General features: G+C 72.9%; 53 protein-coding genes (2 of these 53 running past the window's edge). 39 read left to right on the forward strand and 14 right to left on the reverse strand.

The window, feature by feature from the left end; all coding sequences use genetic code 11:
- From EDD93_RS21020 to EDD93_RS21035, 4 genes are all read left to right on the forward strand, one after another.
- Positions 1-574, forward strand: partial view of a helix-turn-helix domain-containing protein gene (locus EDD93_RS21020; protein WP_123527898.1) — the 3' end only. It extends 776 nt beyond the left edge of the window; only the last 574 of its 1,350 coding nucleotides appear in the window; its start codon lies beyond the left edge, outside the window; the stop codon is at positions 572-574.
- 173 nt (positions 575-747) lie between these two features.
- A complete protein-coding gene (locus EDD93_RS21025) occupies positions 748-2,331 on the forward strand; it encodes a cation acetate symporter (RefSeq protein ID WP_123526616.1) in 1,584 nt (527 codons plus the stop codon).
- 38 nt (positions 2,332-2,369) lie between these two features.
- Positions 2,370-2,957, forward strand: a complete 588-nt coding sequence (locus tag EDD93_RS21030; RefSeq protein WP_123526617.1) for a transcriptional regulator — start codon at positions 2,370-2,372, stop codon at positions 2,955-2,957.
- A 25-nt stretch (positions 2,958-2,982) separates the two neighbouring features.
- Positions 2,983-4,233: an MFS transporter gene (locus EDD93_RS21035; RefSeq protein WP_123526618.1), complete on the forward strand. Its 1,251-nt coding sequence runs from the start codon at positions 2,983-2,985 to the stop codon at positions 4,231-4,233.
- 1 nt (position 4,234) lies between these two features.
- Here the strand turns inward: EDD93_RS21035 and EDD93_RS21040 are convergent, their stop codons facing one another.
- Entirely contained in the window at positions 4,235-4,867 is a 633-nt protein-coding gene (locus tag EDD93_RS21040; RefSeq protein ID WP_123526619.1) for a TIGR03085 family metal-binding protein, read from the reverse strand.
- An 84-nt stretch (positions 4,868-4,951) separates the two neighbouring features.
- On the opposite strand from EDD93_RS21040, the gene hisI reads away from it, so the two are divergent.
- From hisI to lgt, 11 genes are all read left to right on the forward strand, one after another.
- A complete protein-coding gene (gene hisI / locus EDD93_RS21045) occupies positions 4,952-5,335 on the forward strand; it encodes a phosphoribosyl-AMP cyclohydrolase (protein WP_123526620.1) in 384 nt (127 codons plus the stop codon).
- Positions 5,336-5,346: 11 nt separating this feature from the next.
- Positions 5,347-6,834: an anthranilate synthase component I gene (locus EDD93_RS21050; RefSeq protein WP_123526621.1), complete on the forward strand. Its 1,488-nt coding sequence runs from the start codon at positions 5,347-5,349 to the stop codon at positions 6,832-6,834.
- A gap of 97 nt (positions 6,835-6,931) precedes the next feature.
- Positions 6,932-7,591, forward strand: a complete 660-nt coding sequence (locus tag EDD93_RS21055; protein WP_123526622.1) for a TIGR02234 family membrane protein — start codon at positions 6,932-6,934, stop codon at positions 7,589-7,591.
- A 137-nt stretch (positions 7,592-7,728) separates the two neighbouring features.
- Positions 7,729-7,977 (forward strand): HGxxPAAW family protein, encoded by a 249-nt coding sequence (locus tag EDD93_RS21060; RefSeq protein ID WP_123527899.1) that lies wholly within the window; start codon positions 7,729-7,731, stop codon positions 7,975-7,977.
- An 80-nt stretch (positions 7,978-8,057) separates the two neighbouring features.
- Positions 8,058-8,564 carry a DUF2752 domain-containing protein gene (locus EDD93_RS21065; protein ID WP_185092397.1) on the forward strand — a complete coding sequence of 169 codons (507 nt, stop codon included), beginning with the start codon at positions 8,058-8,060 and terminating at the stop codon, positions 8,562-8,564.
- A gap of 115 nt (positions 8,565-8,679) precedes the next feature.
- Positions 8,680-9,489: an indole-3-glycerol phosphate synthase TrpC gene (gene trpC, locus EDD93_RS21070; protein WP_123526624.1), complete on the forward strand. Its 810-nt coding sequence runs from the start codon at positions 8,680-8,682 to the stop codon at positions 9,487-9,489.
- A gap of 47 nt (positions 9,490-9,536) precedes the next feature.
- Positions 9,537-9,713: a tryptophan biosynthesis modulator TrpM gene (trpM, locus tag EDD93_RS40285; RefSeq protein WP_123527900.1), complete on the forward strand. Its 177-nt coding sequence runs from the start codon at positions 9,537-9,539 to the stop codon at positions 9,711-9,713.
- Between the two features lie 148 nt (positions 9,714-9,861).
- Complete coding sequence (gene trpB / locus EDD93_RS21080) at positions 9,862-11,148, forward strand: tryptophan synthase subunit beta (protein ID WP_123526625.1); 1,287 nt, start codon at positions 9,862-9,864, stop codon at positions 11,146-11,148.
- Entirely contained in the window at positions 11,145-11,957 is an 813-nt protein-coding gene (gene trpA, locus EDD93_RS21085; RefSeq protein WP_123526626.1) for a tryptophan synthase subunit alpha, read from the forward strand. Before trpB ends, trpA begins: the two co-directional genes overlap by 4 nt.
- A gap of 75 nt (positions 11,958-12,032) precedes the next feature.
- On the forward strand, positions 12,033-12,860 hold the full coding sequence (locus EDD93_RS21090; protein WP_123526627.1) for a thioredoxin domain-containing protein: 828 nt from the start codon (positions 12,033-12,035) through the stop codon (positions 12,858-12,860).
- Between the two features lie 98 nt (positions 12,861-12,958).
- Positions 12,959-13,960, forward strand: a complete 1,002-nt coding sequence (gene lgt, locus EDD93_RS21095) for a prolipoprotein diacylglyceryl transferase (protein ID WP_123526628.1) — start codon at positions 12,959-12,961, stop codon at positions 13,958-13,960.
- 221 nt (positions 13,961-14,181) lie between these two features.
- Here the strand turns inward: lgt and EDD93_RS21100 are convergent, their stop codons facing one another.
- From EDD93_RS21100 to EDD93_RS21130, 7 genes are read right to left on the reverse strand one after another with little or no spacing between them, the layout of a single operon-like run.
- On the reverse strand, positions 14,182-15,009 hold the full coding sequence (locus EDD93_RS21100; protein WP_123526629.1) for a CoA ester lyase: 828 nt from the start codon (positions 15,007-15,009) through the stop codon (positions 14,182-14,184).
- The gene (locus tag EDD93_RS21105) at positions 15,006-16,205 is read right to left on the reverse strand and encodes a CaiB/BaiF CoA-transferase family protein (protein ID WP_123526630.1); all 1,200 of its coding nucleotides are present in this window, start codon (positions 16,203-16,205) and stop codon (positions 15,006-15,008) included. Before EDD93_RS21105 ends, EDD93_RS21100 begins: the two co-directional genes overlap by 4 nt.
- Positions 16,202-17,086, reverse strand: coding sequence for a ribokinase (gene rbsK / locus EDD93_RS21110; protein ID WP_123526631.1), 885 nt, complete (start codon positions 17,084-17,086; stop codon positions 16,202-16,204). The genes EDD93_RS21105 and rbsK overlap by 4 nt, the downstream gene beginning before the upstream one ends.
- Positions 17,083-18,465, reverse strand: a complete 1,383-nt coding sequence (locus EDD93_RS21115) for an ADP-ribosylglycohydrolase family protein (RefSeq protein WP_123526632.1) — start codon at positions 18,463-18,465, stop codon at positions 17,083-17,085. Before EDD93_RS21115 ends, rbsK begins: the two co-directional genes overlap by 4 nt.
- Entirely contained in the window at positions 18,462-19,664 is a 1,203-nt protein-coding gene (locus EDD93_RS21120) for an ADP-ribosylglycohydrolase family protein (protein ID WP_123526633.1), read from the reverse strand. The genes EDD93_RS21115 and EDD93_RS21120 overlap by 4 nt, the downstream gene beginning before the upstream one ends.
- On the reverse strand, positions 19,591-20,811 hold the full coding sequence (locus EDD93_RS21125; RefSeq protein ID WP_123526634.1) for an ADP-ribosylglycohydrolase family protein: 1,221 nt from the start codon (positions 20,809-20,811) through the stop codon (positions 19,591-19,593). Before EDD93_RS21125 ends, EDD93_RS21120 begins: the two co-directional genes overlap by 74 nt.
- Positions 20,808-22,001 carry an ADP-ribosylglycohydrolase family protein gene (locus EDD93_RS21130; RefSeq protein WP_260255938.1) on the reverse strand — a complete coding sequence of 398 codons (1,194 nt, stop codon included), beginning with the start codon at positions 21,999-22,001 and terminating at the stop codon, positions 20,808-20,810. Before EDD93_RS21130 ends, EDD93_RS21125 begins: the two co-directional genes overlap by 4 nt.
- A 264-nt stretch (positions 22,002-22,265) precedes the next feature.
- Here EDD93_RS21130 and EDD93_RS21135 point away from each other — a divergent pair, with 264 nt between their 5' ends.
- The 3 genes from EDD93_RS21135 (at position 22,266) to EDD93_RS21145 (ending at position 29,428) form a co-directional block, all read left to right on the forward strand.
- Positions 22,266-23,000 carry a VIT1/CCC1 transporter family protein gene (locus EDD93_RS21135; protein WP_123526635.1) on the forward strand — a complete coding sequence of 245 codons (735 nt, stop codon included), beginning with the start codon at positions 22,266-22,268 and terminating at the stop codon, positions 22,998-23,000.
- A 415-nt stretch (positions 23,001-23,415) separates the two neighbouring features.
- Entirely contained in the window at positions 23,416-27,975 is a 4,560-nt protein-coding gene (gene gltB / locus EDD93_RS21140; RefSeq protein WP_123526636.1) for a glutamate synthase large subunit, read from the forward strand.
- Entirely contained in the window at positions 27,968-29,428 is a 1,461-nt protein-coding gene (locus EDD93_RS21145) for a glutamate synthase subunit beta (protein ID WP_123526637.1), read from the forward strand. Before gltB ends, EDD93_RS21145 begins: the two co-directional genes overlap by 8 nt.
- A gap of 118 nt (positions 29,429-29,546) precedes the next feature.
- Here the strand turns inward: EDD93_RS21145 and EDD93_RS21150 are convergent, their stop codons facing one another.
- Entirely contained in the window at positions 29,547-30,470 is a 924-nt protein-coding gene (locus tag EDD93_RS21150) for a rhomboid family intramembrane serine protease (protein WP_123526638.1), read from the reverse strand.
- 145 nt (positions 30,471-30,615) lie between these two features.
- Here EDD93_RS21150 and EDD93_RS21155 point away from each other — a divergent pair, with 145 nt between their 5' ends.
- The 5 genes from EDD93_RS21155 (at position 30,616) to EDD93_RS21175 (ending at position 34,810) form a co-directional block, all read left to right on the forward strand.
- Entirely contained in the window at positions 30,616-31,194 is a 579-nt protein-coding gene (locus tag EDD93_RS21155) for a HutD family protein (protein ID WP_123526639.1), read from the forward strand.
- A 93-nt stretch (positions 31,195-31,287) separates the two neighbouring features.
- Positions 31,288-31,794, forward strand: a complete 507-nt coding sequence (locus EDD93_RS21160; protein ID WP_123526640.1) for a pyridoxamine 5'-phosphate oxidase family protein — start codon at positions 31,288-31,290, stop codon at positions 31,792-31,794.
- 66 nt (positions 31,795-31,860) lie between these two features.
- Positions 31,861-32,472, forward strand: a complete 612-nt coding sequence (locus EDD93_RS21165) for a TetR/AcrR family transcriptional regulator (RefSeq protein ID WP_123526641.1) — start codon at positions 31,861-31,863, stop codon at positions 32,470-32,472.
- A 305-nt stretch (positions 32,473-32,777) separates the two neighbouring features.
- Complete coding sequence (locus EDD93_RS21170) at positions 32,778-32,981, forward strand: cold-shock protein (protein ID WP_015607926.1); 204 nt, start codon at positions 32,778-32,780, stop codon at positions 32,979-32,981.
- A gap of 242 nt (positions 32,982-33,223) precedes the next feature.
- On the forward strand, positions 33,224-34,810 hold the full coding sequence (locus EDD93_RS21175) for a DEAD/DEAH box helicase (protein ID WP_123526642.1): 1,587 nt from the start codon (positions 33,224-33,226) through the stop codon (positions 34,808-34,810).
- 69 nt (positions 34,811-34,879) lie between these two features.
- Here the strand turns inward: EDD93_RS21175 and EDD93_RS21180 are convergent, their stop codons facing one another.
- The 3 genes from EDD93_RS21180 to EDD93_RS21190 all read right to left on the reverse strand — a co-directional run bounded on the left by EDD93_RS21180 (position 34,880) and on the right by EDD93_RS21190 (position 38,742).
- On the reverse strand, positions 34,880-35,878 hold the full coding sequence (locus EDD93_RS21180; protein ID WP_260255800.1) for an ankyrin repeat domain-containing protein: 999 nt from the start codon (positions 35,876-35,878) through the stop codon (positions 34,880-34,882).
- 51 nt (positions 35,879-35,929) lie between these two features.
- Positions 35,930-36,838: a hypothetical protein gene (locus tag EDD93_RS21185; protein ID WP_123526644.1), complete on the reverse strand. Its 909-nt coding sequence runs from the start codon at positions 36,836-36,838 to the stop codon at positions 35,930-35,932.
- An 83-nt stretch (positions 36,839-36,921) separates the two neighbouring features.
- Positions 36,922-38,742, reverse strand: coding sequence for a beta-galactosidase family protein (locus EDD93_RS21190; protein WP_123526645.1), 1,821 nt, complete (start codon positions 38,740-38,742; stop codon positions 36,922-36,924).
- Between the two features lie 286 nt (positions 38,743-39,028).
- Between EDD93_RS21190 and EDD93_RS21195 the strand changes: the two genes are divergently transcribed.
- On the forward strand, positions 39,029-39,907 hold the full coding sequence (locus tag EDD93_RS21195) for an AraC family transcriptional regulator (RefSeq protein ID WP_123526646.1): 879 nt from the start codon (positions 39,029-39,031) through the stop codon (positions 39,905-39,907).
- An 88-nt stretch (positions 39,908-39,995) separates the two neighbouring features.
- The gene (locus EDD93_RS21200) at positions 39,996-40,331 is read left to right on the forward strand and encodes a chorismate mutase (protein ID WP_123527901.1); all 336 of its coding nucleotides are present in this window, start codon (positions 39,996-39,998) and stop codon (positions 40,329-40,331) included.
- A gap of 31 nt (positions 40,332-40,362) precedes the next feature.
- On the opposite strand, the gene EDD93_RS21205 is transcribed toward EDD93_RS21200, so the two are convergent.
- Entirely contained in the window at positions 40,363-41,796 is a 1,434-nt protein-coding gene (locus EDD93_RS21205) for an MFS transporter (protein ID WP_123526647.1), read from the reverse strand.
- Positions 41,797-42,118: 322 nt separating this feature from the next.
- On the opposite strand from EDD93_RS21205, the gene EDD93_RS21210 reads away from it, so the two are divergent.
- From EDD93_RS21210 to EDD93_RS21260, 11 genes are all read left to right on the forward strand, one after another.
- On the forward strand, positions 42,119-43,603 hold the full coding sequence (locus EDD93_RS21210; protein WP_123526648.1) for an aldehyde dehydrogenase family protein: 1,485 nt from the start codon (positions 42,119-42,121) through the stop codon (positions 43,601-43,603).
- A 38-nt stretch (positions 43,604-43,641) separates the two neighbouring features.
- Positions 43,642-44,598, forward strand: coding sequence for a VOC family protein (locus tag EDD93_RS21215; protein WP_123526649.1), 957 nt, complete (start codon positions 43,642-43,644; stop codon positions 44,596-44,598).
- Complete coding sequence (locus EDD93_RS21220) at positions 44,595-45,434, forward strand: aspartate dehydrogenase domain-containing protein (RefSeq protein ID WP_123526650.1); 840 nt, start codon at positions 44,595-44,597, stop codon at positions 45,432-45,434. Before EDD93_RS21215 ends, EDD93_RS21220 begins: the two co-directional genes overlap by 4 nt.
- Positions 45,431-46,216, forward strand: coding sequence for an alpha/beta fold hydrolase (locus EDD93_RS21225; protein ID WP_123526651.1), 786 nt, complete (start codon positions 45,431-45,433; stop codon positions 46,214-46,216). The genes EDD93_RS21220 and EDD93_RS21225 overlap by 4 nt, the downstream gene beginning before the upstream one ends.
- Positions 46,217-46,258: 42 nt before the next feature.
- Positions 46,259-46,780: a cupin domain-containing protein gene (locus tag EDD93_RS21230; protein WP_123526652.1), complete on the forward strand. Its 522-nt coding sequence runs from the start codon at positions 46,259-46,261 to the stop codon at positions 46,778-46,780.
- Positions 46,780-47,547, forward strand: a complete 768-nt coding sequence (locus tag EDD93_RS21235) for an SDR family NAD(P)-dependent oxidoreductase (protein ID WP_123526653.1) — start codon at positions 46,780-46,782, stop codon at positions 47,545-47,547. Before EDD93_RS21230 ends, EDD93_RS21235 begins: the two co-directional genes overlap by 1 nt.
- A 227-nt stretch (positions 47,548-47,774) precedes the next feature.
- Positions 47,775-48,572 (forward strand): SDR family oxidoreductase, encoded by a 798-nt coding sequence (locus EDD93_RS21240; RefSeq protein WP_123526654.1) that lies wholly within the window; start codon positions 47,775-47,777, stop codon positions 48,570-48,572.
- Between the two features lie 33 nt (positions 48,573-48,605).
- Positions 48,606-50,276 carry a thiamine pyrophosphate-binding protein gene (locus tag EDD93_RS21245; RefSeq protein WP_123526655.1) on the forward strand — a complete coding sequence of 557 codons (1,671 nt, stop codon included), beginning with the start codon at positions 48,606-48,608 and terminating at the stop codon, positions 50,274-50,276.
- Positions 50,273-51,235 carry a PDR/VanB family oxidoreductase gene (locus tag EDD93_RS21250; protein WP_123526656.1) on the forward strand — a complete coding sequence of 321 codons (963 nt, stop codon included), beginning with the start codon at positions 50,273-50,275 and terminating at the stop codon, positions 51,233-51,235. The genes EDD93_RS21245 and EDD93_RS21250 overlap by 4 nt, the downstream gene beginning before the upstream one ends.
- A 22-nt stretch (positions 51,236-51,257) precedes the next feature.
- Entirely contained in the window at positions 51,258-51,488 is a 231-nt protein-coding gene (locus EDD93_RS21255) for a recombinase-like helix-turn-helix domain-containing protein (protein ID WP_123526657.1), read from the forward strand.
- Between the two features lie 7 nt (positions 51,489-51,495).
- Positions 51,496-52,584 (forward strand): aromatic ring-hydroxylating dioxygenase subunit alpha, encoded by a 1,089-nt coding sequence (locus tag EDD93_RS21260; RefSeq protein WP_123526658.1) that lies wholly within the window; start codon positions 51,496-51,498, stop codon positions 52,582-52,584.
- 184 nt (positions 52,585-52,768) lie between these two features.
- Here EDD93_RS21260 and EDD93_RS21265 read toward each other — a convergent pair whose 3' ends face one another.
- Positions 52,769-53,326: a MarR family winged helix-turn-helix transcriptional regulator gene (locus tag EDD93_RS21265; RefSeq protein ID WP_123526659.1), complete on the reverse strand. Its 558-nt coding sequence runs from the start codon at positions 53,324-53,326 to the stop codon at positions 52,769-52,771.
- Between the two features lie 162 nt (positions 53,327-53,488).
- Between EDD93_RS21265 and pepN the strand changes: the two genes are divergently transcribed.
- The 3 genes from pepN to EDD93_RS21280 form a co-directional block, all read left to right on the forward strand.
- Positions 53,489-55,993 carry an aminopeptidase N gene (gene pepN, locus EDD93_RS21270; RefSeq protein ID WP_123526660.1) on the forward strand — a complete coding sequence of 835 codons (2,505 nt, stop codon included), beginning with the start codon at positions 53,489-53,491 and terminating at the stop codon, positions 55,991-55,993.
- A 169-nt stretch (positions 55,994-56,162) separates the two neighbouring features.
- Positions 56,163-56,819, forward strand: a complete 657-nt coding sequence (locus EDD93_RS21275; RefSeq protein ID WP_123526661.1) for an RNA polymerase sigma factor — start codon at positions 56,163-56,165, stop codon at positions 56,817-56,819.
- Positions 56,816-57,671 carry the 5' portion of a CU044_5270 family protein gene (locus tag EDD93_RS21280; protein WP_123526662.1) on the forward strand. The gene runs 182 nt beyond the window's last position, so only the first 856 of its 1,038 coding nucleotides appear in the window; the start codon lies at positions 56,816-56,818; its stop codon lies beyond the right edge, outside the window. The genes EDD93_RS21275 and EDD93_RS21280 overlap by 4 nt, the downstream gene beginning before the upstream one ends.

Here is a 57,671-nt window from a genome sequence, read left to right on the forward strand (position 1 = left end):
GTTCGCCATCCTGCCGCTGACGCCGGGTGCGACGGCCGGACCCCGCGCGGCGCTCACGGCGGCCCCGGACGGGACCGGTACGCGGCCCGGCCGGGCCGACGGCGACGCCGCACTCGCCGCCCTGGCCGCCGGGCTGTCCGTGCCGCCCGGTGCCCGGGTCGGCATCAGCTCCGTCGTCGACGGGCTGGCGGCCGTCGGGGACGCCCGGCGGCTCGCCGAGACCGCCCTGCGGGCGTGCCCGGCCGGCGGCGGGACCGTCCTGCTCGACGAGCAGCTGCCCGCAGCCCTGGTCGTCTCGTCCCCCGGCCTCGGCACGGCCCTCGCCGACCGGGTGCTGGGGCCGCTGGACCTGCTGGACCCCGCCGACCGAGGCGTACTCATCGACACGCTCACCGCGTGGCTCGACTCCGACGGCTCCGCCCAGCGGGCGGGAGCCCGGCTCTACTGCCACCGCAACACCGTCCTGAACCGGCTGCGCCGCTTCGAGCAGCTGACCGGCCGCTGTCTGACCCGCCCGTCCGACGCGGTCGAGGTATCGCTCGCGCTGGCCGCGCGCCGCCTGCTGGCCGGCTGAACGCAGGGCGCCCGCTGTGATCCCGCACAGTGCGTGCCGGTGCGGGCTGTACTCGCGCATCGCACCCGCCGCCTGCGCTGTACGTACGGCCGGGCGCCTGATGCCGTGTCCGTCATGCCTCTACAACCCCCGAGCACCCCCGCGAACCGTTTCCCCTCCCCGGGGACGCACCGGTGAGCGGCGCCTTCGACGCGCGGTCGCTCGGCGTGGTCGTCTTCCTCGGATTCGTCGCCGTCTCCCTGCTGCTGTGCGGGCTGGCCGCGGCGGACCAGGACGATCCGGAGCACTTCTACGCGGGCGGCAGCGCGGCACTCGGGCCGGCCGGCTCCGGTCTGGCCATCGCGGGCGACTACATTTCGGCGGCCACTCTGCTCTCCACCACCGGTGCCGTCGCGCTCGCCGGCTTCGACGGCGTCCTGTTCGCCGTCGCCACCGTCGTCTCACTGGTTCTCGTCCTGCGGATCCTGGCCGAACCGCTGCGCCGCAAGGGCGTGTTCACCCTCGGGGACTTTCTCGCGGACAGGCTCGGCGACCCCTCCGTACGCCGCGCCCTGGGGGTCACTGCCCTGGTTGTCCTGGCCCCGCTGCTGCTGGTGCAACTTGCCACCGCAGGCCGGGTCATGGCCGCCGTGTTCGGCCTTCCGGACGGTGCGCTGACCGGGTGCACCGTCGCCGGCGGCGCGCTGATGGTCTGCTACTGCGCGGTCGGCGGAATGCGCGGCACCGGCTACATCCAGATCCTGAAGGTGGCGGTGGTGCTGGCCGCCGTGACCCTGCTCGCCGCACTGGTGCTCGCCCGCTACGGCTGGAACCCGTTCGCCCTGTTCGACGCGGCCCGGCAGGGCAGCGGGGCGGGCGGCGCCTACGCGCGCCCCGGGCTGCAGTTCGGCCACACCGCCGTGGGCGCCCTGGATCTGATCGGCTTCCAGCTCACCCTGGTCCTCGGAGCCGCCTGCATGCCGCACATCATGATGCGGCTGCACCCGATGCGGGACAGCTGGACCGTGCGCCGTGCCACCCGCTGGGCGCTGGTCCCCGTGAGCGTTCTGTGCCTCGGTGTCGTCGTGGTCGGACTCGGCGCGTCCGCACTGCTGGGCCGCAAGGTCCTCCAGGCCGCGGACCCGGCGGGCGGCACGGCGCTGCTGCTGGTGACGGGCGCCCTTGACCCGGGCGCCGACGGACCGAGGCAGAGCCCGCTGTTCGCGCTCGTCGCCTGTGCGGTGTTCGCCACGACGCTGGCAGCGGTGGCCGGCATCACTCTGGCCGCCGCCTCGTCCCTCGCCCGTGACTTCCCGGCGAAGGCCCGCGCCCGTACGTCCGTCCCGTCCGACCGGTCCCCGGGCCGTGAGATCCTGCGCGCCCGGCTGGCCGTCGTCCTGACCGGCGCCCTCTCCGTCTGGGCGGCGGCCTTCACCCACGACCGCAATCCGCAGGTGCTGCTCTCGCTCTCGTTCGCGGCCGCCGCCTCCGTACTGCCGCCCGTCCTGCTGTACGGGCTGTTCAGGCCGGGCTTCAACGCGCGGGGCGTGCGCTGGACGGTGTACGGCACACTGCCGCTGATCGCCGTACTGATGGCGGGCTCTCCCGCGGTCTCCGGCACGCCGGTCTCGTTCTTCCCGGACCGCGACTTCCACTGGTTCCCGCTCCAGACCCCGGGTCTCGTCACGATTCCGGCCGGATTCCTCCTGGGCTACCTCGGCTCCCGATCGGGGCGGGCCCGTGTCCGGCCCGATCGCACAACTTTTATTGCGCAATAAATATTGTGCAAGTTTTCTTTCCTGTCTACGGTTGAGGCATGGCAAGCAACGAGTCACGCCGGGTGTCCGACCTCGGCACCCTCAAGGCCTTCGGGCACCCGCTGCGGATGAAGCTCTACCGGGCGCTCTACATCACCCGGCAGGCCACCGCCTCCCAGCTCGCGGAGCAGGTCGACGAACAGGTCTCACTGGTCAGCTACCACCTGCGCAAGCTCGCCGACCACGGCCTGATCGAGGCGGCCGAGGGGCCGGGCAGGGACGGCCGCGAACGCTGGTGGCAGCCCGCCTCCAAGGGGCTGCGCTTCCACGACGAGGACTTCAGCGACGCGCCCGAGAAGGCCGCCACCCACACCGCCGTCAGCCGGCTCTCGTTCGACCAGCACATCGAGCTGTACCGCCGCTTCCTGGACGCGTACCGGAGCTGGACGCCCCCCTGGCGCAAGAGCTCCTTCACCTCGGAGTACCTGGCCCGGCTGAACCCCGAGGAGCTCTCCTCGCTCGAACGCGAGCTGCACGCGGTCATCAACCGGTACGAGGAGCAGGGCCGTGCCCGGGACGAGGCCGGCGACACGGAGAACCGCGAGAACGTCGCGCTGCACCTGTACGGCTTCCCGTTCCGGACCTGACCCGCCCACCCGAGAGGACGCCCCCGTGACCGTCACCCTCAGCGCCACCGAAGCGCCTGCGCGCCCCGCCCACCGCGACGGCAACGTCCTGCGCTGGCTCGGCGCCTACACCGCGTCGACGGTCGGCGACAACCTCTACTACATGGCCCTCGCCTGGGCCGCCGCCCGCACCGGAAGCGCCACCCAGACTGGCCTCGTACTGGCGGCCGGCGCCATACCCAGGGCCCTGCTGCTGCTCGGCGGGGGAGTGCTCGCCGACCGGTTCGGGCCCCGCCGCGTCGTGGTCGTGAGCGACACCGTCCGCTGCCTCGTCATCCTCGGCCTGGCCGGGGCGCTGCTCCTCACCTCGCCCACGGTGTGGATGCTGCTCGTCGTCGCCCTGGTCTTCGGCGCCGCCGACGCCCTCTTCCTCCCGGCCGTCGGCGCCCTGCCGCCCCGGATCACCGCTGCCGGCCAGCTCGCCCGCGTCCAGGGGATGCGCGGCCTCGCCACCCGGACCGCGACGGTCGTGGGCGCCCCGCTCGGCGGCGTCGCCGTCGCGGTCGGCGGCCCGGCCCTCGGCTTCGCCTCGGCCGGTGTGCTCTTCGCCGTCTCGCTGCCGCTGCTGCTCTCCGTAAGGATGCGCCCGCTGCCGGCGGCGGAAGCGGCCGACGCCGTACCCGCAGGCACCGCCTGGCGCGAACTCGTCGACGGGCTGCGCCACATCCGCCGTCACCCGCTGCTCCGCCCGCTGATGCTCGTCGTCGCCATCAGCGAGCTCGGCTTCGTCGGCCCGCTCAACCTGGGCCTGATCCTGCTCAGCGAGGAGCGCGGCTGGGGCGCCTCCGGGATGGGCTGGATCGTCGCCGCCTTCGGCATCGGAGCGGGCGCCTCGGCCCTGGTGCTCGCCGTGCGCGGCCGGATCCCCAGGGCCGGGCTCACCATGTGCCTCACCGTGCTGATCGGCGCGCTCGCCATCGCCGCCCTGGCCTACGCGCCCTCGGTGCCGCTCGCGGCCGGTGCCGCCCTCCTCGTCGGGCTCTTCGTCGGCCTCGGCGGCGCGCTGTGCGGAGCTCTCACGCAGACCGCGGCCGACCCCGCCTACCTGGGCCGGGTCACCTCGGTATCGACCCTGTTCACCCACGCCCTGGCGCCGCTCAGCTACCCCGCCACCGGTGCGGCCGTGGCGCTCTGGGGCACCGGCCCGGTCTTCTTCGCCAGCGCCTCGCTGTGCGCGGCGGGGGCCGTCGCGGGCCTGCTGCCCGCCGCGCTGCGGCGCGCGGAACTCCCGCGCTGAGCTACATCCCGAGCTTCGCCGTCGTCACCCGGGAGATCGCGTCCTGGTCGCCCTCCAGCTCCACCCGCGCCGCGTCCTGCCGCCCGAACGCGAACAGCAGCAGCTCTCCCGGCTCACCGGTCACCGTCACCACCGGGGTGCCCTTGTGCGCGACCGCCGTCTGACCGTTGGGGCGGCGCAGCACCAGCCCCACCGGGGCCTTCCGCCCCAGTACCCGCGCCGCCTTCTCGGTGCGCGACCACAGGACATCGGAGAAGACCGGGTCCAGCTCACGCGCCGTCCAGTCGGGCTGGGCCCGGCGCACGTCCTCCGTATGGACGTAGAACTCCACGGTGTTGGCGGCCTCGTCCAGCTGCTTCACGCCGAACGGGGACATCCGCGGCGGACCCGTACGGATGAGCTGGATCAGCTCCTCGTACGGCTTCGAGGTGAACTCGTCTCTGATCCGCTCGCTCCGGCTCTTCAGCGGGCCGATCACCAGCCCGGCCGCCGCGTCGGGCCTGCGCTCCCGCACCACCACATGGGCCGCCAGATCCCGGGCCGTCCAGCCGTGGCAGAGGGTCGGGGCCTCCGGGCCCGCCCCCTCCAACAGGTCGGCAAGCAGAAGTCGTTCGCGCTTCGCATGGGTCGACATGTCCGCCAGCGTACGACCGGTGTCCAGCGTCCGCCCAGTGGACGCACGCCCGGACGGCCCTCCCGGCCACGGCACAATGGACACATGACCAGCACGCCCACGCCCGGCACCCCTCCGCCCGCCGGCGGACTCGACCCCGCCATCGCCGCCCGCCTCAAGCGCGGCGCCGACGGCCTCGTCCCGGCCATCGCCCAGCAGTACGACACCGGCGAGGTGCTGATGCTCGGCTGGATGGACGACGAGGCACTGCACCGCACCCTGACCACCGGCCGCTGCACCTACTGGTCGCGCAGCCGCCAGGAGTACTGGGTCAAGGGCGACACCTCCGGCCACATCCAGCAGGTCAAGTCCGTCGCGCTGGACTGCGACGCCGACACCGTCCTCGTCCGGGTCGACCAGACGGGTGCCGCCTGCCACACCGGCGAGCGCACCTGTTTCGACGCCGACGTCCTCCCCCTCGGACAGTAGGGTCAGCCGCCATGGACCTCGACACCTTCCGGAAGCTGGCCATCGACCGGCGCGTCATCCCGGTCACCCGCAGGCTCCTCGCGGACGGCGACACGCCGGTCGGCCTCTACCGCAAGCTCGCGGGCGAGCGCACCGGCACCTTCCTCCTCGAATCCGCGGAGAACGGCCGCACCTGGTCGCGCTACTCCTTCATCGGCGTACGCAGCGCCGCCACGCTCACCGCCCGCGACGGCCGGGCCCACTGGCTGGGCACCCCGCCGGTCGGCGTCCCCGTCGACGGCGACCCGCTCCAGGCCCTGCGCGCCACCATCGAGACCCTGCACACCCCGCACGGCCAGGAGGCCGGACTGCCGCCCTTCACCGGCGGCATGGTCGGCTACCTCGGCTACGACATCGTGCGGCGGCTGGAGAAGATCGGCGAGAGCACGGGCGACGACCTGAAGCTCCCCGAGCTGACCATGCTGCTCACCTCCGACCTCGCCGTCCTCGACCACTGGGCCGGCAGCGTCCTGCTCATCGCCAACGCGATCAACCACAACGACCTGGCCACCGGCGTCGACGAGGCGTACACCGACGCGGTGGCCCGGCTCGACGCCATGGAGCGCGACCTGCGCCGCCCCGTCGAGAACGCCCCCGCCGCACTGCCGCCCTCCGAGCTCCCGCCCTACACCGCACTGTGGGGCGGCAAGGCCTACCAGGACGCCGTCGAGGACGTGAAGGAGCGGATCAGGGCCGGTGAGGCCTTCCAGGTCGTGCCCTCCCAGCGGTTCGAAACACCGTGCACGGCAAGCGCGCTGGACGTCTACCGGGTGCTGCGCGCCACCAACCCCTCGCCGTACATGTACCTCTTCCGGTTCGACGGCTTCGACGTCGCCGGCTCCAGCCCCGAGGCGCTCGTCAAGGTCGAGGACGGCCACGCGATGGTCCACCCGATCGCCGGCACCCGGCACCGAGGCGCCACCCCGCAGGAGGACCAGGCACTCGCCGACGAACTGCTGGCCGACCCCAAGGAACGCGCCGAGCACCTGATGCTCGTCGACCTCGGCCGCAACGACCTGGGGCGGGTCTGCGAGCCCGGCAGCGTCGAGGTCGTCGACTTCATGTCGGTCGAGAAGTACTCGCACGTGATGCACATCGTGTCCACCGTCACCGGCCGCGTCGCCGAGGGCCGCACCGCCTTCGACGTCCTCACCGCCTGCTTCCCGGCGGGCACCCTCTCCGGCGCCCCGAAGCCGCGCGCCATGCAGATCATCGAGGAGCTCGAACCCAGCCGCCGCGGCCTCTACGGGGGCTGCGTCGGCTACCTCGACTTCGCCGGGGACTCCGACACGGCCATCGCGATCCGCACCGCCCTGCTGCGCGACGGAACGGCGTACGTCCAGGCCGGCGCGGGCGTCGTCGCCGACTCCGACCCGGTCGCCGAGGACACCGAGTGCCGCAACAAGGCCGCGGCGGTGCTCCGCGCCGTCCACACGGCCAACCGCCTCCGCGGCGCGTGAGCCAGGAGGACGGACGCCCGGGGGAGCGGCCGGAGCACGGCCGGGGGCGCCATCTCACACCCCCCATGTGCCCGTTGCCCGGGGGCGGTAGGGGATAGTGGGGTATGTGAGCGCTGTCCCCGTACCCCAGCCCCGTGCCGAAGCCGCCTCCGCGCCCGACAGCGCGGGAAGCCGCCGGTCCCTGGCCGCCGGCCTGCTCCTCGGGGCCGCCGGCGCCACCGTCGTCCTGCTCGCCTCCGGGCAGACCTGGGCCCGGGGCCGGGCATCGGTCGGCGGCGGCGCCCTGCCCCTGAGCGCCGACGGACAGGACGTCACCGGCGTCCCGGCCGCCCTCGCCATCGTCGGCCTGGCCGCCCTCGTCGCCGTCTTCGCCGTCCGCAGCGGCGGCCGGCTGCTCGTCGCGGGACTGCTGGCCCTCAGCGGTTTCGGCGCCGCCCTGAGCGCCTTCCTCGGCGCGGCCGACAGTGCCGCGCTCGACGAGCAGGCCGCCCAGAGCACCGGCGACAGCGCCGCCACCATCGGCGCCCTCAGCCACACCGCCTGGCCCTACGTGACCGCGGCCGGCGGTCTGCTGATCCTGCTCGCCGGGCTGCTCGCCCTGCGCTACGGCAAGCGCTGGCCGACCATGTCGGGGCGCTACGAGCGCGACGGCACCCCGCGCCCCCGCAGGACGGCCCCCAAGGCCATGGATCCCGACCGGCCCGAGGACCTGTGGAAGGCCCTGGACCGCGGCGAGGACCCGACGCGCGAGGCATGACCCCCCAGCTCACGTCCGCTCCGCACGTACGGGACAATGGGCCGAGCTCACAGCACAGCGGCACCCACAGCGGCACCGGCTCTGCGCACAGCGACACCGAGCGATACCAACAGCGCAACACCAACGAGGAGCAACTCATGGCGGGCAGCAGCCACGGACACACCCCGGCCGCCTGGACCGGTGTCATCATCTCGTTCATCGGCTTCTGCATCGCAGGCGTCTTCATGGTCGCGGCCAACCCCCTCGGCTTCTGGGCCGGAATCGCCGTCACCGTCGTCGGCGGGATCGTCGGGCTCGCGATGAAGGCCGCCGGTCTCGGCATGCCGAAGGAGTCGACGGAGCTGGCGCAGGCCAGGGCCCGCGCCGGGCAGGCCCAGACCTCCTGACCCCGTTGCGGGGACGTACGCACGCGAGGCGCAGCCCGGACCGGGCTGCGCCTTTCCGCGTCAGCGGCGACAATCACCGGGTGGACGCTTCGCCATCTCCAGCCGCCGCCCCGCCGCCGCCGGGCCACCGCCCCGCGCCCGGACCGCCGGGCCCGTTCCCACCGGTCTTCCCGCCGGCCCCCGTCCCCGCCTCACGGCTGCGGCGGATCGCCGGCCCGGCCGGTGTCATGGCGGGCGTCCTCGGGGCCTTCGTCCTCGTCGGCTCCGTCGACCCCAACGAACCGGGCCACTACCCGGTCTGCCCGCTGCTCCGCTTCACCGGCATCTACTGCCCCGGCTGCGGCGGGCTGCGCAGCGCGTACGCCGTCGCACACGGCGACATCGGGGCGGCGTTCGGCTCCAACGCGCTCGCCGTCATCGGCTACGGGATCTTCGCCGTGGCCTGGGTCCTGTGGATGGTCCGATCGGCCGCCGGGAGGCCCGCGCGGCTCGCGCTGAGGCCCGTCCACTGGTGGGCGGTCGGAGCCGTTCTGATGATCTTCACAGTCGTCCGGAATCTGCCGTTCGGATCGGCGCTGGCGCCGTGAATGCCCAGGTAGTGGGACATTCGTCGGCCGGATGCGGGCCCATCGGCCTCCTGCGGATACCATCGGCATGGCTGATCCTGTTCTCTTGTCACCGTCCCGGAAGGGGGCCGATCGCGTGAGTGTGCTCGACGAGATCATCGACGGCGTACGCGCCGACCTCGCAGAGCGGCAGGCGCGCGTCAGCCTCGATGAGCTGAAGGAACGCGCGGCGCGCGCCCCCCAGGCGAAGGACGGAGTCGCCGCCCTGCGCGGCGAGGGCGTGACCGTCATCTGCGAGGTAAAGCGCTCCAGCCCCTCCAAGGGGGCCCTCGCCGCCATCGCCGACCCCGCCGCACTGGCCGCGGACTACGAGGCCGGCGGCGCGTCCGTCATCTCCGTCCTCACCGAGGAACGCCGCTTCGGCGGTTCGCTCGCGGACCTGGAGGCCGTCCGCGCCAAGGTCGACATCCCGGTCCTGCGCAAGGACTTCATCGTCACCTCGTACCAGCTGTGGGAGGCACGGGCGTACGGCGCCGACCTCGCGCTGCTCATCGTCGCCGCCCTCGACCAGGAGGCCCTGGTCTCCCTCATCGAGCGCGCCGAGTCCATCGGCCTGACGCCGCTGGTCGAGGCGCACGACGAGGAGGAGGCGGAGCGTGCGGTGGACGCCGGCGCACGGATCATCGGCGTCAACGCGCGCAACCTGAAGGACCTCAAGGTCGACCGCTCCACCTTCGAGCGGGTCGCCCCCGAGATCCCCGACCGCATCGTCAAGGTCGCCGAGTCCGGTGTCCGGGGCCCGCACGACCTCATCGCCTACGCCAACGCCGGCGCCGACGCCGTGCTGGTCGGCGAGTCCCTGGTCACCGGCCGCGACCCGCGGGTCGCCGTCGCCGACCTGGTCGCCGCCGGCGCCCACCCCGCGCTCCGGCACGGACGGGGCTGAGCCCACCCGTGTCCGCCGACCGTTCCGCGCCCCGAGTCCGGCCGGGCCTGCGCCCCGCCGCGGCCGCCGGCCGGGACCCGCACGCGCCGCTGGCGCGCGGCTGCCGCCCCCGCGGCTGCCGCGCCCCCGCGCGCCGCGTGCACGGCCGGCGGGTGCGGTACGTGATCGGTGACGAACCCGGCCAGGTCAACGGCATGCGATGGCGCACGGGGTCCGCGCAGTAAGCGAGCCCCGGCCGTCGCACCCACCGCCCACCAGGCGGAACCCGCACGACCGCACCCGCCCGGCCCCCGGCCGAGGCGGCGCTCCGCTCACGGCGCAATACGGTGAATCCACGCATCCACCCATGCCATGTCGAGGAGCACACGTCGGATGTCATCTGACTTCTTCATTCCGGACCCGGACGGTCTGATCCCCAGCGCCGAGGGGTACTTCGGCGCATACGGCGGCAAGTTCATCCCCGAGGCGCTCGTCGCCGCCGTGGACGAGGTCGCCGTCGAGTACGACAAGGCGAAGGCCGACCCGGCGTTCGCCGCCGAGCTCAACGAGCTCATGGTCAACTACACCGGCCGCCCCAGCGCCCTCACCGAGGTGCCGCGCTTCGCGGAACACGCCGGCGGCGCCCGGATCTTCCTCAAGCGCGAGGACCTCAACCACACCGGCTCGCACAAGATCAACAACGTGCTCGGCCAGGCGCTCCTCACCAGGCGCATGGGCAAGACCCGCGTCATCGCGGAGACCGGGGCCGGCCAGCACGGCGTCGCCACCGCGACCGCCTGCGCGCTCTTCGGCCTCGAATGCACCATCTACATGGGTGAGATCGACACCGAGCGCCAGGCGCTCAACGTGGCGCGGATGCGGATGCTCGGCGCCGAGGTCATCGCCGTGAAGTCCGGTTCCCGCACCCTCAAGGACGCCATCAACGAGGCGTTCCGCGACTGGGTCGCCAACGTGGACCGCACGCACTACCTCTTCGGCACGGTCGCAGGCCCGCACCCCTTCCCCGCCATGGTCCGCGACTTCCACCGCGTCATCGGCGTCGAGGCCAGGCGGCAGATCCTGGAGCGGGCCGGCCGGCTGCCGGACGCCGCGGTCGCCTGCGTCGGCGGCGGCTCCAACGCCATCGGCCTCTTCCACGCCCTCATCCCGGACGAGGACGTCCGCCTCATCGGCTGCGAGCCGGCCGGCCACGGGGTGGAGACCGGCGAGCACGCGGCGACCCTGACCGAGGGCGAGCCCGGCATCCTGCACGGTTCGCGCAGCTACGTCCTCCAGGACGAGGAGGGCCAGATCACCGAGCCGTACTCCATCTCGGCCGGCCTGGACTACCCGGGCATCGGCCCGGAGCACGCCTACCTGAAGGACATCGGCCGCGGCGAGTACCGCGCGGTCACCGACGACGCGGCCATGCAGGCGCTGCGGCTGCTCTCCCGCACCGAGGGGATCATCCCGGCCATCGAGAGCGCGCACGCGCTGGCCGGGGCCCTGGAGGTCGGCAAGGAGCTCGGCAAGGACGGCCTGATCCTGGTCAACCTGTCCGGCCGGGGCGACAAGGACATGGACACGGCGGCCCGGTACTTCGGGCTGTACGAGGCCGACGCGGCCGTCGAGGCGGACGCGGCCGGCCACGGCGCCGAGATCGAGGGGGACGCCAAGTGAGCGGCAACATCGAGCTGTTGAACACCACCCTCGCCGCCGCGAAGGCCGAGGACCGGGCCGCGCTGATCGCGTACCTGCCCGCCGGCTTCCCGACCGTCGACGGCGGCATCGCTGCCGTCAAGGCGGTGGCCGCCGGTGGCGCCGACGTCGTCGAGGTGGGTCTCCCGCACAGCGACCCGGTGCTCGACGGACCGGTCATCCAGACCGCCGACGACATCGCCCTGCGCGGCGGAGTCAAGATCGCCGACGTGATGCGCACGGTCCGCGAGGCGCACGAGGCGACCGGCATCCCGATCCTGGTCATGACGTACTGGAACCCGATCGACCGCTACGGCGTCGAACGCTTCACCGCCGAGCTGGCCGAGGCGGGCGGCGCCGGGTGCATCCTGCCCGACCTGCCGGTCCAGGAGTCCGCCCTGTGGCGCGAGCACGCCGAGAAGCACGGTCTGGCGACCGTCTTCGTCGTCGCGCCGAGCAGCAAGGACGAGCGCCTCGCCACCATCACGGCGGCCGGCTCCGGCTTCGTCTACGCCGCCTCGCTGATGGGGGTCACCGGCACCCGCGTCTCGGTCGGCGAACAGGCTCAGGACCTGGTGCGCCGCACCCGCGCCACCACCGGCCTCCCGGTCTGTGTCGGCCTCGGTGTGTCCAACGCGGACCAGGCGGCCGAGGTCGCCGGCTTCGCCGACGGGGTCATCGTCGGTTCCGCCTTCGTCAAGCGGATGCTGGACGCGCCGGACGAGCAGGCCGGCCTGGCGGCCGTCCGCTCACTGGCGGCCGATCTGGCCGAGGGTGTTCGAAAGCGCTGACACCGGGCGTAACCCGAATGGGTGGACCTGGGACCGGGGAGGCACGAGAGTGCCTCCCCGGTTCGTTGCTGCGGTGTGAGCGAGAAGAACCAAGAGGGAAAAAGGGCCGCGCGAGACCGGCTGATCCAGCAGCGTGAGCAGATGAAGGCGCGGGAGCGCCGCCGCCGCACGCTGATCGTCTCGACCGCCGTGGTGGGGGTTCTCGCCCTGGCCGCCGTCGTCGGCGTGATCGCCGCGAACAGCGGCGGCAAGGGTGACAAGGACAAGGCGTCGGGTCCCGCCGTCGCACCGTCGGGCGCGACCGGCAAGGACAGCCTCGCCATCCAGGTGGGAGCGGACGACGCCCCGTCCACGCTCACGATCTGGGAGGACTTCCGCTGCCCGGTCTGCGCCCAGTTCGAGAACGCGTTCCGGGACACGATCCACCAGTTGGAGCAGAGCAAGCAGCTCAAGGTCGAGTACCACCTCGCCACGCTGATCGACGGCAATCTCGGCGGCAGCGGCTCCCTCAAGGCAGCCAACGCGGCGGCCTGCGCCCAGGACGTGGGCAAGTTCTCCGCGTACCACGACATCCTGTACCGCAACCAGCCGCAGGAGTCCGACGACGCCTTCGGCGACAACAGCAAGCTGATCGACCTGTCCAAGAAGGTCGAGGGCCTCGATACCCCCGCCTTCCGCAGCTGTGTCGAGGACGGCACGCACGACAGCTGGGTCCAGAAGTCCGACAAGGCGTTCCGCGACGGCGGCTTCCAGGGCACGCCGACGGCGCTGCTCAACGGTGTGTCGATCTTCCCCAAGAAGGGGAACGAACCCATCACCGTCGCCAACCTGAAGAAGTGGGTCGCGGAGGCCAACAAGGGCAAGGGCGCGGGCACGGCCACCCCCGCCCCGTCCGGGTCCTGAGCGGCGGAAACCTGGGGAATCGATGACCCGCTCGTTACCCAGACGTTGTCGGGCGGGTTGCCGCACCTCCCGCCCGGCAAGGTAGCGTCGACCCTGTCATGGACCTTGCCTACATTCCCAGCCCGTCGACCGGCGTGATCGATCTCGGCCCGATCCCGCTTCGCGGCTACGCGTTCTGCATCATCATCGGTGTGTTTGTCGCCGTCTGGCTCGGCAACAAGCGCTGGATCGCCCGAGGGGGCAGAGCCGGCACCGTCGCCGACATCGCCGTCTGGGCGGTGCCCTTCGGCCTCGTCGGCGGGAGGCTCTACCACGTCATCACCGACTACCAGCTGTACTTCAGCGACGGTGAGGACTGGGTCGACGCCTTCAAGATCTGGCAGGGCGGCCTCGGTATCTGGGGTGCGATCGCGCTGGGCGCGGTCGGTGCCTGGATCGGCTGCCGCCGCCGTGGGATCCCGCTGCCGGCCTGGGCCGACGCGCTCGCCCCCGGTATCGCCGTCGCCCAGGCCTGCGGCCGCTGGGGCAACTGGTTCAACCAGGAGCTGTACGGCCGGGAGACCGACGTCCCGTGGGCGCTGAAGATCAGCGAGGGCCCCAACCGGGTGGCGGGTACCTACCACCCGACGTTCCTGTACGAGTCGCTGTGGTGCATCGGTGTGGCCCTCCTGGTGATCTGGGCGGACCGCCGGTTCAAGCTCGGGCACGGGCGGGCGTTCGCGCTGTACGTCGCCTCCTACTGCGCCGGCCGCGCGTGGATCGAGTACATGCGCGTGGATGAGGCCCACCACATCCTGGGTCTTCGCCTGAACGTGTGGACCGCGCTGATCGTGTTCGTGCTGGCCGTGGTCTACATGGTGATCTCGGCGAAGGTACGGCCGGGTCGCGAGGAGATCGTGGAGCCGGAGGCGGCGGAGACGCCGGACGCGGTCGAGGCCGGGGACGCCGGTGAGGCGAAGGCCGACGACGCGAAGGCCGACGAGGCGAAGGCCGATGCGGCGAAGGCCGACGACGCCGCGGTCGAGGCCGATGCGGTGGATGCGTCCGACGCGTCCGAGGCTTCGGAGACGAAGGACGCGGCGGAGACGGCCAAGGGCTGATACCGCCGCGACGACGAGGAGGGGCCGCCGGATCATCCGGCGGCCCCTCCTCGTTCTGTGCGCCGCGAGCGTGGCGCCGGGCCTTGTCCTCAATCGCCGGACGGGCTTGAACGCTTTTGCAGGCTTGCCCGGCAGAGCCAGAAACCAACGACAACCCGGCAACCCGGCAACCCCAGCCCGTCCGGCGATTGAGGACGAAGCGTTGCGCCCGGGGCTCCGGCTCAGCGGGGGCCGGCCACCACCGTGCGCCCGGCCAGGGCGAGCGTGCGGTGGGCCGAGGCCACCACCGCCGCGTCCACGAAGCGGCCGTCCGGCAGGGCCAGCGCGCCCGCCTCCGTCCGGGCCGCCTCGACGATCTCCTGGGCCGCCTCGATCTCCTGCGGCGTCGGCCGGAACGCCCGTTCGATCACCGGGAGCTGCCGGGGGTGGATCGCCGCCCGGCCCAGGAAGCCCAGCGCCCGGCCGTGCGCGCAGGACGCCCACAGGCCGTCCAGGTCCCGGACGTCCGGGAACACCGACTGGGTCGGCGGGGCCAGCCCGGCCGCCCGCGCCGCGACCACCGCCCGGCTGCGCGACCAGTCGAGCCCCGTGTCGTCCCGCACCCCCAGATCGGCCCGCAGATCCGCCTCGCCCAGCGCGATGGATCTGACCTGCGGATGGGCGGCGGCCACCGAGTACGCGTGCTCGATGCCGAGCGCCGACTCCAACAGCGGGCAGAGCGCGACCCCGGGGGCCAGCGCCGCGATGTGATGGACGGAGGCCGCGTGGGTGATCTTCGGCAGCCGCAGTTCCGCCAGGCCCGGCAGCCCGGCCAGGGCCGTGACGTCGGTCTCGGTGTGGACCCGGACATGGAGCGGCGCCGCGTCGGCGTCCGCAGGTTCGGCGAGAAGTTCGGCGGTGGCCGCCCGCGCGTACTCCTTGCGGTCGGGGGCGACCGCGTCCTCCAGGTCCACGATCACCACGTCCGCCCCCGAAGCGCGGGCCTTGCGCACCACGTCCGGCCGGTCCCCGGGGACGTACAGCCAGGTGAGGGGGATCGCCGGGATCACAGGACCCGCTCCGCCCGCAGCGCCGAGATCTCCGCGCCGCTCAGACCGAGCCCGGTGAGGATCTCCTCGGTGTCCGCCCCGTGCGGCCGTCCCGCCCAGCGGATCGCCCCGGGCGTCGCGGAGAGCCGGAAGAGGACGTTCTGCATCCGCAGCGGCCCCAGCTCGGGGTCGTCGATCTCGGTCACGGAGTCCAGCGCCCGGTACTGCGGGTCCTCCATCACATCGCGGATGTCGTGGACCGGCGCGATGGCCGCCTCCGCCTTCTCGAACGCGGAGACCGCGTCGTCCCTGGTGTGGCGGGCGATCCAGTTGCCGACCGCCTCGTCGAGCTCCTCGCAGTGCTCGGCGCGGGTGGTGCCGGAGCCGAACCACGGTTCGTCGATCAGCTCTGCCCGTCCCACCAGGCGCATCACCCGCTCCGCGACGGACTGCGCCGAGGTGGAGACGGCGACCCACTGCCCGTCCGAGGTGCGGTAGGTGTTGCGCGGGGCGTTGTTGCGCGAACGGTTGCCGGTGCGCGGCTGTACGTAACCGAGCTGGTCGTACCAGAGCGGCTGCGGGCCGAGCACCGTCAGGATCGGTTCGATGATCGCCAGGTCGACGACCTGGCCCTCACCGGTGCGCTCCCGCCCGGCCAGCGCGGTCATCACCGCGAAGGCCGTGGCGATCGCCGCGATCGAGTCGGCCAGACCGAACGGCGGCAGCGTTGGCGGCCCGTCCGGCTCCCCGGTGATCGCCGCGAATCCGCTCATCGCCTCCGCGAGGGTGCCGAAGCCGGGCCGGTGCGCGTACGGGCCGAACTGGCCGAAGCCCGTGACCCGGGCCAGCACCAGCCGTGGGTTGACGGCGTGCAGTTCCTCCCAGCCGAGGCCCCACCGCTCCAGCGTGCCCGGCCGGAAGTTCTCGATGATGACGTCGGTGTCGGCGGCGAGCCGGAGCAGGATGTCGCGGCCGCCGTCCCCGGAGAGATCGAGGGTCATGGTGCGCTTGTTGCGGCCGAGCAGCTTCCACCACAGCCCGATGCCGTCCTTCGTCGGGCCGTGGCCCCGGGACGGGTCGGGGCGGCCCGGATGCTCGACCTTGATCACGTCGGCGCCGTAGTCACCGAGCATGGTGGCGCACAGCGGCCCGGCGAAGAGCGTGGCGAGGTCGATGACCCGCAGTCCGGTCAGCGGCGCTGCCGCCTGCCCGCTCACGCGGCGTCGATTTCGCTGCGGTACGGCATGGACGTCGAGGCGCCGGGCTTCTGTACGCAGAGCGCGGCGGCCGCGGAGGCCCAGGCGACGGCCTGCGGCACCGGCCGGCCCTCACCGATCGCCACCGCGAGCGTGCCGACGAAGGTGTCGCCGGCGCCCGTGGTGTCGACGGCATAGACATCGGGGGCGGGGAAGTGGACGGCCGTGCTGCCCCGGGCCGCGTACAGGCAGCCCTTCGAGCCGAGCGTGATCAGGACCGCGGGGACCTGGCTGAGCAGGACCTCCGCCGCCGCGTGCGGTTCGGCGTGCCCGGACAGCTCGGCCGCCTCGTGCTCATTGGGGATCAGCAGGTCGACACAGTCCAGGAGTTCGCCGGGAAGTTCCTGCACGGGGGACGGGGTGAGGATCACCCGTACGCCCTGGGCGTGACCGGCCCGCGCACCCTCGATCACTGCGGACATCGGCAGCTCCAGCTGGAGCAGCAGCAGATCGGCCTCCGCGACGGCGGCGATCTCGCCCGGACCGAGCGCGGTGACGGCGCCGTTCGCTCCGGGGATGACGACGATGGCGTTGGAGCCCTTGGCGTCCACCACGATGTGCGCGGTACCGCTGGGGCCCTCGGCGGTGTGCAGCAGATCGGTGTCGACGCCCGAGTGCTCCAGGTTCTCCCGCAGCCGGAGGCCGTACTCGTCGTTGCCGACGGCGCCGATCATCATCACATCGCCGCCCGCGCGGGCGGCGGCGACGGCCTGGTTGGCGCCCTTGCCGCCGGGGACGGTGCGGAACTCCGTTCCGGTGACGGTCTGTCCGCGCTCCGGGGCCCGGTCGACGTAGGCCACGAGGTCCATATTGGTGCTGCCGAGCACCGCGACTCTGGTCATGGGCACACTGCCTCCTGGTGGGTGAGCCGGTGGGTCAGGTCGGCGAGGGTGTCGAAGCCGACCGAGTCGAAACCGGGTACGGACGTGGCGAGGCGGTTCTTCAGCGGGGTGGTCCACCGGTCGGGCAGCGCCTCGGGCCGTGCGGCCAGCAGTCCGGCCAGCGAACCGGCGGTCGCCCCGTTGGAGTCGGTGTCCCAGCCGCCGGACACCGAACGGCAGATGGAGCCGGAGAAGTCGCCGTCGGCATGGGTGAGCGCGGCGGCGAGCAGTGCCGCGTTGGGCAGCACGTGCACCCAGTGGTAGCGGCCGTACGTGGCGTGGAGGCGGTCGACGACGGTGTCGAAGCCGGCCGCGTCGTGGCCGGCGTCGATCCCGTCCCGTACCGCGCGGGCGAACCGCGAGCGCGGTGGTACGACCCTGAGCCCGGCGGCCAGGCAGCCGTGCACGTCGGCCTCGCCGCCGGCCGCCTCGGCCAGTGCGGCGGCGGTGAACATGGCGCCGTACACACCGTTCCCGGTGTGCGTGAGGACGGCGTCCCGGTGGGCCTGCTCCGCCGCCCCGGCCGGGTCGCCGGGGTGGGTCCAGCCGTGCACGTCGGCCCGGATCTGCGCGCCGATCCACTCCCGGAACGGATTGCGGTACCGGGCGGTCTCCGGCGGCTCGACGCCGTCCAGCAGATTGCGGTACGCGACCCGCTCGGCGGTGAACGTCCGGCCCGCCGGCAGTTCGTCCAGCCAGAGCCGGGCGAGGTCGGCGGTGGTGAACGAGCGGCCGTGGCGCCGGAGCAGCAGCAGGGTGAGGAGGGGGTGGTTGAGGTCGTCGTCCTCCGGCATCCCGTCGATGTTCTCCGCGAGTGAGGTGGCTGCGGAGCGCCGGTTCCAGGGGTAGGTGGCGGCCAGCCCGGGGGGCAGCCCTCTGGCGGTGAACCAGGTGTTCAGCGGCCAGTTCCCGGTGGCGCGGGCCAGCGCGCGGATGCCCTCCAGCGGCAGCTTCTCGACCGGCTTCCCGAGCAGGCAGCCCGCAGCCCGGCCCAGCCAGGCCGCGTGCAGCCGCTCGCGGTCCACGCCCGAGGCGGCCGTGCGGGGGAGCGGCCAGTGCGGGCAGGCGGACCGGATCGCGTCCAGGCCGGTCGGCTCGTCCTCGGCCAACGGTGATTCCAGCAGGGCGAGTTCGTCCAGCAGACGCCCGGCGACCGCGCGCAGTTCCGGGGCGGCGGGGTGCTCGGAGGCGCCCGCGCGGTCCGGGGCGGGCGAGCCGCCGGCCTCGTACCACCGGCGCTCGATGTCCCGGGCGTCGCGCCCGTCCTCGGCGGCCTGCCGCAGCTCGTGCCCGACCAGGTCCTCCGGCTGTACCCAGGTGGCCCGCAGGGTGGCGGTCACGGTGTGCCCGCCAGCGCGGCGAAGGCGCTCTCGTGGCTGCGGCGGCCGGCCGTGTCGTGCGCGAACACCTCGCGGGCGACCTCCGCCAGGGTCCGGGCCGGGGCGCGCAGATCGAGGCGGCTGGCTGTCGCGACCGTGCTCACCCAGTCGGCGGGGATCGCGCGCTCGCCGTGCAGCGCGCCCGCGACGGCGCCGCTCATGGTGGCGATGGAGTCGCAGTCCCGCCCGTAGTTGACCGACCCCAGCACGGTGCGCCGGTAGTCCCCGTCCCCGACGAGCAGCATGCCGAGCGCGACGGGGAGTTCCTCGATGGAGTGCAGCCGGGACGGGCGGCGGGCGCCGAGCGAGGGGGCCCGGTAGTCGGGGCCGACGGTGTCGAAGGGGGCGACGGCCTCCCGCAGCGGGGCCAGGGCGGACTCGAAGTCGCGGTACCCGGACGCTGTTTCGCACACCGCCTCGATGGCGGACCGGGTGCCGTCCTTGGCGAGCGACAGGCAGGTCTCGACGACCGAGGCGGGCGTGGCCCCGGGTGCGCAGGCGGCGGCGACGGCGGCCGCGAAGACCCCGGCCGCCTCCCTGCCGTACGAGGACTGGTGGGCGCCCGCGACGTCCAGCGCCTCGGCGTAAGCGGCCTGCGGATGGGCGGCGTTCACCAGCCCGACCGGCGCCATGTACATCGCCGCGCCGCAGTTGACGATGTTCCCGGAGCCGGCCTCGCGCGGGTCGACGTGGCCGTAGTGCAGCCGGGCGACGATCCACTTCTCGGCGAGGAAGATCCGCTGGAGCGGCAGCGCCTCGGCCTCCAGCTCCGGAATCCAGCGGGGGTTCGAGATCAGTTCCGGCACGAGGTGCTCGGCGACCGAGTACGCGTCGAGGTGGCCGCGCACCTTCCCGTAGACCCGGACCAGCGCATGGGTCATCAGGGTGTCGTCGGTGACGTGCCCGTCGCCCTTGTGGTAGGGGGCGATGGGGCGGGCGGTGCGCCAGTCGTCGCCGTCCCAGGGACCGACGACGCCGGTGATCCGCCCGCCGTGACGGGCCACGATCTGCTCGGGGGGCCGTCCCTCGACCGGGCCGCCGAGCGCGTCGCCGACGGCGGCGCCGACGAGCGCGCCCGCGATCCGTTCATCGAGAGTGGGCGCCGTGGGTGTCGTGGGCGGTGCGGACCTCGTGGGCGCCGTCGGCGCTGTGGATGTCATGTCCGAATTGTCCACCCGAGGGTGCCGGTTCCGTGTCTGCCAGCAGCCCGGCGAGTTCCATCAGATCGGTGCCCGCGAAACGGGGCAGCGCGCACCCCGCCAGGGTGCGGCAGGCCTCGCGCCAGCCGTCCGGCACGGTGGCGATGCCCCCGAGCGCGCCCGTCAGCGCACCGGCCAGGGCCGGCGCCGAATCGGCGACCCGGGACAGGCAGGCGGCGGACGGTACGGCCTGAGCGATCTCGCCGCGGGCCGCGGTGGCCAGGGCCAGGGCGACCGGGACGGTCTCGGCCGCGGCGATCCCGTAGCTGTAGACGTGGTCCACGATCTGGTGCTCCAGCACCGGGACGAGGGCGAAGGCGCCGGCCGCCTCGCCGGCGAAGTCGCGGGCGATCCGGACCGCGTGGGCGGCGTTGCGGGCGATCTCGGTGCCCTCGGGGAGCTGGGCCAGCGCGGCGTTCACCGCCGTGTCCACGTCGGCCCCGCCGAGCGCCGCCGCGATCGCGGCCGCCGTCGCCCGCGCACCGTGTACCCCGTCGCCGTCCTGGGTGTAGCGCGCGTCGAACTCCGCGAGATCGGCCGCAGCCGCCGGGTCGCCGGGGTGGACGACGGCCAGGACGGCGGCCCGCACGCAGGCCGCGTCGTCGAAGTAGTGCGGGTTGTCGTGGCCGGTGGCGGGCGGGCGCAGTCCGGCGGCGAGGTTGCCGAGCCCGGCCCGGACCGAGATCCGGGCCCGCAGCGGCAGCACCGCCGACTCGACCTCGGGCGCCCGTGCGGCGGCCGCGGCGACCTCGGCGGCCAGCGCGTTCCAGGCGACGTCCACCGCGGCCCGCATCCGGCTCCCGGCGGAGAGGCCGTGCAGCGGGCCCGCCGCCGAGGTCAGCACGGTCCCGGCCGCGAACGCCGCCCATTCGGCGTCGTCGGACGGGCCGAGCCGCAGTGGCTCGGGCGGCTGGTTCAGGGCGATGGGGACGGGCAGGGTGGTGGTCGCGTTCTGCTCGGCGAAGGTGTCCAGCTCGCGGGTGAGGCGACGGGTCCACTCCGGCATCCGGGCCGCCCGGTGCCGTGCGGCCGGCCATCCGGCGGCGTCCCCGGCGGCCAGCCCGAGCAGCAGCCCCTCGATCCGGGCGCGGCGGGTGGTCCCGGTCATGGCCGCACCGCCGGCGCGCAGGTGCGGAGGTCCCGGTGCCCGGCGTCGTCGCCGGCGCTCCCACCGGGCGGGGGCGTCCCGTCGCCGGGGCCGGGGCCGGGGGGCCGCTGGGCGTCCCGTTCGTCCGGATCGGCCGGGGTGAGCAGTTCCGCGATGTCCAGGACGTGGTGGCCGCGCATCGAGGGGAGGCAGCTGCCCCGGACCGGGCCGATCGCGTCGGCCCAGTGCGCGGGGATGGCCGAGGCCCCGTGCAGCGCCCCGGCGAGCGCGCCCGCCACCGCGGCCGTGGTGTCGGCGTCGCGGCCCATGTTGACCGCGGTCAGCACCGCCGTGCGGAAGTCTCCGCGCGCCGCGGCGAACGCCCCGAAGGCCAGCCCGACCGCCTCGGGGGCCAGGTCCGTCCAGGGGTAGCCGCCGACGACGACGGCCGAGCGCACCGCGCGTTCCATGGAAAGCCGGTCGGGGTACGGGCGCTGGGCGGCGGTCACCGCGCGGCGCAGCGAACGCGCCGTCCAGGAGTCCATCGGTACGACGGAGAGCGCGGCGGCGATCACGGAGGTGACCCCGGACCCCGTCATGGCGGCCGCGACCCCGGCCGCCACCGCCTGGCCACCGTAGATGCCCTCGCCCTCGTGGCTGACCCGGCCGTCCACCGCGACCAGCCGGGCCGCCTCGGCGGGCCGGCCCGCGGCGAAGACCCCGAACGGCGCCGCCCGCATCGCCAGCCCGTCGCTCCAGGCGTGCCGGTGCTGGGCGGAGATCGGGGCGGCCAGTCCCCGGCGCAGGTTCTCCAGCGTGCCGCGCTCGCTGAAGCCGGCGCCCCGGAAGGGCCCCTCGTCCAGGTCCGCGATCCACAGCCGCCAGGCCCGCTCGACGTGGGTCACGGTGAGCGCCGAGCCGTGCCGGGCCAGCAGCAGTCCGGAGAAGATCGCGTACTCGGTGTCGTCGGTGCCCGCCGGGTCGTCGCTCACGAAGCCCTCGATCCGGCCCCAGCGGCGGCGGATCTCGGAGGGCCGCATGTTCTCCGCGGGGGCGCCCAGCGCGTCGCCGACCGCGAGGCCGAGGAGCGAGCCCCTGGCCCGGTCGGCCGGGCCGCCCCGGACCGTTTCGCCGGGGGCCGGTGCCCCTCGGACCGCCGCCCGCGTGCCGCCCGCCCGCGGTCCTGCCGGATTTCCTGCGATCAGCTCCATCGCGTCGACCCTTCGCTCGTACCGAGCCAGTTCTCGTACCTGTGGGATCTGTGCCACGCGGAGACAGGACAGAGGCCGTTAATCACAACAAAAGGGCCACTCGGATGACGGCCTTCGGACAGCAAGGCAAGCCGTACCTATGTGGTCACGGACAGTGGTAAGTACGGCCTTCCTTGCTGGCGGGAGCCATTTTTCGTGCGTATTTTCGAGTGTGTCGAACGGGGTCGGAGCGGCTGAACACCGCTCCGGGAGAAGGGGAGAGCTGTGTCCATCATCGAGACCGACGCCGTACTGCACGAGGCGCACCGCGACAACCACACCCACCGCGATGTGAACGGTGGCTGGCTGCGGCCCGCGGTGTTCGGCGCCATGGACGGCCTCGTCTCGAACCTCGCCCTGATGACCGGGGTCGCGGGCGGTGACGTCTCGCACCGGACGATCGTGATCACCGGGCTGGCGGGTCTGGCCGCCGGTGCCTTCTCGATGGCGGCCGGCGAGTACACCTCCGTCGCCTCGCAGCGCGAGCTGGTGGAGGCCGAACTCGACGTCGAGCGGCGGGAGTTGCGCAAGCACCCGCTGGACGAGGAACGGGAGCTCGCCGCGCTCTACGAGTCCCGGGGCGTCGAGTCCGCCCTCGCCCGCGAGGTCGCCCGGCAGCTGTCGCGCGACCCGGAGCAGGCCCTGGAGATCCACGCCCGCGAGGAGCTCGGCATCGATCCGGGCGACCTGCCCTCGCCGCTGGTGGCCGCCGTCTCCTCGTTCGGTGCCTTCGCGCTGGGTGCCCTGCTGCCGCTGCTGCCCTACCTGCTCGGCGCGGACGCGCTGTGGCCGGCCGTGCTGCTGGCCCTGATCGGTCTCTTCGGCTGCGGCGCGGTGGTGGCCCGGGTCACGGCCCGCAGCTGGTGGTTCAGCGGACTGCGCCAGCTGGTGCTCGGCGGCGCGGCGGCCGCGCTCACCTACGGCCTGGGCATGCTCTTCGGCGTCGCCGTCGGCGGCTGAGCCGTCCGCGCGCAGACCACGGGCCGGGATCGGAACCACGATCCCGGCCCGTAACGTGCGCGCCATCCGTGTGACGTACGTCCTGATCACCGTCACTGGGCGGAACGGTCCCGCGCGACGTAAAATGAGACTCTATGCAGGGCTACACATAAGTAGTCGTTACCCGGCGGTTTCGTTTGTGCTTCCGCCGGGCATGAGCCGTAGACACCGCAGGCAACGACGCCTGCTCTCTGCGGTCTCCCGGGCGCCGATCCTCCGACTGCGACCCCCTCCACCGCCATCCGCGGTGTCCGTATGTTGGAACGAGCTATCCGCTTCTTGAGAAGCGTCCCATCATGTAATCTGCACGAAATTTCGCAGAGGGCCAACGTCGTCCCTCGGCTGCTCATATGCCACGACGACGACGGGAGAGCCGATGCGCACCGACGCCTGGTCGCCCATGGACGGTCGCCCCGCCCAGCAGGGGCTCTACGACCCCCGCAACGAGCACGACGCCTGCGGTGTCGGGTTCGTCGCCACTCTGACCGGTGTGGCAGGCCACGAGCTGGTCGAGCAGGCGCTGACCGTACTGCGCAACCTCGAACACCGCGGCGCCACCGGGTCCGAGCCCGACTCCGGTGACGGAGCCGGAATCCTGCTCCAGGTACCGGACGCCTTCCTGCGCGCAGAGGTCCCCTTCGACCTCCCCGAGGCCGGTGCCTACGCCGTCGGCATCGCGTTCCTGCCCGCGGACGACTCCACAGCGGCCGTCAAGGGTCTTGAGAAGATCGCCGCCGAAGAAGGCCTGAAGGTCCTCGGCTGGCGCGACGTCCCGGTCACCCCCGGCATCCTCGGCAAGGGCGCCCGCGCCACCATGCCCGAGTTCCGCCAGCTCTTCGTCGCGGACGGCGAGAGCAGCGGCATCGTCCTGGACCGCAAGGCCTTCGTGCTGCGCAAGCGCGCCGAGCGTGAGACCGGGGTCTACTTCCCGTCGCTCTCCGCCCGCACGGTCGTCTACAAGGGCATGCTCACCACCGGGCAGCTGGAGCCGTTCTTCCCGGACCTCTCCGACGCCCGGTTCGCCACCACGGTCGCCCTCGTCCACTCGCGCTTCTCCACCAACACCTTCCCGAGCTGGCCGCTCGCCCACCCCTACCGCTTCGTCGCGCACAACGGCGAGATCAACACGGTCAAGGGCAACCGCAACTGGATGAAGGCCCGCGAGTCCCAGCTCGCCTCCAGCCTCTTCGGTACGGAGCAGCTGGACCGGATCTTCCCCGTCTGCACCCCGGACGCCTCCGACTCGGCCTCCTTCGACGAGGTCCTGGAGCTGCTCCACCTCGGCGGCCGCTCGCTGCCGCACTCGGTGCTGATGATGGTCCCCGAGGCGTGGGAGAACCACGACTCCATGGACCCGGCCCGGCGCGCCTTCTACCAGTACCACTCCACGATGATGGAGCCCTGGGACGGCCCGGCCTGCGTCACCTTCACCGACGGCGTCCAGGTCGGCGCGGTCCTCGACCGCAACGGTCTGCGCCCCGGCCGCTACTGGGTCACCGACGACGGTCTCGTCGTGCTCTCCTCGGAGGTCGGCGTTCTGGACATCGACCCCGCCAAGGTCGTCCGCAAGGGCCGCCTGCAGCCCGGCAAGATGTTCCTCGTCGACACCGCCGAGCACCGCATCATCGAGGACGACGAGATCAAGGCGTCCCTCGCCGCCGAGCAGCCCTACCAGGAGTGGCTGGAGACCGGCGAGATCGAGCTGGAGGACCTCCCCGAGCGGGAGCACATCGTGCACACGCACGCCTCCGTCACCCGCCGCCAGCAGACCTTCGGCTACACCGAGGAAGAGCTGCGCGTCATCCTCGCCCCGATGGCCCGCACCGCCGGCGAACCGCTCGGCTCCATGGGCACCGACTCGCCGATCGCCGCGCTGTCCGCCCGGCCCCGGCTGCTCTTCGACTACTTCACCCAGCTGTTCGCGCAGGTCACCAACCCGCCGCTGGACGCCATCCGCGAGGAGCTCGTCACCTCGCTGCGCTCCACGCTCGGCCCGGCCGGCAACATCCTGGAGCCGACCGCCGCGGCCTGCCGCAGCGTCACGCTGCCGTTCCCGGTGATCGACAACGACGAGCTGGCCAAGCTCATACACATCAACGCCGACGGCGACATGCCGGGCATGAAGGCCGCCACGCTCTCCGGCCTCTACCGGGTCGGCGGCGGCGGCGAGTCCCTCGCCGCCCGGATCGACGAGATCTGTACGGAGGTCGACGCCGCCATAGAGGACGGTGCCCGCCTCATCGTCCTGTCCGACCGGCACTCCGACGCCGAGCACGCGCCGATCCCCTCGCTGCTGCTCACCTCGGCCGTCCACCACCACCTCATCCGCACCAAGCAGCGCACCCAGGTGGGCCTGCTGGTCGAGGCCGGTGACGTCCGCGAGGTCCACCACGTCGCGCTGCTGATCGGCTTCGGCGCCGCCGCGGTCAACCCGTACCTGGCCATGGAGTCCGTCGAGGACCTGGTCCGGGCCGGCACCTTCATCGAGGGCATCGAGGCCGAGCAGGCCATCCGCAACCTCATCTACGCACTGGGCAAGGGCGTCCTGAAGGTGATGTCCAAGATGGGCATCTCCACCGTCGCCTCCTACCGGGGCGCCCAGGTCTTCGAGGCCGTCGGCCTCGACCAGTCCTTCGTCGACCGGTACTTCAACGGCACCACCACCAAGATCGGCGGCGCCGGACTCGACGTCGTCGCCAAGGAGGTCGCCGCCCGGCACGCCAAGGGCTACCCGGCCACGGGCATCTCCGCCTCGCACCGCGCGCTGGAGATCGGCGGCGAGTACCAGTGGCGCCGCGAGGGCGAACCGCACCTGTTCGACCCGGACACGGTCTTCCGCCTCCAGCACGCCACCCGCAACCGCCGCTACGACATCTTCAAGCAGTACACGGAGCGGGTGAACGAGCAGTCCGAGCGCCTGATGACGCTCCGCGGCCTGTTCGGCTTCACCTCGGACCGCGAGGCCATCGACATCGACGAGGTCGAGTCCGTCTCCGACCTCGTCAAGCGCTTCTCGACCGGCGCCATGTCCTACGGCTCGATCTCCCGCGAGGCGCACGAGACCCTCGCCATCGCCATGAACCAGCTGGGCGGCAAGTCCAACACCGGTGAGGGCGGCGAGGACGCCGACCGGCTCTACGACCCGGCGCGCCGCTCCTCCATCAAGCAGGTCGCCTCCGGCCGCTTCGGTGTCACCAGCGAGTACCTGGTCAACGCGGACGACATCCAGATCAAGATGGCGCAGGGCGCCAAGCCCGGCGAGGGCGGCCAGCTGCCCGGCCACAAGGTCTACCCGTGGGTCGCCAAGACCCGGCACTCCACCCCCGGCGTCGGCCTGATCTCCCCGCCGCCGCACCACGACATCTACTCCATCGAGGACCTGGCTCAGCTGATCCACGACCTCAAGAACGCCAACCCGGCGGCCCGCATCCACGTGAAGCTGGTCTCCGAGGTCGGCGTCGGCACGGTCGCCGCCGGTGTCTCCAAGGCGCACGCGGACGTCGTCCTGATCTCCGGCCACGACGGCGGAACGGGCGCCTCCCCGCTCACCTCCCTGAAGCACGCGGGCGGCCCCTGGGAGCTCGGCCTCGCCGAGACCCAGCAGACGCTGCTGCTCAACGGCCTGCGCGACCGCATCGTCGTGCAGACCGACGGCCAGCTCAAGACCGGCCGCGACGTCGTCATCGCCGCACTGCTGGGCGCCGAGGAGTTCGGTTTCGCGACCGCGCCACTCGTCGTCTCCGGCTGCGTCATGATGCGCGTCTGCCACCTGGACACCTGCCCCGTCGGCATCGCCACCCAGAACCCGGTCCTGCGGAGTCGCTTCTCCGGCAAGGCCGAGTACATCGTCAACTTCTTCGAGTTCATCGCCCAGGAAGTCCGCGAGATCCTCGCCGAGCTCGGCTTCCGTACGATCGAGGAGGCCGTCGGCCACGCCGAGCTGCTCGACACCGACCGGGCGGTCACGCACTGGAAGGCGCAGGGCCTCGACCTCGCCCCGCTGTTCCACGTCCCCGAGCTGGCCGACGGCGCCGTCCGTCACCAGATCGCCGAGCAGGACCACGGGCTGGACAAGGCGCTGGACAACGAGCTGATCAAGCTCGCCTCCGACGCCCTGAAGGCCGACAGCGCCGAGGCCGCCCAGCCGGTCCGCGCGCAGATCGCGATCCGCAACATCAACCGGACCGTCGGCACCATGCTCGGCCACGAGGTCACGAAGAAGTTCGGCGGTGCGGGCCTGCCCGACGACACCATCGACATCACCTTCACCGGCTCCGCCGGCCAGTCTTTCGGTGCCTTCCTCCCCGGCGGCGTCACGCTGCGCCTGGAGGGCGACGCCAACGACTACGTCGGCAAGGGCCTCTCCGGCGGCCGCGTCATCGTCCGCCCGGACCGGGGCGCCGACCACCTCGCGGAGTACTCCACCATCGCGGGCAACACCATCGCCTACGGCGCCACCGGCGGCGAACTGTTCCTGCGCGGCCGTACCGGCGAGCGCTTCTGCGTCCGCAACTCCGGCGCCACGGTCGTCTCGGAGGGCGTGGGAGACCACGGCTGCGAGTACATGACCGGCGGACACGCCGTCGTGCTCGGTGAGACCGGGCGCAACTTCGCGGCCGGCATGTCGGGCGGCGTCGCCTACGTCATCGACCTGAAGCGCGACCACGTCAACGCCGGGAACCTCGGCGCGGTCGAGGAGCTCTCCGACACCGACCGGCAGTGGCTGCACGATGTCGTGCGCCACCACCAGGAGGAGACCGGATCCACGGTCGCCGAGAAGCTCCTCGCCGAGTGGGACACCGCCGTGACCCGCTTCAGCAAGATCATCCCGTCCACCTACAAGGCAGTGCTCGCCGCCAAGGACGCCGCTGAGCTCGCCGGTCTCTCCGAGCAGGAGACCACCGAGAAGATGATGGAGGCGGCGACCAATGGCTGACCCCAAGGGCTTCCTGACCACCGGCCGCGAGGTCGCCCAGACCCGCCCCGTCGACGAGCGCGTCAAGGACTGGAACGAGGTCTACGTTCCGGGCTCGCTGCTCCCGATCATCAGCAAGCAGGCCGGCCGCTGCATGGACTGCGGCATCCCGTTCTGCCACCAGGGCTGTCCGCTCGGAAACCTCATCCCCGAGTGGAACGACTACGCCTACCGCGAGGACTGGACCGCCGCGTCCGAGCGCCTGCACGCCACGAACAACTTCCCGGAGTTCACCGGGCGGCTCTGCCCCGCCCCGTGCGAGTCGGCGTGCGTGCTCGGCATCAACCAGCCGGCCGTCACCATCAAGAACGTCGAAGTCTCCATCATCGACCAGGCGTGGGACCGGGGCGACGTCACGCCGCAGCCGCCCGAGCGCCTCTCCGGCAAGACCGTCGCCGTCATCGGCTCCGGTCCGGCCGGGCTCGCCGCCGCCCAGCAGCTGACCCGGGCCGGCCACACGGTCGCCGTCTACGAGCGCGCGGACCGCATCGGGGGACTCCTCCGGTACGGCATCCCCGAGTTCAAGATGGAGAAGTCGCACATCAACCGCCGCATCGAGCAGATGCGCGCGGAGGGCACCAAGTTCCGCACCGAGGTCGAGGTCGGCAAGGACGTCGACGCAGCCAAGCTGCGCCGCCGCTACGACGCCGTCGTCATCGCCGCCGGTGCCACCGTCTCCCGCGACCTGCCCGTCCCGGGCCGTGAGCTGAACGGTGTGCACTTCGCGATGGAGTACCTGCCGCTCGCCAACAAGGTGCAGGAGGGCGACCTGACGGTCTCCCCGATCACCGCCGAGGGCAAGCACGTCGTCGTCATCGGCGGCGGCGACACCGGCGCCGACTGCGTCGGCACCGCCCACCGGCAGGGCGCGCTCTCCGTCACCCAGCTGGAGATCATGCCCCGGCCGGGCGAGGACCGGAACGCCAACCAGCCCTGGCCGACCTTCCCGATGCTCTACAAGGTCACCTCCGCGCACGAGGAGGGCGGCGAGCGGATCTACTCCGTCTCCACCACCCACTTCGAGGGCGACGAGGACGGCAACGTCCAGTCGCTCCACCTCATCGAGGTGGAGTTCAAGGACGGCAAGCTGGAGCAGAAGACCGGCACCGAGCGCGTGATCCCCGCGCAGCTGGTCACCCTCGCCATGGGCTTCACCGGCACCGACCAGGCCAACGGTCTGGTCCAGCAGTTCGGCCTGGAACTGGATGCCCGTGGCAACGTCGCCCGCGACGACCAGTACGCTACGAACGTCGACGGGGTCTTCGTTGCCGGTGACGCCGGCCGGGGCCAGTCCCTCATCGTGTGGGCCATCGCCGAGGGCCGCTCCGCGGCACGCGGCGTGGACCGCTTCCTGACCGGGGCCAGCGCACTGCCGGCCCCGATCCGCCCGACGGACCGTTCCATGATGGTCTGATCACGGCACACAGACGTCCCGTACAACGGCGTACGGAACTGAACGCGGCGCCTGCCCGTCCCCGACCGGACGATTCGGCAGGCGCCGTGGCGCATCCCGGGGCGGGCGCGCGGCAGGCTCAGCCCGTCAGCGCCGAGGTCTTGAGCACCACCAGCAGCACCAGCACCGCGAACAGCACCACACACCCGGCGGCCTGGACCGCCGTACGGCGCTCCGCCGGGGCGTACGCGTAGACGACCGTGACGAGCGCACCGGTCAGCAGCCCGCCCAGATGGCCCTGCCACGAGGTGAACCCGGCCGAGACCACCATCCACACCAGGAACCCGGCCAGGAACCGGTTCACCGCGCGCATGTCCCGGCCCAGCCGCCGGCTGATGACGTAGAAGGCCGCCGCCAGCCCGAAGACCGCGCCCGAGGCGCCCACCGCGGTGTCCAGCGGCGCGATCAGGTACACCAGCACCGAACCGCCCAGCGCGGACAGCAGGTACAGCGCCAGGAAGCGGACCCGGCCCAGCTGCTCCTCGACGACCCGGCCCAGGTTCCACAGCGCGTACATGTTGAAGGCGATGTGCAGCACCCCGAACGGCACCGAGCCGAGGGCGGAGTCGCCGGGCGGCAGGTGCAGGAAGGCGCCGGTCAGCAGCCGGTACCACTCACCGCCCACCACCCCGGTCACGTCGAAACCGGGGATGCCGCCGCTCTCGTAGACGTACCGGACCCCGTCCGGACCGGTCAGCTCCGCACCCGTCATCCCGAACCGGTCCACGATCCCCGGGCGCACCAGCTCGGCCAGGTACACCAGGATGTTCAGGCCCATCAGCACACAGGTGACGAGCGGAACCGCGGTCCGGGCCACCGACCCGCCGAACGCCGTCCGCGCCTGCCGGACGGAGCGCCGCCCCTCCTTCACGCACTCCACGCAGTGGTGGCCGACCGCCGCCTCGCGCATGCAGTCCGGGCAGATGAAGCGCTCGCAGCGGGTGCAGCTCACATACGTCTCGTACGCGGGATGGCGGTAGCACGTGGTGATGGCGGCCTCCATGGCCGGCTCCTTCATCGGTGAACGGGCAAGAGCGGCCGGTGGGGGGCGGCGGCGATCAAGATAGCGAACCCCCGGGGAGCCGGTTCCATCCGGCCCCGGACCGTAGGCTCGTCGTCCCTGCCCCCGTCGAACCCGGAGCATTCGCATGACCTCTGAGGCGTTCCGAATCCTGCGCGCGGCGGGCCGGACCCCGGCCCCCTGGAAGAACGGCGCAGGAGTCACCCGCGAGATCGCCGTGTCGCCCGGTGGGGACGGCGGCGGCTTCGACTGGCGGGTCAGCCTCGCGGACGTGACCGAGGACGGGCCGTTCTCCGCGTTCCCCGGCGTGGACCGCACCCTGACCGTGGTGGAGGGCGCCGGGATGGACCTCATGGTGGACGGCGAGCACCACATCGTCGACGAGCCGTACTGGCCCCACGGCTTCCCGGGCGACGTGGCGACCGACGGACGGCTGCTGGCGGGCCCGGTGCTCAACCTCAACGTGATGTACCGCAGGGACCGTGCGCGGGCCGAGGTGGCGGTCGTACGCGGCACCGTGCGGCTGACGGCTCCCGAGGGCGGGGCGGTACTGGCCGTGGCGCTGGAGGACGGCGCCGTCGTCGACGGTACGGACACCGTGCTCGGCCGCTACGACGCGGTGTCGCTGCACGGCCGGGCGTCGTGCGCGCTGCGGACGCACGGGTACGCGGCGCTGATCACGCTGTCGGGACCTGGGCCGGCCTGAACGGCTGCCGAACGGGTGGTCCGGGACGGCCGCCGGCTAAATCCGGTCCCAAACCCGACAGAGGATGTCGGGATTAAGGGTTTCGATGAACTCATGACATCGAACTCCTGGGCAGATTTCCGGACCGCGGAGCCCGACTTCGCCGACACCGTGCGGCAGCGCTTCGAGAAGTACAAGCACCACGTCCTGGCGACCATCCGCAAGGACGGTTCGCCCAGGGTGACCGGCCTGGAGGTGGAGTTCCGGCTGGACGAGCCCTTCCTCGGCATGATGCCGAACTCCCGCAAGGCGCTGGACCTGCTCCGCGACCCGCGCTTCGCCGTGCACGCCAACCCCGGCCCCGACGCCGAGATGGCCGACGGGGACGCCCGGATCTCCGGCCGGGCGGTGGAGGTCACCGACCCCGCGGTGCTGGCCCGCTTCATCGATGAGGTGGTGCCGCCGCAGCCGTTCCACCTCTTCCGGCTGGAGCTGACCGAGGTGATGTACACCGGTATCGAGGGCGGCGACACCCTCGTCATCCGGGTGTGGCGGCCCGGGAAGCCGCTGCGCTCCTTCCGCCGCGGCAATGACGAGGCCACCCTGGCCGAGATCTCCTGAAGGTCCGGGCTCCCTCCGAAGGCGCCCGTATGACGGCGGGGAGACGGCCGGGCGGAGAATGGGCGGGTGCCTACCAAGAAGAAGCCCCAGGCGACGCCTTCCCCCGAGCGGCGCGGCGAGCTGCTCGCCATCGCCGCCGAGGTGTTCGCCGCGCAGGGATACAACGCCACGACCGTCCGCCGGATCGCGGACGCGGCCGGAATGCTCGCGGGCAGCCTCTACTACCACTTCGATTCGAAGGAATCGATGGTCGACGAGATCCTCTCCACCTTCCTGAACGAGCTCTGGGAGGGGTACGACGCGGTGCTCGAAGCCGGGCTCGGCCCCAGGGAGACCATCGAGGCGCTCGTCACCGAGTCCTTCCGCGAGATCGACCGGCACCGCGCCGCCGTCGCCATCTACCAGAAGGAGTCCCAGCACCTGGCCGCCCAGCCGAGGTTCCAGTACCTCGTCGACTCCCAGCAGAAGTTCGAGAAGGCCTGGCTGGGCACCCTGGAGCGCGGCGTCGTGGACCGGGTCTTCCGCGCCGACCTGGACATCCGGCTCACCTACCGGTTCGTCCGCGACACCGTCTGGGTCGCCGCGTCCTGGTACCGGCCTGGCGGCCGGCACAGCCCCGAGGAGATCGCCCGCCAGTACCTGTCGATGGTCCTGGACGGGATCGCCTTGCGCGGCTGAGGCGACGCGGCGCCCGGGGCCTTCCGAGTCTTCGGCGATCTTCGAACGGCTCCGGCCCTTGCGCCCCATGGGTTCACCCGGGAAACAGCCGGCCGGCGGCGTGGCGTGTCCCACCGCCGGTCGGCAGATCGTGCTACGGTGGTCCGGTTGCAGTTTTGGTACCCATGAACTTTATGTGCGCCTGACGGGAATGCTTCCTCAGGCGCTTTATTGTTTTCCGGCTTTCTCCGGGTGGGGCTCAATGCGGCGACTTGGAATTCGTAAAGTGCGGATTTCCGGCACTGCACCTGTTTTAGGAGAATGACATGGCTACTGGAACCGTGAAGTGGTTCAACTCGGAAAAGGGCTTCGGCTTCATCGAGCAGGACGGCGGCGGCGCTGACGTCTTCGCCCACTACTCCAACATCGCCACCCAGGGCTTCCGTGAGCTCCAGGAGGGCCAGAAGGTCTCCTTCGACGTCACGCAGGGCCAGAAGGGCCCGCAGGCGGAGAACATCGTCCCGGCCTAATTGCCGGACGCGTACCTCGCAGCCGGGGCCCGCACCGTGAAGGTGCGGGCCCCGGCTTGTGCTGTCCCTGGGAAGTACGTAACCTCCGGGCGCCCACCGGCGCCCCGCACCGGGTGCGACGAAGCACCCCGGGTGTCCCGGGCCCCCGCGCACCGCGTGCAGTGTCCGCATTCCGCGCGGGCCCCCGAAAAGTCCCAGCAGTCCCACGTAGTTCCCAGGAATCCCCAGGAGGGCAATTCCGTATGACCCGCTCCGAACGTCAGGACCGTCCCGCCCGCAATCGCCCGTCGAGGGGGCGTGGCACGGCCCAGGCAAAGGCAACCGCACAGGGTTCCGGCAAGGGATCCGGCAAGGCGTCGCCGCGTCGCAAGGCCACGCCGCCGCAGGGTGAGTTCGCCCTGCCCGAAACCATGACCCCCGCACTGCCCGCCGTCGAGGCGTTCGCCGAGCTGGACATGCCCGCCGCCCTGCTGAAAACCCTTGCCGCGCAGGGCGTCACCGACCCCTTCCCGATCCAGGGCGCCACCCTGCCGAACTCGCTCGCCGGCCGGGACATCCTCGGCCGGGGCCGTACCGGCTCCGGCAAGACCCTGGCCTTCGGTCTCGCGCTGCTGGCCCGCACCGCCGGGCGGCGCTCCGAGCCGAAGGCGCCGCTCGTCCTCGTCCTCGTCCCGACCCGCGAGCTCGCCCAGCAGGTCACCGACGCGCTGACCCCCTACGCCACCGCGGTCAACCTGCGGATGGCCACGGTCGTCGGCGGGATGTCGATCACCAAGCAGTCCGGCACCCTGCGCCGGGGCGCCGAGGTGCTCGTCGCCACGCCGGGCCGGCTCAAGGACCTCATCGAGCGCGGCGACTGCCGCCTCGACCAGGTCGCCATCACCGTCCTCGACGAGGCCGACCAGATGGCCGACATGGGCTTCATGCCGCAGGTCGTCGCCCTGCTCAAGCAGGTCGAGCCGGACGGGCAGCGGATGCTCTTCTCCGCGACCCTGGACAAGAACATCGACCGCCTGGTCAAGATGTTCCTGACCGACCCCGTCGTGCACTCGGTCGACCCCTCGGCCGGCGCCGTCACCACCATGGAGCACCACGTGCTCCACGTGCTCGACGAGACCGACAAGAAGGCCGTCGCCACGAAGATCGCCGCTCGCGAGGGCCGGGTGATCATGTTCGTCGACACCAAGCGTGCCGCCGACCGCTTCGCCAAGCGGCTGCTCGCAAGCGGCGTCCGGGCCGCGGCCCTGCACGGCGGCCGCTCGCAGCCGCAGCGCAACCGGACCCTGGACCAGTTCAAGAACGGCCAGGTCACCGCGCTCGTCGCGACGAACGTGGCGGCGCGCGGCATCCACGTCGACGACCTCGACCTCGTCGTCAACGTGGACCCGCCCACCGACCACAAGGACTACCTCCACCGAGGCGGGCGCACGGCGCGCGCCGGGGAGTCCGGCAGCGTCGTCACGCTGGTGCTGCCCGAGGAGAAGCGGGAGATGACCCGGCTGATGCAGGACGCCGGCATCGCGCCGCGCACTACCCGGATCAAGTCCACCGACGAGGAGCTCGCCCGGATCACCGGCGCGCGTGAGCCGTCGGGCATCGCCATCGTGGTCGAGATCCCGCAGCCGACCCAGCCGAAGCCGCGTACGCGGTCCGGCGGGGGCTCGGGCGCGGGGACGGGCGGCGGTTTCCGCTCGGGGACGCGTGGGCGTGGCCGGCGCGGATCCGGTGCCGGGGCTGCCGGCGGTGCCGGTGGCGGGACCGGGGGCGCGGGTCGCGCCGGCGGTTCCGGCCGCAGCGGTGCGCCTGCGCGCGGGCGCCGCGCGGCGTAGCGCAATTCAGCCCGTCCGGCGACGGAGGACGGAAGCGATGCCCGGGAGCACCCGGCCGACGCTCCGTCCTCAATCGCCGGACGGGCTTGTCTGTGCCCCCAGCCGCGCCAGCACGTCCGCGCCGAACGCCCGGCGCAACGGATCATCCGCCGCGCACCACGCGGCCGCCGCCTGCCGGGTCTCCTCGTCGCCGCGCTCGCGCAGCGCCTGTGCCGAGGCCTGCCAGTTGTCCAGGTCCGGGCCGCCCGAGTGCAGCGCCCGGCGGGCCAGCTCCTCGAACGGGGCGAGCAGGCCCAGTTCGCTCTCCAGGAGCGTGGCGATCGCGCCGTGCCCGGTCTGCTGGTCCTGGCCCGCGAACGGCTCCCCGTCGCCCCGGGCCAGCTCGACGACCAGCGTCTCGCCGCCGTCGACGACGGTGCGGTGCACCGATACGCGGTGCGCGTCCGTGTCCCCGTACGCGTCGAGCAGCCCGCCGCGCATCTCCTGTTCCAGGTCCACGTCCAGCATGCGGCGCGCCTCGCCGAGCGCCTCTTCGAGGGCCCCGTCCGGTGCTCCCGCGCCGTGGTGCAGCAGCGCCCGCACCGTCTCCAGGGAGCCCCTGCGGGCGGCCAGGAGGAGCGGCGCCTCGCCGCCCGGCCCCGGCAGGCAGGGGTCGGCGCCGTGGGCGAGCAGGGCGCGGGCGGTCCCCGCGTGGCCGAGCCCCACCGCCCAGCGCAGCGCCGTGAAACCGAACTGCTCGCGCAGATCCGGCCGGGCCCCGGCCGACAGCAGCGCCTCGACCACCTCGGTGTGACCGCCGCAGGCCGCCCCGCAGATCGGCAGGTCACCCGCTTCCGGACCGCAGGCCCGGTCCGGATCGGCACCGGCCGCGAGGAGCAGCCGCACCACGCCCGGCCGGTCCGAGACCGCCGCCAGGTAGAGCGCGCTGGCACCGTCCTCGTCGGTCGACTCGGCGGGCACACCGGCGCGAAGCAGCCGTACGACGGCGTCCTCGCCCTCGTACACCGCGTCGAACAGGCTCTGCCCGCCCGCCCCCGGGTATCCCCGCGTCATCGGATCTTCTGTCACATTTCGACTGTAATACCTTTTGAGCCAAGGCCTGTTACGGGCGTTGGCGTCTCAGGTCGTGCAGTCCAGCACCGTGCGGCACAGCGCGCACCTGGCCCGCACCCGGCCGCGCACCGGCACCCGGTTGCGCTGATGGCAGGTCGGGCACGCGAACGCGACCCGCAGCCCGTCCCGCCCGGTCTCGAAGGCGTACGGCGGCTCGGGGCCGGGGGCCGAGGCCGCACCGGGATGGTCCTGGGCGTACCGGCGGTCCTTGGCGTACCGGCGCCGGCCCGCCCAGCCGGCCGCCGTCAACGGCGGCTGCAGGGTCTCCCGCAGGGCCTGCGCCCGGCCCTTCGTGTACGCGGTGTAGGCCTGCGGGCTGGTGAACCAGGGCGAGGGGTCCTCGTCGAAGGCGAGTGCCCGCTTGGCCAGTACGTACCCGAACTCCTCCGGGGTGAGGTAGCCGAGCTTCTGGCTGGAGGTGGCGTCCTCCCGGAACGCGTCGAGCAGCAGCCAGCCGGCCCCCAGATAGGCGGCCGCGGTGTCGGTGAGGATCTCGTTGTCGCGGATACCAGGGAACCGCAGGTCGAGCCGGTGCAGCAGCACATGGGTGACCTCGTGCGACAACGCGGCGCCGATGTCCCTGCGGTGGGTGCGGAACCGGTCGTTGAGCTCGACGAAGTACTCGGGCCCGGCCGCGAGTTCGACGCTGCCGGCATGCTCCATCGCACGGAACGCCACGACCATGCGGGCGTCCGGCAGACGCAGGTGCCGCACCATCGCCCGTGCCACGCGCTGCGCGCCGATGTGCAGGTCGTCCGAGTCGGCGAAGGCGGCGTCGACGGGCAGCAGGCTCGGCGCGAAACGGTGCACACCGTCGTACGACAGCCGCCGGTACAGCGCGGTGATCGCGGACCGGACCGTCGCCAGGTGCGGGAACCCGTGCACGACCGGGCTGCCGTGGGGGCTGTCGCTCACGCCCTCACCCCCGTCCGCGCCACTCGGTGCCGCCCACTGTAGCGGGGGGCGGCGCCGGGCGGCCCGGGAGAGCGGGGCGGCCCTCAGATGCCGGCCGCCTCCGGGACACCGGCAGCGGTCCGCGAGGCCGGACCCGGCCCCAGCTCCGCGTACGGCGCGCCCGCTTCCTCCAGCTCCAGCACCCACACCTCGTTGCTCCCTTCCCGCAGCACCGGACCCGGCACGTACAGCGTGCGCTGCGGGCCCGCCGACCAGTACCGGCCGAGGCAGAACCCGTTCACCCAGACGAACCCGCGCGTCCAGCCCGGCAGTTCGAGGCCCGCGTGCCCGGTCTCGCGCGCGTCCGCCGCCGCGAGCTCGAAGGAACCCCGGTACAGGCCGCCGCGCCCGGCCCCGTCGACCGGGACGAAGGGGACCGAGGCCACCGCCGCCGCGTCCTCGAACGCGTCGAGCCGCAGGGCCCGCGCCCGTACGCCGTGCAGGAACTGCCGCTCGTGCAGCACGCCTCCGGTGATGCCCTTGGCCTCGCCGAGGCGCGGCCCGTAGTTGACCCGGCCCAGCGACTCGGCCCACAGCTCCACCTCGGCGGGCCCGGCCACCGGCTCGTCGAGGGTGCCGTCCTCCTCGCTCAGGACGCCCCTGCGGACACCGTCCACGTACACCACCGCCCGGTCCCGCAGGCCCGACACGCCCAGGGTGTACGGCCGTCGGGGGCCCGGGACGGCGACCCGGTAGCGCACCAGGCCCCGGTCGACGCCCAGCTCCTCGAACGTGGGCGGAACGCCGGACTCCGGCTGCTCCTCGTCCCCGAGCGCCTCCAGCACGTCGCTGAGGGGCGCCCAGCCGGTCAGCGCGGCCCGCAGCGGCGCGGCGAGCCCGGCGGGCTCCGGCGGCGGCTCCGGGAGCGGGCCGTCCGCGTAGGGGGCGAGGACCTCCCGGAACAGCCAGAACTTCTCGGTGGGCCGCCCGTACTCGTCGACCGGTGCGTCGTAGTCGTACGACGTCACCGTCCCCAGGAGCCGCTGGTCCTGGAGCGGGCCCGAGCGGTTGGCGCCCGCCCAGCCGCCGAAGTTCGTGCCGCCGTGCGCCATGTAGATGTTGACCGACGCCCCGCACTCCAGGATCTCCCGCAGCGCGTCGGCGGCCTGTGCCGGATCACGTACGACCGGCGGCGCACCCCAGTGCTCGAACCAGCCGCACCAGAACTCCATGCACATCAGCGGGCCCTTGTCCTGGTGGCGCCTGAGCACCCGGAACGCCTCGCGCGCGCCCGACCCGAAGTTCGCCGTGGCCAGCAGGCCGGGCACCGAACCGCCCGTGAGCATGTGGTCCTCCGGCCCGTCGGAGGTGAACAGCGGTACGCTCACGCCGAGTTCGACGAGCATCGCGGCCACCTGCCGCAGGTACTCCTGGTCGGTGCCGTAGCTGCCGTACTCGTTCTCCGCCTGGACCATGATCACCGGACCGCCGCGGTCGATCTGCCGCTCCACGACCTGGGGCAGGAGTTCGGCGAACCACCGCCGTACCGCGTCCAGATAGCCGGCGTCGCGGGTCCGCACCCGCCGGCCGTACCGCCCGGTCACCCAGGTTGGCAGTCCGCCGTTCTCCCACTCCGCGCAGATGTAGGGACCCGGCCGGACGATCGCCCGGAGTCCGGCCCGCTGGGCCGAGTCCAGGAACCGGCCCAGCGCCGCCACGTCCCGGAACCGGCCGGGCCGGGGTTCGTGGAGGTTCCACGGCACGTACGTCTCGACACAGTTCAGGCCCATCGCCCGCAGCATCGACAGCCGGTGGTCCCACTGCGCCTCGTGCACCCGGAAGTAGTGCAGGGCACCCGACAGCAGCCGCACGGGCCGCCCGTCGAGCCGGAAGTGGTCGTCGTCGCCCACCGTGAAGTCAGCCATCGTGCTCGTTCTCTCCTGTGCGGGCGGTCCCGGGGTGCCGTGCTCCGCGAGCGGGTACGGCCGGAACGCGGCACGTGTGACGGAGCGGGCGAACCCGGGAGGAATGTCGCGACCCAGCCTCACCCCCTGGCGTGCGGCCGGTCCATGGACAAAGATCATTGCTGTTTGGACGCAGCGGCACACGGCTGCGGCGGCACACGAGTGCAGCGGCACGCCGCTGTCGCAGTACACGGCTGTCGCGGCGCACCGCGTCGCGGCATGGAGCGAGAACCGGGAGCGAAAGCCGATGTACCACACCTGGATGCGCTTCTTCACCCCGAGCCCGCTCCACCACCGCCTCGGTCTGGTCTGCCTCGGGGTGGGCCTCCAGCACGGCGCGCTGCCCACCGTCGGCCCCCGCACCCTGGACCACCACGTCGCCGTGGTCATCAACTCGGGCAGCGGGTGGTTCGCCGGGCCCGACGGGCGGCGCACCCCGGTCACCGCGCCCAGCCTGATCTGGCTCACCCCGGGCACCCCGCACCACTACGGCGCCGACCCCGCCACCGGCTGGGACGAGAGCTTCGTCGACTTCACGGGCCCCGCCACCACCACCTACACCGAACTCGGCTACATCGAGCCGGACCGCCCCCTCGTCCCGCTCTCCGACACGGCGGCGCCACGGGCCGCCATCGGCCGGATGGTGCGGGCGGCCCGGCGCGGCAACCCGCTCCTGGAGGTGGAGACGGGCGCCGCCGTCCACGAACTGCTCGTCGCGCTGCGCCGGGCCCGCGCCGATGTCAGCCCCGACGGTGACCCGGTGCTCCAGGCCATGACCCGGGACGCCTTCCAGCCGCTCTCCGTCGCCGAGCACGCCGCCCGGCACGGGATGACCGCCGCCGAACTGCGCACGGCCGTCCGGCGCGGAGCGGGGTGCAGCCCGAAGGACTACCTGCTCGGCATCCGGCTGGGCCGTGCCAAGGAGCTGCTGGCCACCAGCGATCTGCCGGTCGCGGCGGTCGCCCGCCGGGTCGGGTACGACGATCCGGCGTACTTCTCCCGGCTGTTCGCCCGCCGCGTCGGCATCGCCCCGGTCCGCTTCCGTGAGCAGCAGGGGCGCAGTGTGCCGGGGGGCTGGAGCGACCGGGTGCCGGACCCGGACCACCCGCCGACGATCACTCCGTAGCCCGCTGCGCCGGACGGGCTCCAGGGTCTTTCGTCCGGACCCCGCGAGCCCAGCATGATCCGAACGAAAGGCCCTAAGCTCGATGACCATGACCATGAGCGACATCGACGATTCCGTAGGCGCCGAGCTGAACCGGCTGCGAGAGAGCATCGACAACATCGACGCCGCAGTCGTCCATATGCTGGCCGAGCGCTTCAAGTGCACCCAGCAGGTCGGTCACCTCAAGGCCGCCCACCACCTTCCCCCGGCCGATCAGGCCCGGGAGTCCCGCCAGATCGCCCGGCTGCGGCAGCTGGCGGAGAGCGCGCACCTGGACCCGGCGTTCGCCGAGAAGCTGCTGAACTTCATCGTGGCCGAGGTCATCCGCCACCACGAGCGCATCGCGGAGGAGTCGGCGAACGGGACGGGCGGCGCGGGGGCCTGAGCGGCATCCCCGCGCCGCGGCCGCCCGTTCCTCAGGGGGAGATCTCCTCCAGCGGGCGGTTCGCCGTCTCCTCGGCCAGGGTTGCGGCCACCACCGCGCCGATCACCGCGACCGCCCCCAGCATCACGAACACCGCCGCGACGCTGTCGCCCGCCGCGTAGACCACGCCGACCAGGATCGGGCCGAGGATCACGCCCAGGCGGTTGACCGCGCCGCCGACGCTGCAGCCGAGGGCGCGCATCCGGGTCGGGTAGAGCTCCGGCGTGTACAGGTACAGGCAGATGTTGGAGCCGAAGAAGCCGACCGCCGACAGCGAGGTCCAGATCAGGACCTGGGCGGGGGAGTGGGCGCCGAGCGCGGCGAGGGTCAGCAGGAGCGCGGCCGAGGCGCCGAGGCAGATCGCGAAGATCCGGCGGCGGCCCATGACGTCCACCGTCAGCGCGACCAGCAGGCAGCCGAGCAGACCGGCGACCGAGGTCACGGTGGAGTAGAGCAGGGCGTCGGAGAGGCCGAGGCCGTACTCGTCCTTGTAGATGCTGGGCAGCCAGGACGTCACGCCGTAGTTGACGAAGTAGCCGGTGAACCAGATCGCGCCGACGACCAGCGTGCGGCGCCGGTAGCGGCCGGTGAACAGGCCGCGGATGCCGTTCGCGGCGCGTTCGGCCGGGGTGGCCGCCGCTGCCGCTTCCGGCGCCGCCTCCGGGGCGGGCCGGAGCGGCGGGGGCAGCGGCCCGCCCGTCGCCGCCGACACCTTCGCCTCGATCCCGGCCATCACCGCCTCGGCCTCCGCGAGCCGGCCCCGGTCCGCCAGCCAGCGCGGTGACTCGGGGACCCTGCGCTGGACGAGGAAGGCCAGCAGACCCGGCACCGCGGCGATCGCGAACATCACGCGCCAGCCCGCGGCCGGGACCACCCAGGCCGCGACGAGGGCGCCGATGGTGAGGCCGGCCGGGAAGACCAGCTCGTACAGCAGGACGAAGCGGCCCCGCTTGAAGCTCCGGGTGATCTCGCTGATGAACGCCGCCGCCACCGGCACCTCCCCGCCGATCGCGAGCCCCTGGAGGAAGCGGAGCGCGAGAAAGGGGGTGAGCGAGGTGCAGGCGGTCAGCGCCAGGCTCACCAGGCCCGAGGCCGCCACGCAGTAGGCGATCACCTTCACCCGGCCGTAGCGGTCGGCCAGCCGCCCCGACAGCAGGGCGCCGGCGAGCATGCCGACCGAGCCGACGGTGAGGACGGCGGTGGCGTCCCCCGTGGTCAGGTGCCATTCGTCGCGGAGTTCCGGCAGCGCGTAGGCGATCAGCAGCTGGTCGAAGGCCTCGAAGAAGGTGACGACACCCACGATGAGCCGGACGGTGACATGCCAGCGGGAGAGGGGCAGCCGCTCGAAGCGGGCTGCGACGGCGGCGCGAGTGGTGCCGGCGGGCGGTGGGCCCGGCGCGGCGTCCTTCGAGGTGTCGGTGCTCATCCAGGGTTCCTCCTGCTCCGCGTGGGGCCGGAGCGGTTGGGGAGCCAGGCGTACGGGTTGCAGAGGGGGCGGGGAGTGAGCCGAGCGTACGGGAGGGGAGCCGGCTCAGGGGGTGGGTGAGCGGGTGGAAACGATCACTGACCCCAGGGGGATCTCTGCAAGCGCCTAGCTTCTTAGTGCTTAAGTTTTATCCGCCCTGGGGTGGACGCCGTCAAGACCTTCGAGGCGAAAGAGTTTTTTACCGAGGGGGCTTGCGGTCAATTACTTAAGGGCTTAGCTTTTTAGCCCTGAGGTAACCGATTCGACAGCAGGAGGCCAACTGATGCTTGCCGACGAGGTGTTGGTCGCGGGACAGTGGCGCCAGGGCCGTGGAGCCCCCATCGAGACGGTCGATCCTGCCACCGGCCAGGTCATCGCCACCGTGCACGCCGCGTCCCTCGACGACGTCGAGGAGGCAGCCACCGCGGCCGCCCGCGCCGCCCAGGACCCCGCCTGGCGCGAGCTCCCCGCCCACCTCCGCGCCCGGCTGCTGCACCGCATCGCCGCCCTCGTCGAGGAGAGCGCGGACCGCCTTTCCGCCCTGCAGACCGCCGACACCGGCAAATGCCGCACCGAGACCCACGCCCTCGTCCTCAGCGCCGCCGGCACCTTCCGCTACACCGCCGCCGCCCTGGAGACCGCCGAGGACGCCCTCACCCCGTCGCGCGGCCCGTACGTCACGATGAGCGTCCACGAACCCATCGGCGTCGTCGGCGCGATCACCCCCTGGAACTCGCCGATCGCCAGTGACGCCCAGAAGCTCGCCCCCGCACTCGCCGCAGGCAACGCCGTCCTCCTCAAGCCCGCCGAATGGACGCCGCTCGTCGCCCTCGCGCTCGGCCGCCTCGTCCACCGGGCCCTCACCGAGGCCGCACTGCCCACCGCGCTGCTCTCCGTACTGCCCGGCCGGGGCAGCGTCATCGGGGACGCGATCGTGCGCCATCGCGCCGTCGGGAAGGTCACCTTCACCGGCGGTACGGGCACCGGGCGCACCCTCGCCCACGCCGCGGCCGACAAGCTGATGCCCGTATCGCTCGAACTCGGCGGCAAGTCCCCGACCGTCGTGCTGGAGGACGCCGACCTGGAACAGGCCCTGGCCGGTGTCATGTACGGGGTCTTCTCCTCCACCGGCCAGAGCTGCATCGCCGGCTCCCGGCTGTTCGTCGCCCGCTCCCGCTACGAGGAGTTCCTGGGCGAACTCGTCGCCCGTACCGAGAAGTTGCGCGTCGGGCCCGGCACCGACCCGGACACCCAGGTCGCCCCGCTCGTCCACCACAGGCACCGCGACAACGTCGCCGCCCACGTCGACCTGGCCCGCGCGGAGGGCGCCACCGTCCGGTGCGGGGGAGCGGCCCCCGGCGGCGAGGAGTACCGCGACGGCGCGTACTACCTGCCCACCGTCCTGGACGGGCTGCCCAACACCGCCCGCGTCTGCCAGGAGGAGATCTTCGGCCCGGTCCTGATCGCCCTGCCCTTCGACGACGAGGACGACCTCGTCGCCCAGGCCAACGACAGCGTCTACGGGCTGGCCTGCGGCATCTGGACCCGCGACCACGCCAGGGCCTGGCGCCTGGCCCGCCGCATCGACGCGGGCACCGTCTGGATCAACACGTACAAGCAGTTCAGCATCTCCACCCCGTTCGGCGGGCTCAAGGACAGCGGTATCGGCACCGAGAAGGGCCGCGACCTCATCCGCGGCTACCAGCGGCAGAAGTCCCTCTACTGGGCCACCGACACCACCCCGCTGCCCTGGGCCGCCGCCCGCTGACACCGCACGCGCCCCACCCACCCGAGCGGGAGAACGCCATGCCCCACGAGAACCAGCCCCACACCCACCCCGTCGCCCGGCTGCGCGCCCTGCGCTCCGTCGAACTGCGCACCCCCGCCCTCACCGAGTCCGCCGACTTCTACTCCGAGGTCTGGGGCCTGGAACCCGTCGAACGTGAGAGCGACGCCACCTGGCTGCGCGGCACCGGCGGGGAACACCACGTCCTCCACCTCGCCCGAGGCGAGCGCAACGGCCTGGGCCGCATCACCTTCGCCGTCGCCACCCCCGCCGAGATCGACGAGGCCGCCCGCCGCCTCCTCGCGCGGGGAATCGTCCCCGTCGCCGGGCCCGGCCCCCTCGACCAGGTCGGCGGCGGCTACGGACTCCGCTTCACCGACCCCGAGGGCCGGCAACTCGAACTCAGCGCCCAGACCCACGCCGTCACCCCGCGCGGACGGGACGCCGCCGTCCCCGTCGGCGTCACCCACACCGTCCTCAACACCACGGACATCGACGCCGCCGTCGCCTTCTACACCTCCGTGCTCGGCCTGCGCGTCTCCGACTGGTCCGAGCACCAGATGGCGTTCCTGCGCTGCAACGCCGACCACCACTGCATCGCGTTCAACCAGGCCGAGTGGACCTCCCTCAACCACGTCGCCTACGAGATGACGTCCATCGACCACTTCATGCGCGGCCTCGGCCGGCTCCGCCACCACGGCATCGACCCCCAGTGGGGGCCCGGCCGGCACGGTCCCGGCAACAACACCTTCTCCTACTTCACCGACCCGGCCGGGCTCGTCTGCGAATACACCTCCGAGGTCGCGCAGATCGTCGAGGACGCCTGGATCGCCAAGGTATGGCGCCGCACCCCCGGCCTCTCCGACCTCTGGGGCACCGCCGGCCCGCCCTCGCCCGCGATCCGCCGCCACATGGCGGGCGCCCCCGACCCCGGGCCCCTCGCCCCCGCCGACGTACCGGAAGAGGCCACCGCGTGACCGCCGCCCTCACCCCCCGCCCGGAGACGACCGCCCGCCCCGCCCGCCCCGTGCGCCGCATCGGCCTCGTCGGCTGGGGAGCCATCGGCCGCGTCGTCGGCACCGCACTCGCCGACGGGCTCGTCCCCGGCGCCGAACTCACCTGCGTCATCGACAACCGCCCCCTCGTCGACGCCCCCGCACCCCAGCTGTCCTTCGAGGACGCCCTCGCCGTCTGCGACCTGATCGTCGAGGCAGCGGGCCAGGCGGTGGTACGGGAATGGGCCGAGCGGGTCCTGAACAGCGGCGCCGACCTGCTGATCGCCTCCACCGGCGCCCTCGTCGATCCCGCGCTCACCGGCCGGCTGCGCGCCGCCGGACCCGGACGCGTCTACTTCACCGGCGGCGCCGTCGGCGGACTCGACCTCCTCCAGGCAGTCCGCGGCCTCGGCCCCCTCACCTCCGTCACCCTCACCACCACGAAGCTCCCCGGCACCCTCCACCAGCCGTGGATGGACGCCGAACTGACCGAGCGGCTGCGGACCACCACCGAACCCGTCGAGGTGATGCGCGGCACCGCGTGCGACGTCCCGGTCAAGTTCCCCAGGTCGACCAACGTCGCGGCCTCGGTCGCGCTGGCCACCGGCGACCCCGGCCTCGTCCAGGTCGTGGTCGTCGCCGACCCGGCCGCCACCCTCACCCGGCACGTCATCGAGGCGGCCGGCCCGCACGGCACGTACCGCTTCGAGGTGGCCCACCGGCCCGACGCCGCCAACCCCGCCACCAGCCAGGTCGTCCCGCACGCCGTGCTCCGCAGCCTCGGCGCCGTCGTCGGCCGGGCGGGACAGATCCTGTGACCGCCGCCGTTCACACCCGGGAGGCGGGCGACCCGGACTCCCCGCTGCTGCTCTGCCTGCACGGCATCGGCTCCTCGTCCGCCGCCTTCGCCCCCCAGCTCGCCGGGCTCGCGGACCGGGTGCACGTGGTGGCGTGGGACGCGCCCGGCTACGCCGACTCCGCCGACCCGGACCGGGCCCCCGGCCTCGACGGCTACGTGGACACCGCCGCAGACCTCATCCGCGAACACGGCGGCCCCGCCCACGTCCTCGGCGTCTCCTGGGGCGGCGTCATCGCGCTGCGCCTCGCCGCCCGGCACCCGGACCTGGTGGCCTCCCTGATCGTCGCCGACTCCAGCCGGGGGTCCGGCACCGACCCGGACCGGGCGAAGGCCATGCGCGGGCGCGCCGCAGCGCTCGCCGCCCAGGGGCCCGGGGCCTTCGCCGCCGCCCGCGGACCCCGCCTCGTCTCGGCCGCCGCGCCGCCCGCCCTCGTCGAACGCGTCGTCGCCACGATGGCCGGCTCCGTCCGCAGCCCCGGTTACGGCTACGCCGCCGCGTCCATGGCCGAGGCGGACCTCACGGGCGAACTCCCCGCCATCGCCGCACCGGCCCTCGTCCTGTGCGGCGAACAGGACACCGTCACCGGCCCCGACGAGTCGCAGGCCATCGCCGGGGCACTCCCCACATCCGTCTACGTCACCCTCAGCGGCGCCGGACACCTCGCCAACCAGGAACGGCCCGAGGCCTTCAACGCCTGGGTCCGCGCCCACCTCCACGTCGTCGCCCGCGTTCCCGCGTAACGACGCAGCCCCCACCCGCACCCACCGACCGAGGAGCAACCCGTGCCCATCGACAACACCCCCTACGAGACAGACGGCGACCTCGCCAAGTACACCGACTCGCTCATCGCGACCAAGGACTCCCGCGAACCCGACTGGAACACCCTCTCCTTCCAGGAGAAGGCCGGCGCCCAGTACCGCCGCGCCCAGATCCGCTACGTCGGCTCCGGCGCCACCGGCAACCACGAGAGCGACAACCGCATCCTGCCCTCGGGCGGCTTCACCCTCTCCAACATGCTCCTCCCGCCGGGCGCCGAGGGCCCCGAGCACACCCACCACGACGTCGAGGAGGCCTTCTTCGTCCTGGAGGGCCGGGTCAGGGTCGGCATCCACCGGGGCGCCGACGAGGCCGAGTACCGCACCCTCGGCTACCGCGACATGATCGTCGTGCCCGCCGGAGTGGCCCGCTCGCTGAAGAACGAGGGCGACACCGACGCCCTGTTCTGCGTCATCATCGGCACCCGCAAGCCGCAGGTCCCGACCTACCCCGAGCACTCCCCGATGCACGGCATCACCCGCGACTGATGGCCGCCGACGACACCCCCCGTACCGCCCGTACGGTCGTCGTCACCGGCGCCGGCCGCGGCCTCGGACTGGCCGCGGCCCGCCGGATCGGCGACGACGGACACCGCGTCGTCATCGCCGAACTCGACGAGGCCACCGGCCGGCAGGCCGCCGGGGAACTGCGCGCCGACGGCATCACCGCCGACTTCCACCCGCTCGACGTGGCCGACCCGGACTCCGTCACCGCCCTGGCCGCCACCCTCGCGGGCGACGGCAGCCAGCTGCACGGGCTGGTCAACAACGCGGGCCTCGCCAACGCCGTGGGCGGCAAGCCCTTCCACGAGATCGACGTCGGGGCGTGGGACCGCATCATGACGGTCAACGCCCGGGGCCCCTGGCTCGTCGCCCGCGCCCTCCTCCCGCTGATGCGGGCCCAAGGCGGCGGACGCATCGTCAACCTCGCCTCGGACGCCGCCCTGTACGGCTCGCCCCGGCTCGCCCACTACATCGCCTCCAAGGGCGCGGTGATCTCCCTGACCCGGGCCATGGCACGCGAGACCGGTGACTTCGGCATCACCGTCAACGCCGTCGCCCCCGGCCTCACCGAAGGGGAGTCCGCCGTGGACATCCCCGCCGAACGCCACGAGCTCTACCGCCTCAACCGGGCCATCTCCCGCCCCCAGCGACCCGCCGACCTCGTGGGCCTCATCGCCTTCCTCATCGGCGACGAGTCCGGCTACATCACCGGCCAGACCTTCGCGGTCAACGGCGGTTTCACGATGCAGTGAGCCGTCCGGGCCCGTTCGTCGAAAACAAGCCCGCCGGCCGGCCGCGCCGAGCCCGTCCGGCGATTGAGGACGGGACGGGGCGTCGGACCGCACCGACCAAGCGTGCCGGGCCGCCCGAAATCAAGCCCGTCCGGCGATTGAGGTCACCCCCCGCACCGGGGTCCCGGTGCCCGCGGAGCGCCCCCGCCCAGCCCGCACCCCGCCCCCCCCAACCCGCAAGGAACCCCATGGACCTCCGCCTGAAGGGCCACCGCATCCTCGTCACCGGCGGCAGCTCCGGCGTCGGCCTCGCCACCGTCCGCACGCTGCTCGCGGAGGGCGCCCGCGTAGCCACCTGCGGCCGCCGCCCCGACGCCCTCGCCACCGCGCTGGACGGCCTCGCCACCCCGGACCGGCTCTACCACGCCCCCTGCGACGTCCGCGACGAGGCCGCCGTACGCGCCTTCACCGAGGCCGCCGCCCACCACCTCGGCGGCCTCGACGGACTCGTCAACAACGCCGGCGCCTCCCGGATGAAACCCTTCGCCGAGACCACCGCCGAGGACTGGCGCGACGAACTCGAACTCAAGTTCTTCGGCGTCCTCAACCCCCTCCACGCCGCCCTGCCCCACCTGCGCGCAGCCGGCCGAGCCTCCGGCCACGCCTCCGTCGTCAACATCAACGCCGTCCTCGCCAAGCAGCCCGAGACCGCGCTGATGACCACCAGCGCCGCCCGCGCCGGCATCCTCAACCTCTCCACCTCCCTGTCCAGGGAACTCGCCCCCGACGGCATCCGCGTCAACTCCGTCTGCCTCGGCCTCGTCGACACCGGCCAGTGGGAACGCCGCCACGCCGCCTCCGGCAGCCCCCTCGACTACCCCGCCTGGCAGGCCGCACTGGCCGCCGACCGAGGCATCGCGCTCGGCCGCCTGGGCAACGCCGAGGAGGTCGCGTACGCCGTCACCGCACTCCTGTCGCCCAGGGCCTCGTACATCACCGGCACCACCGTCGACGTCTGCGGCGGCGTCAACCGCGCCGTCGCGTAATCCCTCGTCCCAGAACCCCAGGAGCACAACGACATGACCCAGCCCAACGGCGGCGACCTGCTCGTCGAGACGCTGCGCGGACTCGGCGTCGACACGGTGTTCGGCATCGTCAGCGTGCACAACCTGCCGCTCGTCGAAGCCGTCGACCGCGACCTGCGCTTCGTCCCCGTCCGGCACGAGGCAGCGGCCGTCAACGCCGCCGACGGCTACGCCCGCGCCACCGGCAACCTCGGCTGCGCCCTCACCAGCACCGGCACCGGCGCGGGCAACGCGGCGGGCTCCCTCATCGAATCCCTCAGCTCCGGCACCCCCGTCCTGCACATCACCGGCCAGATCGACAGCGAGTACCTCGGCTCCGGACGCGGCTTCATCCACGAGACGAAGGACCAGCTCGGCATGTTGCGGGCGGTCTCCACGCACGCCGTCACGGTCACCGACGCCGCGTCCGCCGGCGACCTCCTCCGCGACGCCGCCGCCCGCGCCCTGACCGCACCGCACGGACCGGTCAGCGTCGAGTGGCCCATCGACCTGCAGTTCGCCCCGCAACACCTCACCGGCACCCCGGTCCCCGCAGCGGCCGTACCCGCCCTGCCCGAGCCCGCACTCCTCGACGAGGCCGCCGCACTGCTGTCCGCGGCCCGCCGCCCCCTCGTCTGGGCCGGCGGCGGCGCCAACAGCGCCCGGCCCGAACTCGCCGCCCTGCTCGACGCGCTGGACGCCGGGCTCGTCACCTCCAACTCCGGCCGGGGCTCCGTACCCGAGTCCGACGAGCGGGTCCTCGGCAACTACGCCACCGCACCGGCCGGCCGCGCCCTGCTCGCCGAAGCCGACGTGCTGCTCTCCATCGGCACCCACTTCCGCTCCAACGAGACCGCCGACTACAGCCTCGGACTCCCGCCCGTCCACCTCCAGCTGGACCTCGACCCCGCCGCCCCCGGCCGCGTGTACCCCGCCACCGTCGCCCTGCACGGCGACGCCGGCGCCGTACTCGCCGCCCTCCTGGGACGCGTCACCAGCGGCGGTACGGAGCCGGGCTGGCCCGAGCGCGTCCGCAGGGCCCGCACCGACGCCCGCACAGCGCAGCGCCACGCCATCGGACCCCAGGCCGCGATCAACGACGCGATCCGTGACGCCTGCCCGCCCGGCTCCGTCATCGCCCGCGACGTGACCATCCCCTCCTCCACCTGGGGAAACCGGCTTCTGGAGATCACCGACCCGGCCACCAACGTCTTCCCGCGCGGCGGCGGCATCGGACAGGGGCTCGCCATGGGCATCGGCGCCGCACTCGGCCGCCCCCGCACCCCGGCCGTCGTCATCGCCGGCGACGGCGGCCTCGCCGTCCACCTCGGCGAACTCCTCACCCTCGCCCAGGAGAAGCCCGACCTCACCCTCCTCGTCTTCAACGACGGCGGCTACGGCGTCCTGCGCAACATGCAGGACAGCCACTTCCCGCGCCGCTCCGGCGTCGACCTCACCACCCCCGACTTCGAACAGCTCGCCGCCGCCGTCGGCCTCCCCTACGCACGCGTCGCCGCCGAGTCCGACGCCGGGCCCGTCATCAAGCAGGCCATCGCCTCCCCGGGGCCCGTCCTCGTCGAGATCGACCTCGACGCGCTCGGCCCGATGAACACCCCGTTCACCCCGCCGGTCAAGCTCCCCGCAGCCGCCACCGATACCTCTGGAGAAGGAGGCAACCCGTCATGACACCCGCCGAGGAACCCCGGCTCGACCTGCTCGTCCACCGCATGACCTGGGAGGCCGACGGCGTCCTGAGCGTCGAACTCACCCGCCCGGACGGCTCCCCGCTCCCCGCCTGGCGGCCCGGCGCCCACATCGACGTACACACCGGCGGGCACGTCCGCCAGTACTCGCTGTGCTCCGACCCCGCCGACACCGGCCACTGGCGCATCGGCGTCCTGCGGGAACCCGCCTCCCGCGGCGGCTCCGCCCACGTCCACAGCGGGCTCCGCCCCGGCCAGACCCTCCATGTCCGGGGCCCGCGCAACCACTTCGAGCTCGACACCGCCCCCGGCATCACCGGCTACCTCTTCATCGCGGGCGGCATCGGCATCACCCCGCTCCTGGCCATGGCCCGCGAGGCCGCCCGCACCGGCACCCCGTGGCGGCTCGTCCACGGCGGCCGCACCCGAGCCTCCATGGCCTTCGGCGCCGAGCTCCGCGCACTGGCCGAACTGCCCGGCGGGTCCGTGGAGTTCGTGCCGCAGGACGAGAGCGGCCACCCCGACCTCGACGCCCTGCTCGCCGGCCTCGACCCGGGCACCCAGGTCTACTGCTGCGGGCCCGAACCCCTCCTCGCCGCAGTCGAGGAACGCCGCCCCGACGCCCGCACCGAACGCTTCACCGCGCCCACCGCCCCACCGCGCGAGGGCGAGGACACCGGCTTCGACGTCGTGTGCTCGCGCACCGGACGCACCGTCGGGGTGGGCCCCGGCACCTCCGTCCTCGACGCACTGGAGGGCGCCGGCATCCCCGTCGCCTCCTCCTGCCGCGACGGAATCTGCGGTACCTGCGAGACCAAGGTCCTCGAAGGCACCCCCGACCACCGCGACTTCCTGCTCACCGACGGCGAACGCGAAGCCGGCGCGTCGATGATGCTCTGCGTCTCCCGCGCCCGCACCCCCCGCCTCGTACTCGACCTCTGAAACGCCCCCGAAGGGAGCCGGCATGACCACCCCGAACACCCCGCAGTACCTCAACCCCAACCAGGCCCGCACCGCCGAGCCCACCCCGTACGAGAAGAAGCTCGCGGCCGAGATCGAGGAGGTCTTCGGCAGCGGCGCCCACGACCTGCCCGGCCTCGTCGCCGGTCTCAACGCCCGCGACCTGCCCGCACCCGACGGCAGCCCGTGGACCGAGGAAACCTTCCGCACCGAGATGCGACGCCTGGGAGCGTGAGACAACCATGACCACCACCGCCACCACCCCCGTACAGCCCGGCACCCCCACCCGCCCCTCCGAGGTCGCCCGCCCCGGCAACCGCACCGCCGACCGGCTCTTCGCCACCGGCATCCGCAACCAGTGGTACGCGGTCTGCCCCTCCGGCTTCGTCCCCGCAGGCGGCATGAAGCGCCTCACCCTCCTCGGTGAGGAATGGCTCCTCTTCCGCCGCGCCGACGGCACCCTCCACATGCTGGAGGACCGCTGCCCGCACCGCGGCGCCCGCCTCTCCCTCGGCAAACACCTCGGTGACCGGATCGCCTGCTGGTACCACGGCGTCCAGGTCGACGGCACCGGCACCGTCGCCGCCGTACCGGGGCTGCCCGGCTGCAACCTCGAAGGCAAGCAGCTCGTCGCCGCACCCCACGTCATCGAGACCGGCGGCGGGATCCTCGCGTACTTCGGGGACGAGGCGCACCCCGAACCGGCCCCGCTCACCCTCCCCGAACAGCTCACGGACCCCGGCACGACCGCGTTCCTCTGCTACGCCGAGTGGAACGTCAACTGGCGCTACGCCGTGGAGAACCTGCTCGACCCCATGCACGGATCGTTCCTGCACCGCGACTCGCACAGCATGGCCGAGGGACAGACCACCGCACGCTTCCGCATCCGCGAGACCGAACGCGGCTTCTTCTTCGAGAAGACCGACCAGAGCGGCGTCAACTTCGACTGGGTCGAGCTCTGCCGCACCGGCGTCGACTGGGTCGACCTCACCATCCCGTACCCGCCGACCGCCGGGCCCGGTGGCCCGTTCGGAATCGTCGGCATGGCCACCCCCATCGACGAGGACCGCTGCGCCGTCTTCTTCTGGCGCTACCGCAAGGTCACCGACTGGCAGCGCGACACCTGGCGCTTCCTCTACAGGACGCTCCTGGAGGACCGTCACTGGGAGGTGCTCGAACAGGACCGCGTCATGCTGGAGGACCTCCGTACGGACGCCGACCAGGCGGAGAACCTCTACCAGCACGACCTGGGCGTGGTCCGCGTCCGCCGCATGTACCGCACCGAGGCCGAGGCCCAGGCCCAGGCCCAGGCCCAGGCGGCAACGACCTGAAACCGTCCTCAATCGCCGGCCCAGCCAGCCGGACTCCGGCCCAAACAAGCCCGTCCGGCGATTGAGGACGCCCCCGCGCCGGGGCATCGGCGCCCCGATTCAAGCCCGTCCGGCGATTGAGGACACCACCCGCGCCGGGGCCCCGGCGCTCCCGCGGGAGCGACTCCGCCCCGCCCCCCAACCGCTACGCGTCCCCCTCCGCCGCCAGCACGGACCGCTCCAGCTTCTCCAGCAACCGCGCCAGCTGCCGGCACTCCGCCGGAGACAACCCGGCCAGCATCCGCCGCTCGTTGTCCAGATGCTCGGAGAACAGCTCGTCGATCACGGACAACCCCTCGTCCGTCAGCCGGGAGTGCACCACCCGCCGGTCCTGCGGATCACGCTCCCGCCGGATCAGCCCGTCCTTCTCCAGCCGGTCGATCCGCAGTGTCACCCCCGCCGAACTGATCAGCCCCGAATCGGCCAGCTCACCCGCCGTACGGCGAAACGGCGCGCCCGCCCTGCGCAACGCGGTCAGTACGTCGAACCCGGCCATCGACAGCCCCTTGCGCTCCACCGGCCGCGAGATCGCCGTGCTGTACCGCAGGAACGCCCGGTGCAGCCTGCCGAACACCTCCAGCGGAGCCGTGTCCAGCTCCGGCCGCTCGCGCCGCCAGTCCTCCACGATCGAGGCCACCGCGTCCTGCCCCCTCGCGGACGCCGTGGTCGTCGCGGATGTCGCGGAAGCCTGGTTCTTCGCCATCGCCGGCACTCCTCCGTACAGATACACAACGGGTAAGAATCTTAGCCCTCAAAGGAACCACCCGGACCCCGGGCCGGACCCCGCCCGCGCCCCGGCCCGGACCCGCTCAGCCCGCCGCGAACCCGCCTGCGCACCGCACACCGCATACGGCAGCATGGGGCCATGTCCGTACTGATGCGCGACGAAGCGCAGACCCGAGCCCAGTTCCTCGACGTACAGCGGTACACGATCGACCTCGATCTGACCGCGGGGGAGGAGACCTTCGACTCCCGTACCCTCATCCGGTTCACCGCCCGCACGGACGGCGACACCTTCGTCGAGATCAAGCCCGCCACCCTGCGCTCGATCAGCCTCGACGGGCAGCCGCTCGACCCCGCGGACCTCGACGGCAACCGCTTCCCGCTCACCGCCCTGACCAGCGGCGAACACGAACTCCGGGTCGACGCCGCGATGCGCTACTCCCGGACCGGCGAAGGCATGCACCGCTTCACCGACCCCACCGACAACGAGACCTACGTCTACACCCAGCTCTTCATGGAGGACGTCCAGCGCGTCTTCGCCGCGTTCGACCAGCCCGACCTCAAGTCCGTCTTCGCCCTCACCGTCACCGCCCCCGAAGGCTGGACCGTCCTCGGCAACGGCATCGCCCGGCGCGCCGACGACGGCCGCTGGACCCTCGCCCCCACCCCGCCGATCTCCACCTACCTCGTCGCCGTCGCCGCGGGTCCCTGGCACTCCGTGACCACCGAACACGCCGGACTGCCCTTCGGCATCCACTGCCGCGCCTCCCTCGCCCCCCACCTCGACGCCGACGCCGAGGAGATCCTCGACATCACCCGGGCCTGCTTCGACCGGTTCCAGGAGAAGTTCGACGAGCCCTACCCGTTCGACTCCTACGACCAGGCCTTCGTCCCCGAGTTCAACGCGGGCGCCATGGAGAACCCCGGCCTCGTCACCTTCCGCGACGAGTTCGTCTACCGCTCCGCCGTCACCGCCACCGAGCGCCAGACCCGCGGCATGGTCATCGCCCACGAGATGGCCCACATGTGGTTCGGCGACCTCGTCACCCTCGCCTGGTGGGACGACATCTGGCTCAACGAGTCCTTCGCCGAGTACATGGGCTACCAGACCCTCGCCGAAGCCACCCCCTACACCGACACCTGGGTCGACTTCGGCGTCGCCCGCAAGAGCTGGGGATACGACGCCGACCAGCGACCCTCCACCCACCCCGTGGCCCCCGACCCGGCCGCCGTCCCCGACACCGCCTCCGCGATGCTCAACTTCGACGGCATCTCCTACGCCAAGGGCGCCTCCGCCCTGCGCCAGCTCGTCGCCTGGCTCGGCGAGAAGGACTTCCTGGCCGGCATCAACGCCCACTTCGCCCGCCACAAGTTCGGCAACGCCACCCTGGCCGACTTCATCGACAACCTCGCCTCCGCCACCGACCACGACGTCCACGCCTGGGCCGACGAGTGGCTGCGCACCACCGGGGTCGACACCCTCACCCCGCACATCACCGAGGCCGACACCAGCTGGTCCCTCACCGTCGGCCACCAGGGCTCCCGCCCCCACCGCATCGCCGTCGGCACCTACGACCACGCCATCGACACCCAGTCCGGCCCCGACCGGCTCGTCCTGCGCGACCGCTTCGACGTCACCGTCCCCCAGGACGACGCACCCGCCACCCGGCCCGGCCGCCGCCCCGCCCTCGTCGTCCTCAACGACAGCGACCTCACCTACGCCAAGGTCCGCCTCGACCCGGACTCCTGGAACACCGTCCTGAGCAGCCTCTCCGGCATCCCCGACGCGCTCACCCGGGCCGTCGTGTGGAACACCGCCCGCGACATGGTCCGCGACGGCGAACTCGACCCCGCCACCTACATCGAGGCCGCCCGCACCCACCTCCCGCACGAGAGCGACCTCGCACTCCACCAGGGCGTCCTGACCTTCGCCAACACCCAGATCGCCGGCCGCTACCTCAGCCCCGAGGACCGCCCGGCCGCCCTCACCGCCCTCACCGCCCTGTGCCGCGACCTCATCCGCCGCACCGAGGACGGCAGCAACCCCGGCCTCCGCCTCGTCGCCGTACGCCACCTCATCGACGCCGCCACCCAGCCCGACGCCATCCAGGGCTGGCTCACCGACGGCACCGTCCCCGGCGGACCCGAACTCGACGCCGAACTGCGCTGGCGCGTCCTCACCCGCCTCGCCGTCCTCGGCGCCGTCGACGAGACGGCCATCGCCGCCGAACTGGACCAGGACCCCAGCGCCACCGGCCAGGAAGGCGCCGCCCGCTGCCGCGCCGCCCTGCCCACCCCCGAGGCCAAGGCGGCCGCCTGGCAGGCCATGTTCACCGACGACAGCCTCTCCAACTACCTCTTCATCGCGGTCGCGCAGGGCTTCTGGCAGCCCGAACAGGCCGAGCTCGTCAGCGCGTACGTGCCCCGCTACTACCCCGAGGCGACCCAGCTCGCCGTCCGCCGCGGGCCCGCCATCGCGGAGGCCGCCGGACGGTACGCCTTCCCCGCGTACGCCGTCGACGCGAACAGCCTCCACCTCGGCGAGCGGGCACTCACCGACCAGGCGCTGATCCCCGCGCTGCGCCGCAAGCTCACCGACCAGATCGACGATCTGCGCCGCGCCCTCGCCGTCCGCGAAGCCCACTGACCCGGACCGACGAAGAACCCGCACCACCCGTGCCCGGCCCGCCCCCGTCCCCGAGGGCGGGCCGGGCACGGCCCGTTGTGCGCCGGGCAGGCTGCCGGGCCGTGTCCGTCGGCCCCGTCCGGTGACACACGTCACAGGAACCCGCCGGACCGCTCGGACATTAAGCCACGTGACTCATTCAACCCCCGCCCGTCTCCGTGAAGGTGACCCGGCCGCGCTCGCAGAGGCGTTCCGGGAGCACGCGGACGCCGTGTACCGCCATGCCCTGTGGTCCACCGGCAACTGGGCCACGGCCGAGGACGTCGTCTCCCTCACCTACCTGGAGGCGTGGCGCTCGCGCGAGCGGCTGCGCCCGGAGGAGACCGACAGCCTCCGCCCGTGGCTGCTGGGCATCGCCACCAACGTGCTGCGCAACACGGCCCGTTCGGCCCGCCGGCACCGCAGGGCCCTGGCCCGGACGGAGCGCACGGACACCGTCCCGGACTTCGCGGATGAGGTGACCGGGAGGCTGGCGGACGCCGAACAGCTGGCGGCCGCCGAGGCAGCGCTGGAGGGGCTGCGGCGCACCGAGCGCGAGGTGTTCACCCTGTGCGTCTGGGGCGGGCTGGACTACGCGTCCGCCGCCGAGGCCCTGGGCATACCCGTCGGCACCGTGCGCTCCCGGCTGTCCCGCGCCCGCGCCAAGCTGCGCGACTCCGTGGGGCACCCGGCCGTCCGGCGCGAAGGCACCCGGGGCGCATCCGGCCGGGAACTCCCCGGAGGCGGCGGACAAGTACAGCACGTAGACAGCATTCTGGCCCGAACCACCCAGGAGAACCCCGCATGAACGCCCTGTTCCGGCACCCGTCCTCCCGTCCGGCGGCCGAAGACCGCACCGAACTCGCCGCACTGCGTGAGATGGTCCCGCGGCCCGGCGACCCCCGGCTCTCGCCCGCCCGTCACGCGGAGCTCGAAGCGCACCTGATGAACGAGGTCACGGACACGGCCACCACGTCCGGCACCGCGAAGTCCCGCACGCCCTTCAAGACCGTCAAGCCCCGTTCCGCCGCCGGCCGCCCCTCGCCCTTCGGCCGGCTGACGCCCGGCCGGTCGATGTCGCTCGGGGTGGCCGCCGCCGTCGTCGCGGCGACGGTGGCCGGGTTCGCCGTCACCGGCAGCAGCGGTCAGACGGCCGTCGCCGCGCCCGCCCCGCTCAAGGTGGAGAGCTCCCGGGCCACCGTGCCGCTCACCACCGTCGCGAAGCGGGCCGCCGCTCTCGCCGGCTCCCATGGTGCCGCGCGCCGGGGGACCCACCGCCGGGAGTGGGCCATGGGGATGTGGGACGACGGCAAGCACGAGCCGGAGCAGATGCCGGTGATCGAGTCCCGCGACCGCTACAACGCCGACGGCAGCGGTGAGGCACAGGACATCGAGGGCGGCCGGGTCGTTCACCGCACGCACCTGCCGGCTGGTTCGTGGGAGAAGTCCGCCTCCTACGTGAGCACGCCCCCGACCACCGTCGGCGGCCTCGCCGACTACTTGGCGAAGGAGAACCCCGACACCCGCGGCAGCGCGTACTGGACGGTGGACTCCTTGGAGGCGCTGCTGCGCGAGTGGACGCCGGGCCCCGCCCAGACGGCCGCGATCGACGGCCTGCTCGCCGAGCAGCCCGGTCTGCGCGCGATCGGTCCGGTCAGGG

The organism is Streptomyces sp. 840.1 (assembly GCF_003751445.1).
Lineage (GTDB): Bacteria > Actinomycetota > Actinomycetes > Streptomycetales > Streptomycetaceae > Streptomyces.

Coding starts and splice junctions, on each gene's coding strand:
- EDD93_RS21030 (WP_123526617.1), top strand. CDS start 2,370: ATGGCAAGCAACGAGTCACGCCGGGTGTCCGACCTCGGCACCCTCAAG.
- EDD93_RS21040 (WP_123526619.1), bottom strand. CDS start 4,867: ATGTCGACCCATGCGAAGCGCGAACGACTTCTGCTTGCCGACCTGTTG.
- hisI (WP_123526620.1), top strand. CDS start 4,952: ATGACCAGCACGCCCACGCCCGGCACCCCTCCGCCCGCCGGCGGACTC.
- EDD93_RS21050 (WP_123526621.1), top strand. CDS start 5,347: ATGGACCTCGACACCTTCCGGAAGCTGGCCATCGACCGGCGCGTCATC.
- EDD93_RS21060 (WP_123527899.1), top strand. CDS start 7,729: ATGGCGGGCAGCAGCCACGGACACACCCCGGCCGCCTGGACCGGTGTC.
- trpB (WP_123526625.1), top strand. CDS start 9,862: ATGTCATCTGACTTCTTCATTCCGGACCCGGACGGTCTGATCCCCAGC.
- lgt (WP_123526628.1), top strand. CDS start 12,959: ATGGACCTTGCCTACATTCCCAGCCCGTCGACCGGCGTGATCGATCTC.
- rbsK (WP_123526631.1), bottom strand. CDS start 17,086: ATGACCAGAGTCGCGGTGCTCGGCAGCACCAATATGGACCTCGTGGCC.
- EDD93_RS21120 (WP_123526633.1), bottom strand. CDS start 19,664: ATGACATCCACAGCGCCGACGGCGCCCACGAGGTCCGCACCGCCCACG.
- EDD93_RS21125 (WP_123526634.1), bottom strand. CDS start 20,811: ATGACCGGGACCACCCGCCGCGCCCGGATCGAGGGGCTGCTGCTCGGG.
- EDD93_RS21130 (WP_260255938.1), bottom strand. CDS start 22,001: ATGGAGCTGATCGCAGGAAATCCGGCAGGACCGCGGGCGGGCGGCACG.
- gltB (WP_123526636.1), top strand. CDS start 23,416: ATGCGCACCGACGCCTGGTCGCCCATGGACGGTCGCCCCGCCCAGCAG.
- EDD93_RS21145 (WP_123526637.1), top strand. CDS start 27,968: ATGGCTGACCCCAAGGGCTTCCTGACCACCGGCCGCGAGGTCGCCCAG.
- EDD93_RS21150 (WP_123526638.1), bottom strand. CDS start 30,470: ATGGAGGCCGCCATCACCACGTGCTACCGCCATCCCGCGTACGAGACG.
- EDD93_RS21155 (WP_123526639.1), top strand. CDS start 30,616: ATGACCTCTGAGGCGTTCCGAATCCTGCGCGCGGCGGGCCGGACCCCG.
- EDD93_RS21160 (WP_123526640.1), top strand. CDS start 31,288: ATGACATCGAACTCCTGGGCAGATTTCCGGACCGCGGAGCCCGACTTC.
- EDD93_RS21170 (WP_015607926.1), top strand. CDS start 32,778: ATGGCTACTGGAACCGTGAAGTGGTTCAACTCGGAAAAGGGCTTCGGC.
- EDD93_RS21175 (WP_123526642.1), top strand. CDS start 33,224: ATGACCCGCTCCGAACGTCAGGACCGTCCCGCCCGCAATCGCCCGTCG.
- EDD93_RS21190 (WP_123526645.1), bottom strand. CDS start 38,742: ATGGCTGACTTCACGGTGGGCGACGACGACCACTTCCGGCTCGACGGG.
- EDD93_RS21195 (WP_123526646.1), top strand. CDS start 39,029: ATGTACCACACCTGGATGCGCTTCTTCACCCCGAGCCCGCTCCACCAC.
- EDD93_RS21200 (WP_123527901.1), top strand. CDS start 39,996: ATGACCATGAGCGACATCGACGATTCCGTAGGCGCCGAGCTGAACCGG.
- EDD93_RS21205 (WP_123526647.1), bottom strand. CDS start 41,796: ATGAGCACCGACACCTCGAAGGACGCCGCGCCGGGCCCACCGCCCGCC.
- EDD93_RS21210 (WP_123526648.1), top strand. CDS start 42,119: ATGCTTGCCGACGAGGTGTTGGTCGCGGGACAGTGGCGCCAGGGCCGT.
- EDD93_RS21215 (WP_123526649.1), top strand. CDS start 43,642: ATGCCCCACGAGAACCAGCCCCACACCCACCCCGTCGCCCGGCTGCGC.
- EDD93_RS21235 (WP_123526653.1), top strand. CDS start 46,780: ATGGCCGCCGACGACACCCCCCGTACCGCCCGTACGGTCGTCGTCACC.
- EDD93_RS21240 (WP_123526654.1), top strand. CDS start 47,775: ATGGACCTCCGCCTGAAGGGCCACCGCATCCTCGTCACCGGCGGCAGC.
- EDD93_RS21245 (WP_123526655.1), top strand. CDS start 48,606: ATGACCCAGCCCAACGGCGGCGACCTGCTCGTCGAGACGCTGCGCGGA.
- EDD93_RS21250 (WP_123526656.1), top strand. CDS start 50,273: ATGACACCCGCCGAGGAACCCCGGCTCGACCTGCTCGTCCACCGCATG.
- EDD93_RS21255 (WP_123526657.1), top strand. CDS start 51,258: ATGACCACCCCGAACACCCCGCAGTACCTCAACCCCAACCAGGCCCGC.
- EDD93_RS21260 (WP_123526658.1), top strand. CDS start 51,496: ATGACCACCACCGCCACCACCCCCGTACAGCCCGGCACCCCCACCCGC.
- EDD93_RS21265 (WP_123526659.1), bottom strand. CDS start 53,326: ATGGCGAAGAACCAGGCTTCCGCGACATCCGCGACGACCACGGCGTCC.
- pepN (WP_123526660.1), top strand. CDS start 53,489: ATGTCCGTACTGATGCGCGACGAAGCGCAGACCCGAGCCCAGTTCCTC.